Origin of the sequence: Mesorhizobium sp. B2-3-2, assembly GCF_006442295.1 — a bacterium.
Taxonomy (GTDB): Bacteria; Pseudomonadota; Alphaproteobacteria; order Rhizobiales; family Rhizobiaceae; genus Mesorhizobium.
Genome location: NZ_VFWA01000025.1, coordinates 1 through 44,253, shown reverse-complemented (window position 1 = coordinate 44,253; position 44,253 = coordinate 1). Strand labels below are relative to the sequence as shown.

Below are 44,253 nucleotides of genomic sequence, written 5' to 3'. Positions count from 1 at the left end.
CCCTTGCCGCCTCCGCCTCCGCCGCCGCCCGCAGACGCGATGCCACCAAAGGCGGCGTATGCGATGCTTGCACCCAAGGCCGAAAGCAATACACGACGAGACGTAAACACTGTTCGATCCTCCTAGAATTTCTGTGAATTTTCGGCATTTGACAATCGAAGGTGACAGGCACGCGACTTGCACCCACAAGACGAGAGGGGTTCTTGAATGGCGCTAAGCTGGTATTTAATTTATTCGCGCATTCGGCTTTATATGGACTTCACCAGTAGCCAACTGCGGACTTTCACAATTGACTCGAGAAGAACTTCAGTGCCAAAATCGGAGTCTCAACCTAGACTGCTTGGAGCGAGCTGCCGATAGTGAGCGTAGTGTCTCCGCCCCCGACCACAGTTCCTTTGGCGGGCTTGGGAACTGCGGGGCCCCCATCTCGCCGACACATTCAGTCTTCAACTTGAGCTTGGGGTTTGCGAGGAAATCAGCAACTACTTTCGACCCGCACGGGTCGGAATCTATCACATCGTGTCCGATCCCCCGAAAAACCACCACCTGACCGAAAGGAAGGGTTTTCGCCGCGTGGTCCGCCCACGTTGTCGGCGTTGCCGGATCATATTCTCCTGACAACAGAAGAGTGGGTATGTCCGTGCGGCGCGGCTGCATCCGCGATGCTGATCCGTTCTCAAGCATCCAAAGAGGGCATGCCCAGGAGTAGTCGTTCAGCTCAACCCATTTCGACCAGTATTTGTCCTGCTTGCCATTCAGATCGGGGAGATCGCTGTCGGAACAACTTATAGAGAAGTCCATACCTTGGGAGATCTCCAAGTCGTCAGCATCGAAAAGTATCTCCGCCAGGGGTCTGAAATCCTGTTTGTATGTCCTCTCGATCAGCTCCGGTAGGGTCAGGATCGCATCGCGGTCATATAAAATGCCGAATATAAGTTCGAGGAAATCTGCCCCTGAGACATATGTGTAGCGCGCCTCTTTATCTGTGCTGCGCAAGAGCAACGGCTGCCGATCAAGCTGTCTTGTAATAACCTGAACAGCATTTGATATCCCTTTCATGCATCTGTTCGCCGCCTCACAGTCTCGCTCCAGAAGCTTTAGAGAACGGTCCAGGTTAGGCCCATCTTCGTTCAGGTAATTGATGTCCAGTGGAACAACTGAATCGAGTATACTCGCCGAGATCCCTTCGGGGTGCCGGTTCATCACTTCCAGTGCAAGCCTGGTGCCATACGATACGCCATAGAGAACCCACTTTTCTATCCCCAGAGCCTTTCGAAGGTCATCAATATCCTCCGCATTCTCCTCAGTGTTGTAGGCATCAAGATCGATGCTTTTGCGATCAACGCCGTCCTGCATGCAAGAACCTCATCTTTTTTGAGCTTGCCAAAGGTGGTTTCGACCTCAACGCTCGAGAGAATGGCGTTCCAATGATCGGGCTTGAAATATTGAGAACAGTCCAAGGCGGGAGCGGACTTTCCGATACCCCGCTGATCTGCAACGATTACTCGGCGTCCGATCATCCAGCTCTGGGCGCTGATGAATTCCCACCATCCATCGATGTCGTCGCTATTGGCAATGTCGGTAGGCTGCCCCCGGTCCTCCTGTGAGAAACACTACCGGTTCGTGCCGTTCGCGGTCTGGTTCGAATACAACGACGGACAGGACGACCTCGGTACCACCCGTCTTCTTTCGATTTTCTGGTACATTCACGGTCCCACACGTCATTGCCCGATCCCGGGGAATTTCGAACCAACAGCTGGTTTTCTTGAACTCACCCGCAGTGAGCTCCCCACCCCCCAGGCAAATGAGGAACGCAACTGACGTGACCACGAGAAGAAAACACCAACCTGGTTTGATGTACGCGCGTCTAAACACGGTAGACATCTCGCCCCTCATTTATAATTAGATTAAAACTGCTCGATCACGGCTCGAATATTCCTCGCGCCGTCGACAAATCAGGAATAAAACGCCCGTAATCGCGACTTCGTTATTTATTCTACACGGAGAGTCTCTCTCCCCGGTATTGCCAAGGAACAATTCGATATTTCAGGAAAACGGCTTGAAAAACCCATCCCGCATGCATCCTGACGAGCCTCTCCATTTCGTGTTCCCAAGCGATATTGGGTTACTCCGACACAAAATTGGAAACAAGCTCGACAAACCGGGGACTATATTAGCGCTTTTGATTGATTTCGTGCGCGAGACAGTGGTCAGCACTGCGCTTATGTAAGCCGTGTTTTGCGCTACATTGCTCATCCGATTTTGCGCGGGTGCTCGCACCCTCCTCCTTATGGTGGATTCCCATTCTTTAGCATTAACGCATATAAAGACCGCGCTTCTGCACTCACGATGGGAACACAACCATGCGGAATCGAAAGTCACTTCAACTGGCGCTTTTGGCTTGTATATCGCTTTTTCTCACCGACGCCGCTTTGGCGAAAGATGCCTACAAGACACCCTGTAGAGCGGACGCCAAGCGGGTGTGCCACATGGACAACGAAGTTAAGGCGCAAGGCTGCCTTAAACAGCACCTCGGCGAACTCACGCCGGCTTGCAAGGCTTTCCTCACTAAACAATGAAATGACCACGGGTCCTGTTGTCCCGCGTGCTCCGACTGCGGGTTGCTCGCCGTGGGTCTCACGCGATGGCACGATGAGCGAGGCGGGCATCGTTCGCCCTGCCGGCATTCCGGTCCCATTCGCTCCAACCGGGCCCCAGCCACGGCCCGCCAGTTGAATAAATATGCGATTATGGCCGGATTGACGAAAAGTATCAAAGGCCGGCGAGCGGCTGGCTTGTCTGTCCGCGGCCTACCTCAGCCCACCCTGACAACAAAATGTTTCGTCACCGGCTCGATGATCTTCCAGGTTCCCTTGAAGTCGGCTTCCACCACGAAGGCGTCGCCGGGGCCGACTTCGACCGGCGTGCCGCCGTCGGGCGTGATGATGATGCGGCCCGCGATCATGTGCACGAACTCATAGTCGGTGTAGGTGGCGTGATAGGTACCGGGCGACGCCCGCCAGGTTCCTGAGATCACCTTGCCGTCCGCGGTCGTGTGCTGGACGGTGGTTTGCATGGTCGGCCGACCCTCGACCGCGATCCAGCCAGGCAGGTCGCCGGCTTCCGCGTGTTCGACGGTGCCGAATTTCAGGATCGTCTTGTTCGTCATCGCCGGGGCTCCGTTCTGCTTCGCTGTCGCACCGTCGGATAGCCGATGCGCATGGCATGGGCAATGCCGTCATGAGGACCAAGGCAACGCATCCGGGTTCACTGGCCCTTCGCCGGTGCGCTGTTTGACGGAGCACTGAACGAAAAAACCCGCCTGCTCGGCGGGTCATTGGCGCGACTCAGCACCATAGGTACTTTGTAGCATTAACTGCCTTCATAGTCAATGAAGCCGAGTTCGCGGTCTTGCACCAGGAACCAGGCGCGTCCGCGCCTGGGATGGGCGATTTGGCAATCCCTGCTGCTCGTCAGTCTGAAATCCTCAGGGCTTGTGGCGCGCCGCGACGAGTTCCGCCTTGCGCCTTGCCGTTTCCATTCCCAGCCCGATGAAGGCGCGCGCGTGCTTGGCAAGCGCCATGTTGTCCGTCCACAGATTGCGCCAGATGGCGGTCTTCTTCGACAGGTTCTCGTCGACGATCTCCGAGGAGAAGGATTCGAAGCTGAGATCGTCGGTATAGCCGATCGCCGTCAGCGCATCGAATATCGCGGCGAAGTCGATATTGCCGGTGCCGAGGAAACCGCGATGGCTCTCGCCGATATGGACATAGCCGATCTTGCCGGCGGCATGGCGGATGGCCAGCCCGACATCGGCCTCCTCGATGTTCATGTGGAAGGTGTCGAGGTGGAGAAAGATGTTGTCGGCGCCGGTGTCCTCGATGAAGGCCAGCCCTTGCGCGGCGGTGTTGAGCAGATTGCTCTCGAAGCGGTTGACGATCTCGAGGTTGAGCGTGACGCCTGCCGCCTTCGCGGTCTCGGCGACCCTGGCCAGCGTCCCGGCGCTGCGGTTCCACTGGTCGCGCGTCGGCGCCTCGGTCTGCAATCCGTGGCTGGTCGAGAGAATGCCGGCGACTTTCTGGCCGCCAAGGTCGCGCGTCAGCGCAACCGTGTCGTTGAGGATCCCGACGCCGCGCGCGGCAACCGCCTTGTCGGCGCTCGAAATATCGCCGTCGGCCGGCAGGCCGATGCTGATCGCCACACCGAGGCCGAGATCGGCGATGCGCTTGGCGAGCCCGCCAATATCGACATTGGCGGGGTCGAGATAGGAGAACTCGATCAGGTCGAAGCCGGCCTCCTTGGTGTTGGCCAGCGTGCGTTCGAGCTCGGCTTGCGTCGAGCTCGCCGACCAGACGAAAGAGTGGATTCCGATGCGCGACATGATCGTCTCCGGTTTGCGGCGAAATGAGGAGGACGCGGCTAGGTCAGCCCGGCCGCGTCCCACTTGGACTGATCAGCGGGCCGCGGTCCAGCCCTTGTAGTCCTTGAGATTCTCGGCGGTGATCAGCTTCGGATCGAGCAGCACCACCGGCTCCGCCGGCTTCTTGCCGGCAAGCACGTCGGCGGCCATCGTCAGCGACTGGCCGGCCATCACATAGGGGTCCTGCGAAGCTGAGGCCTTGATCATGGACTTGCCGGATGCCAGTTCCTTCTCGATGTCCGGCGCGCCGTCGACGGCGGTGAAGATGAACTCCGAGCGGTTGAGCTGCTTGGCGGCGAGCTCGGCGCCGATCGCCGTCGGATCGTTGATGGCGAACACCGCATCGATCTTGTCGAAACGGGTCAGCAGCGACTGGAACACCTTCAGGCCGCCGTCGCGCGAGCCTTCGGCGTTCTGGTCGTCGGACAGGATCTTGATGTCGGGATGCTGGGCAAGCACGTTCTTGCAGCCCTTGACGCGCTCCAGGATCGATGAAGACGCCGGACCGTTGAGAATGACGTAGTTGCCCTTGCCGCCGGTTTGGTCGACCAGATATTGGCAGGCCTCCTCGCCGGCCTTGACATTGTTGGTCATCACGGTGACGTCGGCGCCTGGCGCGGAGACGTCGAAGGCGGCCACCACGATGCCTGCCGCCTGCGCCTTCTTCACCGCGGGCGCGATCGCCTTGGCATCGACGGCGTTGAGCATGATGACGTCGACGCCGGCAGCGATGAAGGAATCGACCTGCGAGACCTGCTTGTTCAAGTCATAGTCGGCCGACACCGACGTCACCTCGACGTTCGGATTGATCTTCTTGGCCGCGTCCTCGATGCCCTTGATGGTGGCGACGAAGAAGGGGTTGCCGAGCAGGCCGACCGAGATGCCGACCTTGTTCAGGTCCTTGGCCGATGCCGGCGCAATGGCGACGGCCGCGAACGCGGCGCCGCAAAGCAGTTTGGCGATGGTCTTCATTACGCTTACTTCCTCCTGATGCCCCGCGCCTCTCACGGTGCGCTACACAAGCCGGTCTTTGATGCCGGCGACAAGGTCACTCACGTTCTTGCCCCTGCCTGGAGCCGGTAGCGGTCGAGGGCGACCGCCACGATGATGACCAATCCCTTGATGATGTACTGCCAGATGTCCGAGACGCCGGCCAGGATGAGCCCGTTGGACAGCACGGCGATGATCAGCCCGCCGATCAGCGTGCCCCAGATCGAGCCGACGCCGCCGACGAAGCTTGTGCCGCCCAGGATGACCGCGGCGATGGCGTCGAGTTCGTAGGACTGGCCGAGCTGCAGGCCGTTGGCGGCATAGAGCCTGGCCGCCGACATGGCGCCGCCGAGGCCTGCCAGCAGGCCGGACACGCCATAGACGAAGAGCAGCACCAGCGGCACCTTGATGCCGGTCAGCCGCGCCGCCTCGGCATTGCCGCCGACGGCATAGATCCAGGTGCCGAGCACGGTGCGCTTCAGCACCAGCCACGACACCACCACCACCGTCAGCGCGATGATGACCAGCCAGGGAACGCCGAACAGCGATCCATTGCCGATGAAGTCAAACGGCAGGTCGGAGTTGAACACGGTCGTGTCTTCACCGAGCAGGCGGGCGACGCCGCGCACGGCGGTGAGCGAGCCCAGCGTGACGATGAAGGGCGGCAGCCTGATATAGGCGATGAGCAGCCCGTTGATGACCCCGAAGCCGAGACCGACCAGGATGGCCGCCGGCACGCCGAGCAGGCCCCAGTCGGGCACCAGCGACACCAGCACCGCCACCATCGCGGAAGCGGCAAGGATCGAGCCGACCGACAGGTCGATGCCGCCGGTGAGGATGACGAAGGTCATGCCGGCCGCCAGCACGATGTTGATCGACGATTGCTGCGTGACGATCAACAGGTTGGTGCCGGTGAGAAAGCGCGGATTGATGAACTGGAAGCCGGCCGCCAGCAGCACCAGCACCGGCAGCATGCCGAGCGCGGCCAAAGCCGTGCGCAGCCGCCGGCTCCTGACTGCCGCCTGATCCACCGTCGTCGTCGCGGTCGTTCTGTCGGTCATTCCTTCGGTCCTTCTTGGGCCGCTCCCGTCGCAAGTTCCATGATCGCTTCCTGGCGAAGCGGCTCGCCCGGGGACGCCGTCACCTCGCCTGATATGGCGCCGTCGCGCATCACCAACACCCGATCGGCGACGCCGATCACCTCCGGCAGTTCGCTGGAGATCATCAGTATGGCGATGCCCCGGTTGGCGAGATCGTCGATCAGCCGGTAGATTTCCGATTTGGCGCCGACATCGACGCCGCGCGTAGGCTCGTCGAGGATGACCACCTTGGGCTCGGTCTCCAGCAGGCGAGCGAGCAGCACCTTCTGCTGGTTGCCGCCCGACAGCGAACCGGCATTGGCCTGCGCCGAGCGGGTGCGTATGGAAAGATCGGCGACGGCTTTCGCAGCGCGCCTGTCGGCGGCGGCGAAGTCGCGGAAGCCGCCGGCACGCGCGTCCCTGGCCAGCACGCCCATGTTGATGTTGTCGGAGATAGACATGTCCAGGAACAGGCCGAGTTCCTTGCGGTCCTCGGTGAGGTAGGCGATGCCGGCATCGAGCGCCTCGCGCGGCGAGCCGATGGCGATCGGCTCGCCGTCGAGCTCCAACGTGCCGGCGCTGCGCCGGTCGGCGCCGAAGATGAGCCTGGCAAGTTCGGTGCGACCCGAGCCGACCAGGCCCGCCAGCGCCAGCACCTCGCCGTGATAGAGGTCGAAGGAGCAGTCCTTCAGCAGCCTGCCGTCGGACATGCCGCGCACCGACAGCGCCACGGCGCGTTTTTCGCCCGGCGGGCGGTGATCCTTCTTGTAGAACGCCGAGAGATCGCGGCCGACCATCATCGAAACGAGGCGCGAGGCGCTGAGGTCGGCGCGCTCCAGCGTGCCGACATAGCCGCTGTCGCGCAGCACGCTGACGCGGTCGGCGAGCTGGTAGACCTCTTCCATGCGATGGCTGATGTAGATGATGGCGATGCCTTGCGCCTTCAGCGTTGCGATCACCTCGAACAGCCGCTCGGTCTCGCGCGAGGTCAGGGACGTGGTCGGCTCGTCCATGACGATGATGCGCGCATTGGTCGACAGCGCCCGGGCGATCTCGACCAGTTGGCGCTCGCCGAGCGACAGGCCGGAAACCAGGGCACGCGCCGAAAAGGAAACGCCGAGCCGGCCGATGATCTCGGTTGCGCGCCGGTTGCACTGGTCGCGGTCGACGATGCCCAAACGGCGCGGTTCGTTGCCGAGGAAAATGTTCTGCGCTACCGTTAGATTGGGCGCCAACGACAGTTCCTGGTAGATCACCGCGACGCCGCTGGCGCGCGCTTTGATCGGATCGCCGGTCGCGGCGGGCATGCCATCGATCAGGATCTCGCCGCCGGGATCGGGACGATAGGCGCCCGAAAGCACCTTCATCAGCGTCGACTTGCCGGCGCCGTTCTCGCCCATCAGCGCGTGCAGCTCGCCGGCCTGGACGGTAAGCGAAACATCCTGCAGGGCGCGGATCGCGCCGAACGTCTTCGAAATATGGCGCATTTCCAGCACCGGGTGGCGTTCTGCCCCCATGCCGGCTGCCTCAGTCTTGGCCCCCGCGCTCATCGGGCTGCGGCCTTGCCGGCGGTCCCGGCGACCAGATCGCGCCAGCCGTCGCGGTAGCCGGCGAGGTTGGTGAAGCGCGCTGCCTTCACCGGCTCCGGCGGCTCGGCGGCGAATTCACGCCCGACGCTTTCGAAAGCCAGAGCCGCCGCGCCCGTGGCGCTGCCTTCCAGCGAAGCGCCCTGCATGAAGGCCTGCTCCGGCCGCAACTGCGCCAGGAGGCTGGCGAGCAGGCCACCAGTGTTGAGCCCGCCGTCGACGATCACGGTGTTGCTGGAATGGATGAGGTCGAGGCAGAGGTCGAGCATCAGCGCGACATAGAGCAGGGCCACGGCCGCACGCTCGCCGGCATCTGGCGTGCGTCCGACCAGCCGGCCCGAACGGCTTGGCATCGGCCCGCCCGGCGCGAAGCTCGGCAGCGCCATCATGCCGGCATCGATCGCCCGCTGCACCGCCGCGCCGTCGACCGGGCCTTGCCAGCCGGCGCTGATGGCGGCGAATTCGCGCCCGCCCATGAAGCGGATGGTCGGCACCGGGCCAACATCCACATCGACATTGACCAGCATGTCGCGATCGCGGTCGAGCGCCTCGAGCGGACAGTCGGGATTGAGCACGACGACCCAGGTGCCGGTCGAAACCACAGTCACCGGGCCCAGCCCCTGCCGCCGATAGGCGTGGAGCGCGGCATTCGAGTCGTGGACGCCGTTGTGGATGGCGAGCGGTCGCGCCGCGCTGCCGAAGCCCTGCTCGCCGATGACAGTACCGGCACGCGCGAAGGCCGGCATCTGGTGGCGCCACCCCTCGGCGTCGACCAGTGAGGAAAAATCGTGACGACGCGGGGCCCACAAATGCGAATGGCAGCCAAGATAGGACACTTCGCAAGCCGGCCTGCCGCCAAGGCGCCAGCTCCAATATTGCGGATAGCCAAGGATCCATTTCGCCGCCGCGAAAGCGTCGGGTGCGGCCTCCTGCAGCCACAGCATGTGGCGGCCATAATTGAAGCCCAGCGGCAGCCGCGGCGAGAACGTCTCGGCATAGTCCGGAATGCGGCGATCGATCCGCGCGGCGATTTCGGCCGGCGGCTCCTGCTCATAGTCGAGGATCGGATGCGTCAGCGCCGCGTCGTCCACCAGGGCGAAGGTGCAGCCATGGCCCGAAACCATCACCCCTTCCACGCCATGGTTTTCGATCGCAGCGGTGACGGCGCCGAGCGCCCAATCGTGGAGGTCGGCCTCATCGAGCACGCTGAAGCCGCCTTGGCGCGTCCATTTCGGCTGGGTCCGGCGCTCGTCGAGAATGCGTCCGTCCTGGCCGAAGACGAACAGCTTCGAATTGGTCTTGCCGAAGTCGAGCACCGCGACCTTCATGCGATGGCTCCCATGGGGGAAGCAATCCGCACCATGACGCCGGCATCCTCCAGCATGCGCGCGTCGGCATCGGAAAGACCGTCGTCGGTGACCAGCGTGCCGATACGCGACAGGGGCAGCGCGACGTTACGGGCCTGGATCGACAGCTTGCGGCTGTCGGCCAGCACGACGATCTGGTCGGCGCACTGGCTGAGATCGACGATCGAGCGCACCAGCAGCGGGTGCGATTCCAGCAAGCCTTCCTGGCCGATGCCTTGCGCGCCGAGAAAGAACTTCGAAGCGTAGAAAGGTGCCGGATGGGTAAGCGAGTGAATGATCCCCGGCTCGCGGTGCAGGTCGCCGCCGGCAACCGTCAGGCTGCAATGGCCATGATCGCTCAGATAGGCCGCCAGCGGCATCGAATTGGTGTAGAGCCGGATGTTGCGCTCGGCGAGCTTGACCCCGAGATGGAAGCAGGTCGAGCCGCCATGCACGATGACCGCGTCGCCGTCGCGCACCATGGTCGCGGCGACATTGGCGATCTGCCGCTTGGCCTCGACCGCGAGATCGCGATTCTCGTCATAGGGCCGGGCATAGGCGACGCCGGCATGCGACGTGCCGTCGAGCGCCGAAACACCGCCATAGACCTTGCGCGCCTCGCCCGCCTCGTCGATCCGGTCGATGTCGCGCCGCACCGTCGCGGCCGAAACGCCGAGCCGCTCCTGCAGCTCCCGCACCGAGGCGAAGGGGCGATCGCGCAAGAGTTCGACGATCTGACGCTGGCGGCCGGAGTCGCTCAACTGTTTCCTCCAAAAACGCCGTTCTGCGACGGCATGTGGTGTAACTTACTCAACATTAGCTCGATTGCAAGCCGCAACTGACGGTATTCGATCACGGTTGACGGAACTCACTCTTATCTGCGATATCAACCCCGTCGAATGCCCGACCACCGCATTCGACGGTTGGCGGATTGTTGGAGGAGAGGCGTGATGGCGACCCAGGCGGATGCGCAGGAATTGGCGGCACTGCGGGCGCTTTCGGCCGCCATCGGACAGGATCCGCTTTTGACCCAGGCCGCCGGCGGCAATACCTCGCTGAAAGCCGGAGACACGCTGTGGATCAAGGCCTCCGGGACCTGGCTGAAAGACGCGCTCGCCGATGACATCATGGTGCCGGTGGCGATGGCGCCATTGCTCGAGGCGGTTGAACGACGCGATCCCGCCGCCGACCAGCCGCAGGCCTTCGCCATCGGCGCGCTCAACCCGCGCGGGCTGCGCCCCTCCATCGAGACCACGGTGCATGCCTTGATGCCGCAGCGCGTGGTCCTGCATGTCCACTGCGTCGACACCATTTCGCTTGCCGTGCAGGCCGATTGCGAGGTCCTGGCCGCGCGCCGGCTCGCGGGCATCGAATGGGCCTATGTTCCCTACCGGCGGCCGGGCCTGCCGCTGGCCCAGGGCATCTCCGAAAGGCTGCGGCCGGGCGTCGATGTCCTGATCCTGGGCAATCACGGCCTCGTCGTCGCGGCCGAGACCGTTACCGAGGCCGAGGCGCTGTTGCGCCGCGTCACCGGGCTTCTGGCAAGGGCGCCGCGCGAAGCGGCCGCGCCCGACATCGCGGCACTGACCGCGCTTGCCGCAAACTCCGGCTACCGCTTGCCCGCGGATGTCGAGGCGCACGCGGTCGCCATCGATCCCGACAGCCGTCGCATGGCATCGGGCGGCAGCCTCTATCCCGACCATGTCATCTTCCTCGGCGAGGGCTCGGTGGTGGCTGCGCCCGGCGAGGACGTCGCCGCTGTCGTCAGGCGCCGCGGCGCCCAGCCCGCATCGATCCTGTTCCCCGGCCTCGGCGTCCTGATGCGCGCCAACGCCAGCGCCGGCGCCGACGCCATGCAGCGTTGCCTTGCCGACGTGACGGCGCGGGTCGATGTTACGGCGACGTTGAATTACCTTACCGAGGCGGAGAACGACGAACTCGTCAACTGGGACGCCGAGCAGTACCGCCAGAAACTGAACGCCTCCGGTGGCTGACATGTCGCCCGTCGCTAGCTCGCCTCTCTCGAATCGCCTCGTCATCGGCGTCGATGTCGGCACCTCGGGCGCCCGCGCCGTAGCCATGCGCCCGGACTTTTCCATTGCCGGCCAAACCGCCGTCCGCCTCGACGCATTTGGTCAGGATCCGCGCAGCCCGGCGGCATGGTGGCAAGCGGTCCGGGCAGCGCTGGCGGAGTTGATTGCGGGCATCGACCGGACCACGGTCCGCGCCATCGCCGTCGATGGCACCTCGGGCACGTTGCTGCCGGTCGATGTCGCCGGACGGCCGCTCGCCGAACCGCTGATGTACAACGACAAGGTCGCCGACGACGACATACTGGCCGCGATCGCGCGCGAGGCGCCGGCGGGCAGCGCCGCGCACGGCGCGACCTCAGGCCTCGCCAAGGCGCTTCACTTCCAGCACCTGCCGGGCGTGGCGGCGGTGCTGCATCAGGCGGACTGGATCGCCGGACAGTTCTCGGGCCGCTTCGACATCAGCGACGAGAACAACGCCTTGAAGACCGGCTACGATGTCGAGACCCGCCGTTGGCCGGACTGGATCGCGGCGACCGGAATGCGCATGGATTTGCTGCCTGACGTCGTCGAGCCGGGCGACGTCACCGGCACGCTCAACGCGGCGATGGCGGATCTGTTCGGCTTGGCCCGCGACGTGATCGTCGTTGCCGGCACGACCGATGGCTGCGCCTCTTTCCTGGCGACGGGTGCCGCGGGGGTCGGCGACGGGGTCACGGCGCTTGGATCCTCGCTTACCATCAAGATCCTGTCCGACCGGCCGATTTCGGCGCCGCAATACGGCATCTACAGCCATCGGCTGGGCAATGTCTGGCTGGCCGGAGGGGCCTCGAATTCCGGCGGCAAGGTGCTGGCGCAGCATTTTCCGCTCGCGCGCATCATCGAGCTCAGCGCCATGATCGACCCGGCGACCGAGACCGGCCTCGACTATTATCCGCTCGCCACATCGGGCGAGCGGTTCCCGATCGCCGATCCGGCGCTCCCCCCGCGCCTGGTCCCGCGCCCGGCGGATGATGCCGACTATCTCAAGGCAATGTTCGAAGGCATGGCCGCGATCGAGGCGCTCGGCTATCGCCGGCTTGGCGAGCTCGGCGCGCCGGCGCTGACTTCGGTGCGCAGCGTCGGCGGCGGCGCGGCAAATCCGGCGTGGAGCGCGATCCGACAGCGCAAGCTCGGCGTCGCGTTCCTGCCCGCCCTTTCCGACGAGGCAGCCGCCGGCACCGCCAGGCTGGCGCTGAAGGGGGCAGACAGGGCAGGGTTGCTATCTCTGAAAGAGGCCGGGCCGCTATGAGTACCGCAATGGTCGAACGCCTCGACGGCATCGGGCCGCTGGTGGAGCGCTACCAGGTTTTCCTGCTCGACCAGTTCGGCGTGCTGCACGACGGCTCCGCCCCTTATCCAGGCGCGGTGGCAGCGTTGTCGGCACTGAAGCGCGCCGGAAAGACCGTGGTGCTGGTCTCCAACTCCGGCAGGCGCGCCAAGCCCAACGAAGACCGTTTGCTGAGGCTCGGCTTCGAGGCCGGAAGCTGGGATCATTTCGTTTCCTCCGGCGAGGTGGCGTGGCGATCCTTCCATGAAATGGCGGCGACCGGAGCGTTGCGGCCCGGCACGAACTGCCTGTTGATCAGCCGCGATAATGACCGCACAGCGATCGAGGGCCTGCCTTTTGTGTTGACCGGTGCCGGCGATACCGCCGACCTGGTACTGATCGCGGCCAGCGAGGGCGACCGCTACGACCTCGACCACTATCGCCGGCTGCTTGCGCCGGCGGCGGCGCGAAAGGTGCCATGCTTCTGCACCAATCCCGACAAGATCATGCTGACGGCGGTCGGGCCCCGCTTCGGCGCCGGCCGGCTGGCGGACCTTTATGAGAGCCTGGGCGGCAGCGTCACTCGCATCGGCAAGCCCGGTCCGGCGATTTTCGAGGCAGCACTGGCGTTGGCCGGTGCGCCCGACCGCCGCACTGTGGTCTGCGTCGGCGACAGCGTCGAGCATGACATCGCTGGCGGCAAGGGCGTCGACCTCGCCACCGCACTGGTTCTAAGCGGGATATTGGCGGACACGCCGGACCTTGCCGCAGTTTTCGACGAATACGGGGCCCAGCCGGACTACATCACGGGGTCCTTCAGCTTCCGTTGACCGCCTCGAGCATGCGCCTTGCGCTCTCTTCGTCGGTGATCAGGATCGTCGGCGCGATCAGGTTCATGGCGCCGAGCAGCGCCGCTGTCTTCTCTTCGCCGCCGGACGTGAGAATGCGGATCGGCGCCTTGCGCAGCCGATCGACCTCCACCGACATCACATGGCTGTTGACGGGATGATCGACCAGATCGCCATTGCGGTCGAAGAAATGGAACAGAAGGTCGCCAACGGCGCCACGCGCGACCAAGGCTTCGCGGTCCGCCTCCTTGAGAAAGCCGCCGCGAGAGAAGGTGGTGGCCGAAGCGATACCGCCGACGCTCAGCAGAACGGCATCGAGCACGTTGGCCATCTCAAAGACTTCCTGCAGGCCGCAACGCTCGACCAGCGCGATCTTGGTCTCGACGCTGTCTACGACGGCCGGCGTCGGGATCAGATAGCCGTCGCCCTGGAAGATTTGGGCGAAGCGCCAGGCGAACTCGGCCGGGTTGTAGCGGCGCACGACGCCCACACCGCCCAGCAGCGATATCACCTTGAAGTCGGTGAGCGATTTGGCGCTGATGAAGGGCAGGCTCGAGAACAGCGTCTGACCCCAGCCGACGCCGACGCGCATGCCGGATTTCATCGTGTCGGACAGGAAGATCCCGGTCTTGGCGCTGATCGCGGGGATCGGATCGGCATTGGGCGCGGTCAGCGGCGCCACCAGCGCCTGCTTCAGGCCGAACGTGCGCTCCAGCGCGCGCTCCAGCCGCACGATCTCGGACAACTCGCTTTCGATGGTGATTTTCACCTCGTTGCGGGAACGTGCCTCCGCCAGCATGCGCACGATGGTGACGCGGCCGACGCCGAGCACGTCGGCGATCTCGTTCTGCGTCATCTGCTCGACGAAATACATCCAGGCGGCGCGGATCCTGAGGCGGTCCGTACGGCTCTCGTTGACGACCTGTTCGGGCGCCTCGGCCCCGCCGTTTTCGCTATCGCCCTGCCGTCGCCTGCCCAACTGTCTGTCTCCCCGCTCGGCGATGTAGGAGTCCCTCGCCGATTCTCCACGCTGGTTTAATATCGCCTATTGATCTACCAATCGATAGGAACAATGTAGGGTCAGCGGCCGGCTCTCGGCGGCCGAGTCCGGTAGACGTTTTCGAGGCGATTCGCGATGCTCCGACAAATCTCCAGGGATGTTCGCGTCAATTTGAAGGACCGGCTGCGCGACGTCCGCGACATCATTCGCCAGAGCCGCCACGACAGCGACAGCGATGCCAATCTCGTGCGGGAAGCAACCAGCCATTTGCCGCCGTTCCCGGGCAAAGGCATCGAAGGCCTGCTCGGCCATGCCGCCAGTGCCGTCGACGAAGCCTTGTCGATCGCCGAATCCTTTGTCCCGCATGAACGCCCGACGAAGATCGACGGAACGACCGTGAAAGGCCTTGGCATCTATTTCCCGGCCGGCAACGAGGAACGCCGGTCGAGCGCCGAGCGCGTTTTCCGGCGCGACATGTATTATCTGACCAGGACCGTGCTCGCCGCCCTGAAGATCGACAATGCCCGGATCCACGAGGCGGATTTCGCCGCCGTCCACGCCGCCATGCGAAAGCGCCACGCCGGTCTGCTGGCAGCGATACCCGCCAGACCCGCCCCCGCCGCGCTGCCGGCCGTCGCCGCTGCCTGTGCGGCGCTGCTGGTCGAGTGCCTCAACCACCGTCCTGTCCGCTTTGCCGAAGCCGAACCGGATGCGATCGGCGACCGGGCGCTCGACATCGCTTGCCTGGCGCCTGTCGTCCTGGCCTGCGGCCTGGCCACCACGACCAGCGACGGTGCGCCGGAGCCCGACATGCTGGAGATCGCGGTTCTGGCGGCCGGCATCCGTCACGACCGCATCGTCAAGGCCTGTGCCAAGGCGAGCCCGGCCGATGAATTGACACCTGTCTTCGCCACCTTGCTTGCCCATCTGCCCTAGCTGCCGGTTCCGGTCGAGACTAGCGCCCGGCAGCCATGGCCGTGATGGTCTTCTTGGCGCGCTGGATCGAGGCCGGGCTCATCGAGAGCTCGGTCAGCCCCATCTCGAGAAAGGCCGGGATGAGGTCCGGGCGGCCGGCCGCCTCGCCGCACATGCCCACCATGATGCCGGCGGCCACGCCGGCCTTTGCCGTCAACTCGATCGCCGACATGACGGCCGGGTTGGCGACGTCGTTGAGCTTGGCCACGGTCGGGTTGAGCCGGTCGGCGGCCATGATGTACTGGGTCAGGTCGTTGGTGCCGATCGAGAAGAACGACACTTCTTTCGCCAGCGCCGGCGCGATCAGCACGGCGGCCGGCGTTTCGATCATCACGCCGAGATCGAACGCCGCATGCGGCACGCCTTGCGCCTTCAGTTCCGTCGCGCATTCGGCAACCAGGACCCGCGTCTGCCGCACCTCCGATATGTCGGAGACCATCGGCAACATCACCTTGATGTTGCCGTGCACGGCTGCCCTGAGCAGCGCCCGCAGCTGGCGCTTGAAGATGTCGGGCCGATCGAGGCACATGCGGATGCCGCGCCAGCCGAGGAAGGGATTTTCCTCGTCGGGAAATTCGATGCCGGCGATCGGCTTGTCGCCGCCTATGTCGAGCGTGCGCACGATGACGGGATAGGGCGCGAATGCCTTGGCCAGCGCCGCATAGGTCTCGGCCTGCATGTCCTCGGAGGGCAGATGCATATGGCGCATGAACAGAAGCTCGGTGCGGAACAGGCCGACGCCCATGGCGCCGGCTTCCTGCGCAGCCTCGATTTCCTCCAGCGAGCCGATATTGGCGGCGACCTCGATGACCCTGCCGTCCGCGAGTTTTGGCGTCACGGTCTTGAACACGGCCAGTCCGGCGCGCTCCTTGGCGGCCGCCTCGACGCGGGCGGCAAAGTCCGCGCGGGTCGCCGCATCGGGGTCGACGATCACCTGCCCGCCATTGCCGTCCACGGCCACCTCGCGCGCGCCGCGCAGGGCATTGACCTGGTCGCCAAGGCCCAGCACTGCCGGAATGCCGTGCGAACGTGCAATGATGGCGATGTGCGAGGTGGCCCCGCCATGGCCGCATACCACCCCGCCGATGCGCTTCAGCGGCGCCCGCGCCAGGTCCCAGGCGCCTATGTCGTCGGCGATCAGGATGGCGCCTTCGGGAATATTTTCGAGGCTGGCGTCATCCTGGCCGAGCAGCGCCAGACAGATCTGTCGTCCGACCGCATGCACGTCGTCGGCGCGCGCGTTGAGATAATGATCGTCGACCGCGCTGAAATCGGCGGCAATGGTGGAGGCGGCGGTGATGACGGCTGAGACGGCGTCATTGCCGCTTTTGATCGCCTTCTCGGCCTCGCCGGTCAGGCTGTCGTCGGCGGCGATGTCCCGCAGCGCCGCGATGATGCCGCGATCTCCGGCGGACAGGGTGTCCTGCGCCAGTGCCTTGTCCATGCGCGCCTGAACGGCGGCGACGGCGGCGCGGAACCTGTCGATCTCGCCGGCGATCTCCTCCGCCTGCAGCATGCGGCCCTGTCCAGCGATGTCAGGCGGAAAATGCGCGAAGGCAGGCCCGATGGCGACGCCCTCGCTCGCCGCGACGCCGCGCAAACCGGCCGCGCCTGAAACAGCCGGTACGGGTTCGGACGCCGGCACAGTGTCCTCGCCCGTATTGGCGGCCGGTTGCGGATCGTCATCGTCGAGACCTGCCTTGGGATTTTCGAGATAGCCGATCAGCGCCTCGATCGCTTCGATGGCGTCCGCGCCATTCGCCCGCACGGTGACTTCCTGGTTTTCCTTGACCGCCAGCAGCATCAGCTTGACCGAGCTCTTGGCGCTGACCGCCTTGCCGTCCTTGACCAGCTCGACATCGGATTCGAAACCCTTGGCAAGCTTGACGAAGCGCGTGGCGGGGCGGGCGTGCAAACCTTCATGCACTCTGACGATGGTCGAGCGTTCCATGGCAAATACTCTGTTGTGGCGCCGCGCCGACATGGGTCGCGGCGCGAATGCTTCAGGCGGCGATGGTGATGATCGCGTCTGTCTTCAGGGCGGCCACGAGCGCTTGTGTGTCGACCTGCGAAGCGCAGATCTCGCCCGGCCGCTCGGCCTCGGTGGCGCCATTGAACGAGATGACGACATGCCCCATCTCGAGCACCTTGCTCCAGGCGCTGGAGCCGACCGCCGTGATTGTAGCGGAAACAGGTCCAAGGGTGATCGACGCGCCCTTCTGGGGCGCGCCTTCGCTGGGCCCGAGTTCCGTCTTGTGAAGCACGGAAACCTCGGCAAGCTCCGGCGGCGAGCCATCCGCGAACAGGATGAGCACGCCCCCTTCGGCAAGATCCGCCACTTCAGGCCCGATGGAAGTGACCCGTGTCCTCAGCAGAACCGTCATGTGGCGAACCTCATTTCTACTTTCCTCGAAGGGTTCATCGACACGATGAACCCCTCTATCTCCTTGTTTTGGCGCAATTCCCAACGGAAAGCGCTATGCGCTTTTCCCGGAAAAACCGTTTCAGGCTTTCCCGGAATTTGCTTAGAACACGATCAGGCTGACGACCCAGGCGATCAGCACCGAGACCGGGCCCATGATCTGGCGGCTGATGAGCACCGCCGGAACGCCGATTTCGATCGTCTTCGGCTTGGCTTCACCGAGCGCCAGGCCGACCGGCACAAAGTCGCAGCCCACCTGGGTGTTGTAGGCAAACAGCGCCGGCAGCGCCATTGCCGGCGAAATCGTGCCGTTGGCGATCTGCGGCCCGATGATGGCGACGCCGATGACTTGCGCGATGACCGCGCCCGGTCCCAGGATGGGGGACAGGAACGGCAGGCCGCAAATGGCCGAGATGATCAGCAGACCGACGATGTTGTTGGCGAGCGGTCCCATCGGCTGGGCCAGCACGTCGCCGATGCCGGTGTACAGGATCAGGCCGATGAGCATGGTCACGAAGGCCATGAACGGCAGCACGTTGCGCACCACCTGGTCGATCGTGCGGCGACCGGCATTGAAGAAGATGCCGACCACGCGGCCCATGACGCGGCCGATCGAGCTGATCAGGCCGATCACCCCGCCTTCGCTCGGCAGCGGCTGTGGTGCCGCGGCCGCGGTGTTGTTACCTGGACTCATCGATGCTGCTCCCCCCGCGGTGGTGACCGCCTCGGATCCGTCCGCCATCGTGACATTGGCCGGCTTCACGCCCGAAACGTAGATGTCCTCGGTGATGAACTGGGCGAGCGGCCCAGCCTGGCCGACCGGCGTCAGGTTGACGGTCGGAATGCGCTTGCGCGGATAGACGCCGCAGCGTGCGGTGCCGCCGCAGTCGACGACGACGACCGCCATCTCGCTTTCGATCGGCGGCGCCTTGAAGCCGTCGACGGCCGTGGCGCCGGTCATGTCGGCGATGAGCTGTGCCACGGGATGGATGCCGCCTCCGGTGACGGAGACGATCTTGTCGCGCTGTGCGGTCGGCTCGATGACGAGCGGGCCGCCCCAGCCTGTGGAGCCCCGGGAGATCCTTACGGCTTTGTATGTCTTGGCCATGATGTCCTCCCCGCCCTTACAGCTCGACGCCCTGGCGGCGTGCCATGATGGCGGTGATGCGCTCGGTCAGCATGCCCTTGAGCAGGATGACGACGAGGCCGACGATGGCGTACCAGATCGCCACCTGGACGTGATAGCCTGCGGCGACGACACCCCGCTTCTCCAGGTCAAGCAACGCGACCAGCATGCCGCCCCAGACGAAGTATTCGCCCGGGTTGATATGCGGGAACAGGCCGAGCGGCGGATGCACGTAGGAGACAGCCGCGTCATAGAAGGCGGGCTTGTGCTTTTCTTCCAGGAACGATCCGAAGGTGTAAGCCATCGGGTTGGTGAGGAAGAACACCGCCAGCAGAGGCAGCAGCGTATAGCGGGTCAGCGCGATCCTGCCGGCGCCGCGCGCCAGGCCGTGGACGCGCTCCTCGCCGACCAGTTCGGTGACGGCGTAGAAGGCGGTCATCAGCACCACCAGTGTCGGGATGATGCCGGTGACGAAGCCGGCGAACACTTCGCCGCCCTTCTGGAAGATGCCGATGAAGTATTTGCCGATTGCGGTCAGCCAGCCGAGTTGCTCTTCCTGCTGCACGTTTTTCAGCTGTTCCTTCAGCTGATCGGCGGTGACCGGCGCGCTGTCGGTCTGCGCCTGCGCCAAGACCACGAGATGATCGGTGGCATGCTCGACGCCGAGCCTGCCGTGCCAGGCAGCATCCGAGACCATGGTGCCTGCAACATGCAGGTTATGCACGGCCATGTCGGCATGCTGCGCCAATAACGAAAATACAGACATTTCTCCTCCTTATGCCGCCCGCCGGTTGATCCCGGCCGGTGCGCGGCGTCCTCTAGGCCCTTGCTACGTTCAAGCCGGACAGGCCCGGCTTCTTCCCCGGCTCCGACCGTGCTTTGTCGATCTGTTCGATCGCCCGTTTCACGGCCTCGGCCACACCGGGTTCCCCCTCCCCCATGATCGCAGGGTTGGACCGGAGTCGATCGAGGGGAACACCCTCGAATTGTTGATGTCGTTTGAACTTGGTGAACACCGAGCGCCCGCTCATGATCATCATGCGGCGCACGATCAGGTCAGGCGTCACCACGACGAGCGCGATGGTGCCCTTGGCCAGCCGGCCGCGAAAATTGCCGGCCCCGACGAAGCCATCCTTGTACTGGTCGGTGACGCCCCGGAAGACGTCCGAATAGTGCCGCATCTGTAGCCAGACGCCGAGCGACTGCAGCGCCCACACAATAACCAGCAGAAGCAGTCCCCACTGCCAAATCGCCATTCGGTTCTCCTCCCGAAGCCTCCGTTGAACCGCATCTTGGACGGATGCGCGACAACAGCAAAGTGAGAACATTTGTTTCCGAGAATGTCAATATGTATGATATTGACCTCCGTAATGGTCATCCACAGGGCCGTCGGCCGATTTCGGCGACGGCACGGTTGTGCTAGCCTGTCGTCAAACGGGATATGTGAAATGGAACTGCCCTTCAGGGATGAACTGGCCCTTATGCCCGACCTTCGCCATCGGTTGCGGCAGTTGCGCTGGTTCCGCGCCACATTTCGCGGCAGCGCCAAGGTGGTGTCCGACACATTCGGCGTGCGTTTTGAAATCGACGAAGCCCGGCTCACAAGGGCCTTTCTCGACTGGGTCGAGATCATGGAGGCGCAGAAGCGTTTCGCCGCGATCGACCGCGCCGACTTCATCGTCTTTGCCGCCGGTCTCGTGCTGCGCGAACTGATACGACAGGCGCCGGCCAGGGAAGTCTCCGGCCTCAGCCATCTCGTCGAAAGCGAGCAGAATGCCGGCACGCTGGAAATCGTCCGCTTCTGGCCTGAGGGGTTCCTCTACACCAATTATTGCGTTTCGGTGATTTCGGCGATCTACGAGCAGGAATTCGGCTCAGCCCCAAGCATCGACAAATGCGCCGACGACCTGCGCACATGGTGGTCCTATCGCGAGAACGTGACCGAGATGCCGGCCTATGCCGTGGCTTTCCTCGACCGTTTCCTTGGCGCCGAACCGAACTGGATCACGCCGGACCGCGCGCAATCGCGGCAAGCCATGCAGCGCGCGCTTGGGTCGGCCCGGGCCAGCGATGCGCTACGCCAGCTTTGACGGCCAGGTTTGGCGCCCGAACATCACGCTATTGAACATTTGACTTTTTGCCGGTAGCAAAGTGCAAAACTCCGGGGAGAAGCGCGTGGCGCGATCAAGGCCTGTCATTTTCGATTGCGACGGCGTTCTCGTGGACAGCGAACCGTTGGCCGCCAGGGCCTATGAGCGTGTCTATGAAAAGCACGGCATGCCCGGCGTCCACGGTGGCATCATCGCCCAGTGCATCGGCATGAAACAGTCCGACATCATCGTCAAAATCAGGGAATTGACCGGCCATCAGTTTCCGGCGGCGGCGGACGGCGACATCTGGACAGAGACCAGGATGCTGTTTTCGCAGGAACTGAAGCCGACACCAGGAATCGCCGCGTTTCTGGAGGCGCTTGAGGGCGACCGCTGCGTTGCCTCCTCGTCCTCCGTCGAGCGCATAAACCACAGCCTGGCGGTAACCGCGCTGGCGCGGTTCTTCGGCGACGCGATCTACAGCTCCTCGATGGTCAAGAACGGCAAGCCCGCGCCGGACATTTTCCTGTTCGCCGCGGCAAAGATGGGCGCCAATCCGGCGGACTGCATCGTCATCGAGGATTCGCCCTTCGGCATCCAGGGCGCGGTTGCTGCCGGAATGACGGCGATCGGCTACACCGGCGGCGGTCACACCTATCCCGGGCATAGCGCGCGGCTAAAGGCGGCCGGCGCCGATTTCGTCTGCGCCGACTGGCAGGAAGTTAGCCGGCAACTGGCTGGGCTCGGTATTCCCGCCTAACACTCTAGCGAGTGGGTAGTCCAAGGCGAACCCATTCGTCGGGCGGAATTACAGATCCGACACGCAAGCCAAAGGATAAAACCCTGGTCACATCGCTGTCGACCTCGCAGCGGAAGCCCAGATGGTACCATGTGCCCGTCGCGCGGAACGCGACATCCGGGGCGTTGAGAATATTGCCGGCCTTCAGCGGCACGCTTGGGATCAAGTCGGGGAAATAGGCGGCGTCCAGCAATTGCTGCTGCAATGCGCTGGCGCAAAGTTTGGCACCCCGCTGGGCGCGCGGCACGCCGCTCATCGAGGTCGTGGCCAGCGGATCATCGGTAGCGTCTTGCGAATAGAGCTTGCGAACGCCCGGAAGCCCGCGCCGCGACGCGGCACTGGCGGCATCAGGGGAAACTGGGCTTCCCGCGCTCCCGTTCGGGGACTTCGAAACTTTAGAAGAGCCGGGCTTCGGCGCATTTGTGGGTTTTGGCGTCGGCTTTTCAGCCGATAGGGGAAGCTCGACCTCAGTGTCATCGGCGGCCAACGGCGGTGCCGCGGCCGTTTGCTTGTCGGCCTCGGGCAACTCTGCCGGCTTTTCGGTGGCCGCCGGCGCGCCAGACTTGGTCTCCGCAGGCTCAGGCGTCAAGGGCGGCTTCGAGGCCTCCTCCTTGGCAGGCGCCGGCGAATTGTCTTGAGCGCTGGTTCCGTCCAGGGATTTCCTGGGGCCGGCGTCCTTGTCGCCGAACTGAAAGACAGGTCTCAGGGTCTCGATTGGCGGCGTCTTGCGCGATTCCTTCTCGGGCGGAGGCGGTTCTTCAGCCTTCGTTTCCGGCGGCTTCTCGGCTTTGGGCTCCTTTGGCGGCGGTGCGGGAGCAGGTTTCGGTTTTGGCTGGTCGGGCGGAGGCACGAGCGCGACATTTACCGGCTGGTCCTGCTGCGGCTCTTGGGCTGGCCTCGGCAGATTGTAGAACACCAGCGCTGCGAGGAGCGTATGCAGGATCAGCGATGCGGGCAACGCCCACAACAGATTCCGACGCCGCTCTCGTGCCTCGCCCTTCATGCTGTCCGATGTGGAATGAAATGGCGGCGGCTTCAAGCGTAGGCATTGAATTGGCGAGATTTTGCCGCTGACAGCTTAGTGATGATCAGGCGTAGGCTGGTGCAGGATCTCGTCCAGAAACCGTCCGTCCAGCCGCGTTTCGCCAAACCAGTTCAACCGGTTGATGCTGACGAAGCCGGCATCGATCGCCTCGTTCTCGTCGCCCGGCTCACTTGCATGGGCGCGCCCGCGTGGGACGGTGATGACAGTGCGATCGCCGTCGCTCTCCAGGATTTCGGCCTTGCGGCCGATCTTGTCGCGGCCGATGCGCGGCTGCCGGATCCCGGCCGGCAGCGAAGCCGGCAGGTTGATGCTGAGCCAATGGCCGTCCGTCGCCCAGTCGGCGCGCGACCGCCAGAGCGAGGCGATCAACGCGCCGAGCCACTCGTCGTCGGCACCGCTGAAGTCCGGATTCTTCACCCGGGAAAAGCCGATCGCCGGAATGCGCCAGAATGTCGCTTCGCGCGCAATGCCCAGCGTCCCGGAATAGGCAAGGTCCTCGGCGACGTTGCGCCCGTCATTGACGCCCGCCAGCACCAGGTCGGGCTTTTGGCCGCCCGCGAACAGCCAGGTCATCGCGCTCACCACGCAGTCGGCCGGAGTGCCGGAACACGAATACCAGCCGGGCTTGACGCGCCGCATCGTCAACGGCCGCGCGATCGTCAGCGATGCGCCCGCGGCGGTGCGCTTGCCGTCGGGTGCCACCACCCACAAATCGTCGCTCAGGCCGCCGGCCGCCTTGACCAGCCGGGCAAGGCCCGGCGCCTCGATGCCGTCATCGTTGCAGATCAGGATTCTCATATATTTTTTCCTTGCGGCACCGTGATGGTCTGGCCGGTGCGGCATTGCGGGCGCAGCGACGGAATATGGGCTTTCAGATCGTCGAGGAGTTCGCTCGCGCAGGAATGGCCGAGCGTCTCCGGGCGCCCTGCCTTCTCCCAGATATCGACATTCCCCGACAGTGTTGGGTGGGTGGGCATGCGCACCCAGTCCGCCCGGCCGGCTTTGTGGAGCAGATCGCCAGGGGAGCCGGATGGCAGATGCCCGGTGAGCAGCACCGGAAAGCCGGCCCGGTCGGCGCGCGGCAGCAGGCGGGACGAAGGCCCGGCCTCGCCCATGCCGTCATCGGCCAGCAAGGGTAGCGAGGGCAGCGGGTCGGCGTCGGTCCAGTCTGCGGCACTCCGCAGCCGCAAGCGCAGCATCTCGGATACGCCAGGCAGCAGCGCTGAAGTGGCGGCGATCTGCGCTTCGAGCGAAGCACGCATGCCGGCGTGGATGGCGAAGGGCCCCGGCAAGGCCGCGATCAATTCCAGCGACCGCCCCGACAGCGGCGTCGGCAGAAGGCATCCGTTCGAATGTCGCGCCACCCAGCCCGAAATGGCCTCGGCGCGCGCCGCGCCTGGTACGGGATCCGCTCCATAGGAGGCGTCGAGAACGAGAAGATCGCATTCGGGAATCGCGTCCATGACGAAGACATTGCTGTCCGGCACCACGTCGGCTGAATAGACGACGCGGCTCTTGCCATCGTCGACGGCAAACCAGACGCCGCCGACGACGTGTCCCGACCTCCCCGTCCTGACCGTGAGATTGCCGCTCTTCAGCATTTCGCCGGGTTCGAAAATCTCGATGCGATCTTCCGGAAAGGGAAACCGCTTGAGATCCCCGGGATCGGCATAGCCGGCGAGCGTGGCCGGAGCCTCGGCACGGGTTTCGGCCGTCATGAAAATCCGACCGGCATAGCCGCGCGACAAGAGCCAACTCAGCGCGCCGACGTGATCCTCGTGCGCATGCGAGACGAACAATGCGTCGATGTCGGCGATCGACCCGTCAAGCGCCGGATAGTACTCCGCCCCCGTGGCCCCGACCTTGATGCCGACGTCGAGCAGGATGCGATTGTTTCCGCTGCGGACAACAACGCTGGTCCGGCCCTTTTCGCCGAAGCCGCCGGCGAGGTCCAGCATCATCACGACGCCGCCTCCGCCGGGATCAGCCAGCCGGACTTAATGCGCAGGCGCGCCTGGGCACCGCTCTCCAGCACAACCGGGTCGGGCTGCTCGAAATGCAAGGTAAGATCGGGTCCCGCGGAAGGCGTAAATTCGATGCGCGCCGAGCCACCCTGGTAGATCACCCTCTTGACGAGGCCATCGAAGCCGGGGCCGTCCGGCGACACGTCGAGATCGGCCGACCGGCAGCAGATCCTTGCGCCGGCGCGCGGCCGCTCGCCTGCCCGGCAGCGGACGACCAACTCGGTCCCGAGAACCCGGACCTTGCAATGACCGGCCTCTTCGGCGCTCAGCACGTCGGCCGGAAGCAGAATGCCCTGCGAAATGAAGGAGGCCACCATTTCATTCGCCGGCTCATGATAGAGCTCGCGCGGCGTCGCGAGCTGGACCAGGCGACCGTGATCCATCACCGCGATGCGATCGGCCAGCGCCATGGCCTCGGCCTGGTCGTGGGTGATGTAGACGATGGTCGTGCCGGTACGCTTGTGGAAGGCGGCGAACTCGTCCTCCATCGAGGCCCTCAGATGCACGTCGAGGTTGGCGAGCGGCTCGTCGAACAATACCAGCGAGGGCGCCGCGACCAGGCAGCGCGCCAGCGCCACGCGCTGGCGCTGGCCGCCGGAGAGGTTGGCGGGCCTGCGGTCTCCCAGCCCCTGTAGATTGACCAGGGCCAGCGCATCGGCAACCTTCTGGCGGGCGACCGCCTTGTCCAGCTTTGCAACCTTCAGTGAATAGCCGATGTTCTCGGCGACCGTCATGTGCGGCCACAATGCGTAGTTCTGGAAGACGATGCCGACCCGCCGCTTCTCCGGCGGAACGCTGCCGCCTGCGCCCGACACGACCTCGCTGCCGATGCGGATTTCGCCCGACGTCACCTTCTCGAAGCCGGCGACAAGCCTGAGCAACGTCGTCTTGCCGCAGCCGGAAGGCCCGAGCACGGCAAGGAATTCGCCGTCGCCGACATCGATCGAAACGTCCTTGACCGCATCGAACTCGGCGAAGCTCTTGGTCACATGGTCCAGGGTCAATCGCGCCATGGCAGAACTCCGCTCGGAAGATGAGGGGCAAGCAGGTTGGTCACCAGCATCAGCACGAAGGTGACCGCGACCGTGATGACGGACATCGCCGCCGCGTAGTTGGAATCGCCGCCCTGTTCGAACGAGAACATCACCACGCCGATTGTCTCGGAACCCGACGACCACAGCAGCGCCGAGACCGTGAGCTCGCTGAGCGCGGTCATGAAGATCAGCAGGCCGCCGGCGATCGCCGCCGGCGCCACCAGCGGAAAAACGATGGTGCGCATGCGCGTGAACAGGCCGGCGCCCGCCACTTGTGCTGCCTCTTCCAGCGTCCGGTCGATCTGGTGGTAGCCGCTGATGGTCGGCCGCAAGGCCAGCACCAGGAAGCGGGCGAGATAGGCGTAGAGAATGATCCAGACCGTGTTGTAAAGCTGTATGCCGGTCAGCGGGATCGGCCGCAGGAACAAGAGCAGCGAGGCGATCGCCAGCACCACGCCGGGCAAGGCATAGGGCAGTTCGACCGAAAGATTGAGCAGCCGCACCCAGCGCTGCTTGCCCCAGGCAATGAGATAGCCGATCGGCACGGCGACGAGGACCGCGAAGAAGGCGGCGGCGATCGACAGCCAGAAGCTGTTGAAGAAGGCACGGCTGGCGGCAGCGTGCTCGAACAGCACGAAACGATAATTGTCGAGCGTCGCCGTCTTGGCGCTGAGCGCGATGCCGTAGCCGGGCACCAACGACGTCAGCACCAGCCCGAACAGCGGCAGGAACAGCACCAGCACGACCAGCAGCCACATGCCGGCCTGGACGATCGCACGCCAGCGGCCAAGCTCGTAGGGCTCGGCGGGCAGCGAGGTGGAGCTGATGCGGTAGTCGCGGCGCCGGCTCATGACCTCCTGGGCGATGATGCCGGCCATGGCGATGATGCCGATCAGCACCGACAGGAACGCCGTCTCGCCGAGCACGGCCGGCCCGCCGCCGGCCAGCTTCTGATAGATCAAGGTCGGCAGCACGAGATAATTGGCGGGAATGCCGAGAAAGGCGGGAATGCCGAAATTGCCGACGCAGGACACGAAGGCCAGTGCCGCTGCCGCCATGATCGACGGTGTCATCAGGGGTAGCACGATGGTGACGAGCACGGTGAACCAGCTCGCGCCGCCGGCCCGCGCCGCCTCGACCAGTTCGCGCGGCAGCTTGCGCAGGCCGGCGCGCACCAGCAGGAACACCAGCGGGCCGTACTGCACGCCGAGCAGCAGGATGATGCCCGACGTGGAATAGAGCGGGTTTTTGGTGCCGAGCGGCGGTGCGGCGCCGAACAGCTTGAGGAACGGGCTGGCCGGTCCGAACAGTTGCAGCCAGGCAAGCGCCGTAACCTGCGGCGCGATCATCAGCGGCATGACGTAGCAGAGCACCAGGGCGCCGCGGCCGCGTATATCGGTCAGCGTGATGAGCACCGCCACCAGCGTCCCCGACAGCACGGCAAGCACCGTGCCGCCTACGCCGACGACAAGCGTGTGCCAGGTGGCGATCCAGGTCGCCGGACTTCTCAGTCCGGCCTCCAGGGCCATCGTCGACACCGTGCCGCCGGGTGCCACGATCTCCTTGATGAGGCGCAGCATCGGCAGCAGGGAGAGCAGCACGATGACGACGGCTACCGCCGCCGTCAGGACCATTTCCTGGCCCCGGCTTTCCCTGATCGTTGATGGCATGGTTGCTTTCCTGAAATTCGACCAGCGGCAGCGGGATGCCGCCGAAGCGGCATCCGGCCGGATCGCCGAGACTTGTCAGCCGCCGAACAGTTCCGAGAACTTCGCCTTGTCGGCGTCGGTCTTGGCGACGATTGCCTTGGTGTCGAACGACATCACCTTGACCTTGACGCCTTCCGGCAGCCATTCGGGCCGGCCGACCGAGGCCCGTGCCGGCAGGTAGCCCATGGAAAGCGCCAGCTTCTGGCCCTCGTCCGAGAGAATGAAGTCGACGAACTTCTTGGCGCCGTCGACATTCTTGGCCGTCTTCATGATCGCGACCGGTTCGGTCACGGCCGGCACGCCTTCCGAGGGGAACACGAATTCCACCGGCGAGCCCTTCTTCTTGGCGTTCATCGCCATGAAGTCGACGAGGATGCCATAGGGCTTCTCGCCTGATGCCACGGACTTCAGCACCGCGCCATTGCCGCGCACGCTGACGGTGTTGTTGGCCTTCAGCTTCTGGAAGAAGTCCCATCCGTAATCGGCATCGCCGACGAAGCCCGAAAGCAGGTAGGCGGCGGCACCTGAATAGAGCGGGCTCGGCATGACGAGGCCATCGGCATAGGCCGGCTTGGCGAGGTCGGCCCAATGCTCGGGCTTTTGCGCCGCCGCGGTGTTGTAGACGATGCCGGTGGTGATCAGCTTGCTGCCGAAATAGGTCTTGTCGGCGTCGTAAGCATCCGGCTCGATGCCGTCGAGCTTTGCCTCGGGATAAGGCAGCAGCCGGCCGTCCTTCTTCAACAGCTCCATCGAGACCGCATCGGCGATCAACAGCACGTCGGCCTGCGGGCTGCCGGCGGCGAATTCGGCCGCCATCTTGGTGAGGATGTCGCTTGTTCCGGAACGATAGATTGCCACGTCGACGCCGGGCTGCGCCTTTTTGAAGGCCTCCACGGTCTTGGCCGCATCGGCTTCCGGCTGGGATGTGTAGAGCGTCAACGTTTCGGCACTTGCCATGCCGGCAAACAAAGTTGCCGCGAGCGCCAACTGGCTGCCCAGCAGTTTGATGAATAGCGTCTTCATGAGACCTCCTGTCCTGTCTGTGCACGACCGGTCCGGCCCCCGGCCGGTTCCCTGTCTCTTCCTCCCTGCACGGCGCATATGACTGGTGGATGACACAGCGCGTGAGATATACAAAATATGTTCATATGTTCGATGTCAATTACAAATGAACAAAACTATGCAACAATCGACACGCCGGACATCCGGCGCCAGTTGACACGCGGCCGGCCTTTCTCCGAAGAGGCGATGCGGGGCCAAGGCTCATGAGGACGAAAAGCGATGCCTGTGGAAAAGACCAGACCGGCCCGCTCCGGATTGCCGATGGTGTCGTCGGATCTCAACGTCAAGACGGCGTGGCTCTATTATGTGGAGGGCTTCACGCAGGAGCAGATCGCCGAGAAGCTTGACGTCTCCAGGGTGAAGGTCATGCGCACGCTGGCCGCGTGCACGGCCGAGGGCATCGTCGTCACCATGATCAACGCGCCGACCGCCGAACAGGTGGCTCTCGAACGTGCACTCGAGAAGCGCTGGGGCCTCGACGCCGCCGTCGTCATCCCGACGCCTTCGGCGCAAGAGCACCTGGAGAAGGCGATCGGCCACGCCGTGGCGGCCTATCTCGGCGAGCAGATGCAGGACGGCATGACGCTGGCGATCGGCGGCGGCGCGACGCTGCATGCCAGCCTCGGCTTTCTCGCCCGCCGACAGCTGAAGCACGCCTCGGTCGTGGCGCTCGTGGGCAGCCTGCCGCATTCGCAGTGGATCAATCCGTCGATCGTCGCCGCCAAGGTCGCTGACGTCTTCGAGGTCGACAGCTATCAGATCACCGCGCCGGTGACGGTCGACGACCCCTCGCTGCGTGACCTGCTATGGGCGCAGCCGACGCTGCAGGACGTGCGCCGGCGCGCGGCCGCCGCCGACATCGCGCTGCTCACCGTCGGCGACATGTCGCCGGACGCCACCATCTTCCGTCACGGCATCGTGCCGTCGTCGCTCATCGCGCCGTTGAGGGCAAAGGGCGCCGTCGCCAACATGCTGTGCTATTTCGTCGATGCCTCAGGCAGGCTGGTCGACCACGAAGTCAACGGCCGCGTCATGGCCATCGATCTCGATGTCGTCGGCCAGGTGCCGAATGTCGTGCTGGCCGCGGGCGGCAAGCGCAAGGTTGCCGCGATCCTGGCCGCGCTGAAGGCCGTCAGCACCAATGTGCTGATCACCGACAGCGATACGGCGACGGCGCTGCTGGCAAAGGCTGGCTGAGGCTGCTTTCAGTGCCGCTCAGATAAGGCCGCGTTCGCGCAAGAAATCCTCGACGCCGACATGGGTCATGGATTCGAATTCCGCGATCGCCTCGGCCACCCGTCTGCGTTGGGCCGCCAGCAGCGTGAACACCTGCTTCATCTCGCCGGAAACGCCGAAGCGGCCCCAGCGCTCCGCGATATGCGCCGGCAGGCCGATGTCGGCGCAGAACGCATCCAGGCTCTCATAGCCGAGATTCGCGACGAGTTGCTTGGTTTCGTCCGCCGACATACGCGGCTCGAAAGCGTGATCGTGCAGCCGCTGCGCCATCAGCTTGATGTCGGACGGAGACGCGCCCATCACCTTGCCGAACAGGGTCCTGACGTCGGATGGATCGAATGCGGGCATGCGGACCTCCCTTGATCACAGTCCACTTGAAACATGGGCGAAGGGTTCGCGCCTGACAAGTCGATTCTATGGTGAGCCGGCGCATCATTCGACGCCGGTTCACATCAACGTGACCTACACCAGCATGCCCATCGGGTTCTCGATCAGCTTCTTGAAGGCGACCAGCAGTTCAGCGCCCAGCGCTCCGTCCACGGCGCGATGGTCGGTCGACAGCGTCACCGACATCACCGTGGCGATTTTGATCTCGCCGTTCTTGACCACCGCCCGCTCCTCGCCCGCGCCCACCGCCAGGATCGTCGCATGCGGCGGGTTGATGACGGCGGCAAAGTCCTTGATGCCGAACATGCCAAGGTTCGACACCGCCGTGGTGCCGCCTTGATATTCCTCCGGCTTCAGCTTGCGGCTGCGCGCGCGGCTGGCCAGGTCCTTCATCTCGTTGGAGATCACCGACAGCGTCTTTTCGTCCGCCTTGCGGATAATCGGCGTGATCAGGCCGCCGGGGATCGACACGGCGACGCCGACATCGGCATGCCTGTGCTTGACCATAGCGCTCTCGGTCCACGAGGCATTGGCATCCGGCACCGCCTTCAGGGCCATGGCCATCGCCTTGATCACCATGTCGTTGACCGACAGCTTGTAGGCGGGCGCCTCGCCCTTGTCGGTCTTCTTTACCGGTGCGGCCGCATTGAGTTGCGTGCGCAGCGAAAGCAGCGCATCGAGCTCGCAGTCGAGCGTCAGGTAGAAATGCGGGATGGTGGTCTTGGCCTCGACCAGCCGGCGCGCAATGGTCTTGCGCATGTTGTCGTGCGGGACGAGTTCATAGGAGCCTTCCTCGAACAGCTTCAGCACCTGATCGTCCGACATCGCCTTTACCGGCGCGGGAGCCGATGCGATAGCGGCGGGAGCTTCAGGAGCCACCGCTGGGGCTTCCTTGGCGCCGCCCTTAGCGATCGCCGCGTCAATATCCACCTTGACCACGCGGCCATGCGGGCCGGTGCCGGCAATACTGGCGAGGACGAGGCCGGCTTCACGCGCCAGGCGCCGGGCTAACGGCGTTGCGCGCGCAACAGATGGCGATTGGCCGATCTCCCCCCTTGTGGGGGAGATGCCCGGCAGGGCAGAGGGGGGCGCCTCGCGCTGAGAGGACGGCGGGACAGCGCCCCCCTCTGTCGGCTTCGCCGACATCTCCCCCACGGGTGGGGAGATTGGAGCCGCGTCCTGCTTGGCCTCAGCAGCACCAGTCCCATAGGCTTCATCATCGGCATAGATCCACGCAACCGGCGCGCCGACGGGGATATCGACGCCCTCCTTGCCGGAGACATCGCGCAGGATGCCGCTGGCCGGCGCATCGATTTCCATCGCCGCCTTGTCGGTCTCGATCTCGAACAGCACGTCGCCCTTCTTGACCTGCTGGCCCTCGGTGGCAAACCATCGCGAAATCTGTCCGGTCGCCATGTCCATGTCGACCTTGGGGAGAATGACTTCGGTCGGCATCTCTCAGCGGACCCCTCTCACGAGGTCGCGCGCGGCGGTGATGATGTCGGGAACCTGCGGCACCGTCGCTTTCTCCAGCTCCGGATTGTAGGGGATCGGCGTCTCGGCGCCACCCAGCCGCACGATCGGCGCGTCGAGATAGTCGAACGCCTCGCTCTCGGCGATCATCGCGCTGACCTCGGCGCCGATGCCGAGCGTCTTGACCGCTTCATAGACGCACATCAGCCGCGACGTCTTCTTGACGCTGTCGATGACGGTCTGCTTGTCCATCGGGCGGATGGTCCTGAGATCGACGACCTCGACGTCGATGCCTTTCGCCTCCAGCGCGGCCGCGGCGTCGAGCGCCTTCTGCACCATGATCGAGGTGGCGACGATGGTGAGATCGCGCCCCTCGCGGCGTATATCGGCCTTGCCGATCGGCACGGTGTAATAGCCTTCCGGAACCGGGCCCTTCATCTTGTAGAGCAGCTTGTGTTCGAAGATCATCACCGGATCGGGATCGGCGACGGCAGCCAAAAGCATGCCCTTGGCATCGTGCGGCGTCGCCGGCTGGATGACCTTCAGGCCCGGCACATGGCCGAGCCAGGCCTCGAGGCTCTGGCTGTGCTGCGCGGCGGCACCGGTGCCCGAACCGGCGGGAAAGCGCATCACGACGGGCACCGAAACCTCGCCGCCCAGCATGAAGCGCATCTTCGCTGCCTGGTTGACGATCTGCTCCATGGCGAGCGTGGCAAAGTCGGAGAACTGGAACTCGAAGATCGGCCGCATCCCGGTGAGGGCCGCACCCACCGCGACGCCCGCGCCGCCCAGTTCCGAGATCGGCGTGTCCATCACCCGGTCCGCGCCGTAGCGCTCGACCAGATCGCCGGTCACCTGGAAGGCGCCGCCATAGACGCCGATATCCTCGCCCATCAGGAAGACGCGCTCGTCCATGTCCATGGCGATCGCCATGGCTTCCTGGATCGCCTGGGCGTAGCTCAGTTCACGCACCATCGCGTCCATCACGCCTGCTCCGTATATACGTAATTTCCGGTCTCGCTGACATCAGGCGACGGGCTCGCCTTGGCGAACTCGATGCCGTCGGCGATTTCCTTGGCCACCGCGTCACGAATGGCCTCGATGCCCTTGTCGTCGATGAAGCCGAAGTCGCGCAGCTCGCTTTCGAACAGGGTGATCGGATCGCGGTTCGACATCCAGTCCTCGATCTCCTCCTTGGTGCGATAGCGGTTGCGGTCGCTCTTGGAATGGCCGCGATGGCGGTAGGTCTTGGACTCGATCAGCGTCGGCCCTTCGCCCGCGCGGGCGCGCTCGACGGCTCTGTAGGACGCCTCGGCCACCTCCGAAAAAATGTTGCCGTTGACGATGACGCCGGGCATCGAATAGGCGGCGGCGCGCTCGGCGATGTTCTTGACCGCGGTCGAGCGGGCCGTCGACGTAGACATGCCGTAGCCATTGTTCTCGCACACGAAAATGACCGGCAGCTTCCAGATCGCCGCCATGTTCAGCGCCTCGTGGAAAGCGCCCTCATTGTTGGCACCGTCGCCGAAGAAGGAGACCACGACCTTGCCGGTCTTCATCATCTTGGAGGAGAGCGCCGCCCCGACGGCGATCGGAATGCCGCCGCCGACAATGCCATTGGCGCCGAGATTGCCCTTGGCGACGTCGGCGATGTGCATCGAGCCGCCGCGGCCCTTGCAGTAGCCGGTGGTCTTGCCGAAGAACTCGGCGAACATGCGCTTGACCTCGGCGCCCTTGGCGATGCAGTGACCGTGGCCGCGATGCGTCGAGGTGATCTGGTCATCCTCGCCGAGCGGCATGCAGATGCCCATGGCGCTGGCTTCCTGGCCGATCGACAGGTGCATGGTGCCGTGGATGAGGCCGCGCGTGTAGCTCTCCTCCGCGCCCTCTTCGAAGCGGCGGATGAGGTACATCTTGTAGAGCACCTCTCTGAGCTGCTCGGCGCTGTACTGGCGATAGACGAAGGGCAGGTTGGCGCGGCTGTCCGCGACGGCTTTGCTGGCTGCGGCCATGATCACGCCTCCACGGTTCCGTAGACGAGCTTGTCCTGGCGCGCGCGCAGTTCGGCGATCTTGGAACCCGGGGCCGGGGCGGCATTGGCGTAGGTGATGAGCTCGCCCTTCTTGATCGGCGCCGTCACCGAACCGCCCTGCAGCAGGCCACAGGGAATGGCCCTGGCGGCATGCGCTTCCGGCGCCGTCATGATCCAGGCGCGGTAGCAATATTCGCCGATCGCATCGAGCTTCTCGCCCGGCTTCATGTCCTTCTTGGCCACGGCTGCGACTTCGGCCACCGGCTTTGCCAGCGGCACCATGTCGGCCTTGCCGTAGAGCACGACGCGGGCGCAGGTCAGCGGCACTTCGAGCGAGGTCAAATGGTAGGGCCGATGGAAGGTGAAGTACGGCCCCTTGCCCATCTTCAAATCTTCCATGCGCTCCGAAATGCGCGGATGCGACATGTCGGCGACGACGAACACGCCGGGCGCGACACCCTTGCCGATCGAATAGTCGACGACGCCGACCTTGGACAACACGCCGCCGTCCTTCTGCGGCACCAGCACCTTGGACAATTCGCCAAGCGTCGCCGCCGGACCGTGCATGCCGGCCTTGTCGGGCACCAGCCCGGTGGCGTTGGCGATCGCCGCCATCTCGACCATGGTCTTGGAGCCGTCGACGAACTCGACCAGCATGCGTACGTTCATGTGCCGGCGCTGGGCCTCTTCCTCATAGTCGGGCGGCGTGGCATCGATGTTGAGCGGATTGTTCTTGCCCTTGCCGGCGGCGACGATCGGATGGCCCATCGCCGAGACGAACTCGATCAGCTCCATGCAGGAGGACGGCTCGTCGCCGGCGCCCAGCGAATAGGTGACGCCCAGCCGGTCGGCCTCGCTCTTCAGATAAGCGCCGATGGTGACGTCGGCCTCGACATTCATCATCACCAGGTGCTTGCCGTGCTCCATGGCGCGCAAGCCGATCTCGGCGCCGACGGCGGGAACGCCGGTGGCGTCGATGACGACGTCGATCAGGTCGTTGTTGATGACCAGGCTGGCGTCGTTGGTGACCGCCACCTTGCCGGCCTCCATGGCGGCCGTCATCGCCGAGGCGTTCGACACCTCGCGCGCATGCCCGGTTTCCTGGAAGGCGATGTCCACGGCCTTGCTGGCCGCCGGCAGGTTCAGCTCGGAAATGGCGCCGATCTCGATGCCGGACATATGGGCGACACGGGTGACGATGTCGGTTCCCATCTCGCCCGAACCGATCAGGCCGATGCGGATCGGCTTGCCCGACTTGGCCCGCACCTCGAGATCACGGGCAAGGCCCGTCAACGAAACATTGGAAGCCATATCGCTCATTCCTCCCGTAATGCTGCTATTCAATCACCTGACGGGGTATTGAACATCTGTATTTCTGTCAAGACTAATGTCCAGATTCGTAGCGCTTTTGCAGCACTTCCCAGCATCGGCGGCGAGGTGGGAAAGCCAGCAAATCGGATAATCCAACGGCTCGCGACGGTTCGACGCATTCGGACCCGGAAAAGTTCGGGCTCAAGACGCGCTTACGCGTCCGGCGCCGAGGCGCTGGGCGTGTGACGGGAGAACGGGCGTTCGCCTGCCTAAGTGCCAGCCAACCGGAAAAATCGTGAAAATGGATGATCACCTCATCCGCGTCGACCAAGATCACGGCGTAGGCGGCGGTTCGTGGCCGAGACTCCAGCTTTCCGAGAAAACGAGCGCAGCGTGCTGACCGGAATACCGCGCCAGTTGCCGGCGATCAGTCGATGGACATGTCCGATGAAGATGTGACGGACATTGCCATGGCGTTGGAGTAGCTCTTGAAGGGCATCGGCATCGGCGTCGGTCAGCCTGACCTCGTCGAGCACCGGCATGTGGATGCCGAATGGCGGGTCGTGCATAAACAGGAGGACCGACCGGTCCTGTGCCACTTGCAACCGCTTGCCGGCTCCGAAGGCGCCAGCCAGAAACAGGACGCCTCGCCTGGGCTTTATTGTGCCGTCCAGCCGCCGTCCATCGGCAAGGTCGCGCCGGTGATCTGCCTGGCTGAATCCGAGCACAGGAACAGCGCCAGGGCGGCAAGGTCCTCGACGGCGACGAATTCCTTTGTCGGCTGTGCTGCCAGCAGCACATCGCGCTTGACCTGTTCCTCGGTCATGCCGCGCGCCTTCATCGTGTCGGGAATCTGCTTCTCGACCAGCGGCGTCCAGACATAGCCGGGCGCGATCGCGTTGACGGTGATGCCCTCCTGCGCCACTTCCAGCGCCACCGTCTTGGTCAGGCCTGATATGCCGTGCTTGGCCGAGACATAGGCGGATTTGAACGGCGAGGCGACGAGCGCATGCGCGGAAGCCGTGTTGATGATGCGGCCCCATTTGCGGCTCTTCATGCCGGGCAGCGCCGCCTTGATCGCGTAGAAGGCCGACACCAGGTTGACGCGGATGATCGCTTCCCATTTATCGTCGGGGAATTCGTCGATCGGCGCGACATGCTGGATGCCGGCATTGTTGACCAGGATGTCGAGGCTGCCGAACGCCTCTTCCGCCTCATGCACCATCGCGCTGACCGCCGCGCCGTCCATCATGTTGGCGTCGGAGTAGCGGCATTTGACGCCGAAATCCTTCTCGATGCCGGCGCGCTCCCGCTCGATATCGGCGGCATTGCCCAGGCCGTTGATGGTGACGTTGGCGCCTTCGGCGGCGAAGGCGCGGGCGATGGCCAGGCCGATACCGCTGTTCGAGCCGGTGACGAGCGCATTCTTCGAAGACAGAGAACCCATGGGTGATCTCGCGATGGTGGGAGGGAACACGAAAGATAGAACGCGTTCTTGTGCGCCGCAACATGACGATGCCACAGCCATATATCCGCGCCTGAACCGACCGGCTTCGGCGACTACACCGAGACCGGCCAGGTCATCCCGGTGCACTGCAAGGGCCAGCATGGCGGCTATGTCCACCCGATCTACCTCGACGAGGACGCGCCAATCGCCGGCGGGAGCGCGGTTTTTCCTCCGGAATTGCGTAGACACCGAACCGCCCTGATGGTCCGTCAGGGTCGCTTGGCCCGGGCAGGGCCGACATCGGACGATCCAGCGATTTCCAGCAGCGACGACACCAGCAATTGCCGCTCGTCTGGGGAAAGCACATCCGCGTCGAACAGGTTCATGCTGCGCAGGCCTTCGATGGCGAGATAGCAGACCAGCAGCGACTTGAGATCCGGCGTCTCGCTCTTCAGTCGTTGGAACAGTTGTCGTTTGAAGGTCTTTATCGGCGACATGAAGTCCGGATCCTCGGCGATCGCCGAAAATATCCACGAGGCCGATGGCTGCTTGTCCTCGCAATCCTTGGCCGAAAGCCTGATGTAGACGGCGAGCGGGTTTGCGCCCTTGTCGTTGCTGTTGGCGGTCTCCAGCGCCTGCTCGAATTCGCGCAGATAGCCTTCGACCAGGCCCTGCATCAATTTGGCCTTGGTCGGGAAATTGTAGAGCAGTCCGCCCTTCGATACGCCGGCGCGGCTGGCGACGGCATCCAGGGACAGGCTACCGGGGCCGGATTCCCGTGCGACGTCCGCCGCCGCAGCGAGAATCCTCTCGCGCGAGTTCGTTCGTTGGGCTTTCATGGCGCCTCCCATCGCAAGCTTAGGCCCAATTGACAAGACCGTCCAGACGGTACAGTAAGACCGCGGTCATTTGAAATCGGGGCCCGCAGTCGATATGTGTCCCGATATCCGCGCTTCGCGCCGGATTTCGACTGAGGGGACTTCCTTGTTCAAGCGCATACTCCGTTTCGTTATCATCATTCTTGTGTTGGCCGTGCTCGTCATCGTGGTCGGCGGCATCGTCGGGTTCAATTTCCTGCGTGACAACGGCATCAAGCAATATTTCGCCACGATGAAGCCGCCAGCGGCAACCGTGTCGACAACCATCGTCAAGCCGTCGAACTGGACGCCGGGCATCGAGGCAATCGGCACGGTCCGCGCCGTGCGCGGTGTCGACCTGACGGTCGAGACCGCCGGCATCGTCAAGGAGATCCCCTTCCATGCCAACGAGAAAGTGGCGGCCAATGCGGTGCTGCTGCAACTCGACGACGCCGTAGAGCGCGCCGATCTCGCGGCACAGAAGGCGCAGGCGGCGCTCGATCAGACATCGCTGACCCGCGCACTCGAACTGACCAAGCGCGGTGTCGGCTCGGACTCGACCCTGGACACCGCACGTGCCGCCGCGTCCGCTTCGGCATCCCAGGTCAACAGGCTTCAGGCGGTGCTCGACCAGAAGCAGCTGACGGCGCCCTTCGCCGGCACCGTCGGCATCCCGAAGATCGATCTCGGCCAATATCTGGCGCCCGGCACCGCCGTGGTGACGCTGCAGGACCTCGACACGATGCGGGTCGACTTCACGGTTCCCGAACAGCAACTGCCGCTGCTCAAGATCGGGCAGACGGTTCGGCTGGGCCTCAGCGGCGGCGACATGCCTTTTGCCGGGGCCATTCGCGGTATCGATCCCAAGATCGACCCGTCCAGCCGGCTGGTGAACATCCGGGCGGAAGTCGCCAATCCCGAAGGCAAGCTGACCCCCGGCCAGTTCGTGCAAGTGCGTGTCGAATTGCCCCAGGAGCAGAATGTGCTGGCGCTGCCGCAGACGGCGCTGACCACCAGCCTCTATGGCGACTACATATTCGTGGTGCACCCGGCAAAGCCCGCCGAGGCGCAGCCGACCAATGAGACAAAACCCGCCGCGGCTGCGGCGACCGACAAGCCGGCGGACGCCAAGCCCGCGGCCGATGCCAAACCGGCCGAAGCCGCGAAGCCTGCCGCCGATGCGGCAAAACCGGCGGACAAAACGGCCGCCGATCAGGCCAAGCCGGCCGCAGGGGGCGAGCAGCCTGCCCTTGTCCTGTCGCAGGTGTTCGTCAAGCCCGGCCGCCGCAACGAGGGCATGGTCGAGATCGTCGAGGGCCTCAAGGCGGGCGATGAGGTTGTCACGGCAGGTCAGAATCGCCTCTTCAACGGCATGTCCGTCAACGTCGACAACACCATCGACCCAACCAAATCGGCGAACAAGCAGGCCGACCAGCAATGAGCGTTTCCGATCTCTTCATTCGCCGGCCCGTCCTCTCCACGGTTCTTGCATGCATGATCCTGCTCCTGGGCTTCCAGGGCATATTCAGCCTGTCGATCCGCCAGTATCCGAAGGTTGACGAAACCGCGATCACCATCACGACGGCCTATCCGGGCGCCAGCGCCGACCTGATCCAGGGCTTCATTTCCGCTCCGATCGCGCGCGCCGTCGCCTCGACCGAGAACATCGATTACGTCACGTCGTCGAGCCGACCGTCCTCCAGCACGGTCACGGTGCAGATGAAGCTCGGCTCCAACCCGGACGTCGCGCTGACCGAGGTGCTGTCCAAGGTCCAGGGCGTGCGCGGCACCTTGCCGGACGCCTCCAAGGATCCCGTCATCGTCAAGGGCACGGGCCAGCAGTTCGCGATGATGTACATCTCGATGCAGAACCCGAACATGACGAAGGAGCAGCTGACCGAGTATATCGAGCGCGTCATCAGGCCCCGCATGTCGACGGTCGAAGGCGTCGCCGACGTGCAGATCTTCGGCGCCCAGGAATATTCGATGCGCGTCTGGATCGATCCGGTCAGGCTCGCCGCGCGCGGCGTGACCGCATCGGAGGTGCTGACGGCGATCAACAACTCCAACTTCCTGTCGGCGCCCGGCAACACCGAGAACGAATATGTCGTCTCCTCGATCACCGTGCGCTCGACGCTGCAGACGCCCGAAGCCTTCGCCGAGCTGCCGCTGCGCTCGACCGACGGCAATGTGGTGCGGCTGCGCGATGTCGCTCGCGTCGAACTCGGCGCCGAGAACACCGACACCAGGGTCTCCTTCAACGGCAAGCCAGGCACCTTCCTCGCCATCTTCCCGACCCCCGCTGCCAATCCTCTGACCACGGCGGCGGCGCTCACCAGGCTGGTGCCTCAAATCCAGGAGACGCTGCCGAAAGGCATGACGATCGAGATCGTCTACGACGCGACCGGGCAGATCAGCGCCTCGATCGACGAAGTGTTCAAGACCATCGGCGAGGCTGTTGCCATCGTCGTCGTCGTTATCCTTCTGTTCCTGGGCTCTTTCCGTTCGGTGATGATGCCCATCGTCACTATCCCGCTGTCACTGATCGGCGTCTGTTTCCTGTTGTTCGCGGTGGGCTATTCGATCAACCTTCTGTCGCTGCTCGCCATGGTTCTGGCGATCGGCCTCGTCGTCGACGACGCCATCGTGGTGGTGGAAAATATCCACCGCCACATGGAAGAGGACCACATGTCGCCGATGCAGGCGGCCTTCAACGGCATGCGCGAGATCGCCACCGCCATCGTTGCCATGACCATGACCCTGGCCGCGGTGTTCGCGCCACTGGCCTTCACCGGCGGCCTGACCGGCGCGCTGTTCCGCGAATTCGCGGTCACGCTCGCCGGCTCGGTGGTGCTGTCGGGCGTGATCGCCATCACCATCACGCCGATGATGTCGGCGCGCCTGCTGAAGTCCGGCACGCCAGGCCGTTTCCAGCGCATTGTCGACGGCACTTTCGCGCGGGTCGAGCACGTCTATGAGCGGGCCGTCACCGGGTCGCTCAACTATCGCCCGCTGACGCTGATCATCGTGCTGGCGCTTGTCGGGGTGACCGGCTTCATGTTCACCAAGACCTCAACCGAACTGGCGCCGGAAGAAGACCAGGGCTTCCTGCTCTCGCTTGTAACGGCGCCGCGTTACGCGACATCCGACTACACCGAGACTTACGTCAACCAGATGCTCGGTCTGGTGAAGGATATTCCCGAAACGCGGGCGCAGTTCTCGGCCGTCGCGTTCGGCGGCACGACGAACAGTGCGTTCGTCGGTTTCGCCTTCAAGGACTGGGCGGAGCGCAAGCGCAACTCGAAGGAGCTGCAGGCCGACATCACAGCCCGTCTCGCCAAGGTGGCGGGCGTCCAGGCCTTCGTCTTTGCGCCGCCGACGCTGCCGGGCTCCGGCGGCGGCCTGCCCATCGCCATGGTCGTGCGATCGACCGGCGACTCCTCGGAAGTGTACGACGTGGCCGAGAAGATCAAGAACAAGGCACAGGCTTCCGGCCGCTTCATCGTCGTGCAGAATTCGATGGCCTACGATGCGCCGCAGGTGACGGTGACCATCGACCGCGACCGCGCCGCGGCGCTGAACCTGCCGATCGCCGATATCGGCCGGACGCTGACGCTGCTGGTCGGCGGCGCCGAAGTGGCGCAGTTCGACCGCGACTCCAACAGCTACGACATCATCCCGCAAGTGCCGAAAGAATTCCGCGACAATCCCGAAAAACTCGGCGAGTATTTCGTGCGCAGCGTAACGGGCGAGATGGTGCCGCTGTCGGCGGTGGTGAAGATCTCGACCAATGCGTCGCCGGCCGCGATCGAGCAGTTCAACCAGCTGAATTCGTCGACGATCTCGGCGCTGCCGCTGCCCGGCGTCACCACCGGCGACGGATTGAAAGTCCTCGAGGACATTGCCAGGGAGAACCTGCCCGACACCTTCTTCATCGACTATTCGGGCCAGTCCAGGCAGGAGAAGGAACAGGGCAATACGATCCTGATCGCTTTCGGGGCGGCCGTCATCGTCATCTATCTGGTGCTGGCGGCGCAGTTCGAAAGCTTCCGTGATCCGCTGATCATCATGATGGCGGTGCCGCTTTCGATCTTCGGCGCCATCGTGCCGCTCAATCTGGGCCTTGGCACACTCAACATCTACACGCAGGTCGGACTGATCACTTTGATCGGCCTGATCACAAAGCACGGCATCCTGCTGGTCGAGTTCGCCAACCAGCAGCGCGAGATCCACGGTATGCGGCGGCGCGACGCCATCATCGCTTCGGCCAAGGTGAGGCTGCGGCCGATCCTGATGACGACGGCGGCGATGGCGCTTGGCGTGGTGCCGCTGATCACGTCCAGCGGCGCCGGCGCGGCTGCCCGCTATTCGATGGGCCTGGTCATTTTCACCGGCATCCTGGTCGGCACCATGTTCACGCTCTTCGTCGTGCCCATGTTCTATACCTTCATTGCCAGCAAGGATCTGCCCGAGGTGGCAGAGAAGCCGGATCCCAAACTGATGCCGGCATTGCCGAGCTAATGGAAACGGCATTGCCGAACTAACAAAAACTAACAAAAAAGAGGCCGGAACACCCCGGCCTCTTTTTTGGCTGTGCTCTACTGCCGCGAAAAGATGTTCCGGCGGGAGCCCTGAACGGATATGGCTGCTGTGCCGACCCGTTGCCAGCCTGCTACTTGACGATGACGATGCTGGTGTTGGCCGGCCCGAAGGTCTCGACGAGCTGGTAGAAATCGGCGGCATTGTCGGGATGCAGCCGCACGCAACCATGTGAGGCCGGCCGGCCAAGCCGCTTGATGGCATAAGTCGCATGCACCGCATAGCCGCCGCTGAAGAACACCGAATGCGGCATCGGCGCGTTGTCGTACTTCTTCGAATACCACATTTCATGCATGCGCGTCGGCTTGAACGAGCCGGTCGGCGTCACATGCGCCCTGTCACCGGTGGAAACCTTCCAGGCGAAGGCCGGGCGGCCGTCGACCGAGACTTCCATGACCTGTTGCGAAAGCGAGACGCGCGCCACGATCTTGTTGGCGGCATGCGCGGTACCCGTGCCGGCACCTAACAGAAGTGCCGCGCCCGTCAGGGCAGCGGCGGCGGTGATGTTGATGAGCTTGGCGGAAATGGCAGTATGCATGATGTCCCTCTCTCTGCCGGTCTGGCCGGCCCCAAATTCGATGAGCGGCTTATCCTTGCATCATGTTTCGGTGAGATTTCGTGAAATGCTCGTTTGTGTTTCGAATGTGTTTCCTCTGGTTAACAGCACCTAAGCCAAAAAGGGCGGACATCGAAGCTGTCAACTCGCACAGGACACGGCACATAGGTATTCAGCCCGAAACGAAAGTTCGAATTTCCCCAAGATGAAAGATTGGGGCTCAATTTCGAAACTGATCTGCAACAAAGCGCTACTTCAGGCGGCATGAAGCGGATACAGGCCGCCGGCAGAGTTGACGTAACGAAAGCAGACGGCAACGACCACGGGAACGAAAACGAATATGTGGTCCTGGTTTCTCGGGATCAGCATCGCAGCAGCAGCCATCAGCGGCGCCGGCACGGTTGCCGACGGTTCCATGGCCAGCCTCGCGGCGATGAGTTCGAGTGAGATCTCAACCCTGCATACCGTCCTGTTTTGTGCCACGGTCTGGATTGTTCCAGCCTGCGCATCGTCCGGCTCAAGGCCCACTGGCGGGTTGGCCTTCGGCTGCTGGCATTGCGCGGCCCCTCCGGCAACTTGCTGCTGAGAGGACCGAAGGCCCGCGCCGTGACGGGGGGCTCCGTAGACGGCGCGGGCACTTCGGGAGTTTCCTGAAGTACGCCGAAGCGACACGCGCCCACCCAAGACGAGCGCTGGTCTTCGGAAAACAAGCCGCCGCAACATGAATTACTGGGGGATTGATGCAATGAAAACGAAACTTGCAGCTTCGGTGCTTTCGGCACTGCTCTACGCCCAGGGCCTGCTCGGTTTTGCCGGGCTTGCCACGGTGCTCTTGAAAGAGCGCGCGCATGCAGGCGAGTTCGCGACAAGCGGCGACATGCCATCGGGGCCATCGTTACTGGTGGTGCGCTGAGCCGCATGGCAATCGGGCCCAAGGTGAAAAACCGTTCTGGGAAATCCGATGCTCAGCCAGGGGAATGACGTGAGCGCCGGGCCGTCAATCGGCGAATTGCGCCGGCGGATCGAAACGGTAGCCGGCGCCGCGTATGGTGGTGATGGCTTCCGTATCGAGCTTGCGGCGCAGCCGCACGATGCGCGAATCGATGGAGCGGTCGAAGGCGTCGGCATTCTCGGCCGGCGCCGCCGCGATTATGTCGTCACGCGTCAGCACCTTGCGCGGACTGGCCAGGAACAGCCGAAGCAGCGCCACCTGGCCGGGCGAAAGCTGCTCCTCCGTGCCCGAGCGGTGCATGACGATGGCCGATTTCAAATCGACGGTCGCGTTCTCCAGCACGATCAGCTCCTGGGCGGCCCTGCCCCGCCGCGTCAGCAGGCCGCCGACGCGGGCGGCGAGTTCCCTGACATTGAGCGGACTTTCGATGACGTCGGCGGCACCGAGCTCGAGCGCAAGCACCTTGTCGACGAGATCGGCCGGCCGGCAGATCAGGATGAAATCCGGCC

The 44,253-nt window shown here is 64.1% G+C and carries 41 protein-coding genes and 1 pseudogene; 11 read left to right on the top strand and 31 right to left on the bottom strand.

What is annotated here, in order from left to right; translation table 11 throughout:
• Positions 1–306 precede the first annotated feature (306 nt).
• The 8 genes from FJ964_RS30205 to FJ964_RS30170 all read right to left on the bottom strand — a co-directional run bounded on the left by FJ964_RS30205 (position 307) and on the right by FJ964_RS30170 (position 10,182).
• Complete coding sequence (locus FJ964_RS30205) at positions 307–1,356, bottom strand: alpha/beta hydrolase (protein ID WP_140554335.1); 1,050 nt, start codon at positions 1,354–1,356, stop codon at positions 307–309.
• A 1,459-nt stretch (positions 1,357–2,815) separates the two neighbouring features.
• Positions 2,816–3,169, bottom strand: coding sequence for a cupin domain-containing protein (locus FJ964_RS30200; RefSeq protein ID WP_140554333.1), 354 nt, complete (start codon positions 3,167–3,169; stop codon positions 2,816–2,818).
• A gap of 318 nt (positions 3,170–3,487) precedes the next feature.
• Positions 3,488–4,381: a sugar phosphate isomerase/epimerase gene (locus FJ964_RS30195; protein WP_140554331.1), complete on the bottom strand. Its 894-nt coding sequence runs from the start codon at positions 4,379–4,381 to the stop codon at positions 3,488–3,490.
• Positions 4,382–4,453: 72 nt separating this feature from the next.
• Positions 4,454–5,392: an ABC transporter substrate-binding protein gene (locus FJ964_RS30190; protein WP_140517934.1), complete on the bottom strand. Its 939-nt coding sequence runs from the start codon at positions 5,390–5,392 to the stop codon at positions 4,454–4,456.
• An 80-nt stretch (positions 5,393–5,472) separates the two neighbouring features.
• Positions 5,473–6,471, bottom strand: coding sequence for a ribose ABC transporter permease (locus FJ964_RS30185; protein WP_140554329.1), 999 nt, complete (start codon positions 6,469–6,471; stop codon positions 5,473–5,475).
• Positions 6,468–8,039 carry a sugar ABC transporter ATP-binding protein gene (locus FJ964_RS30180; protein ID WP_140554327.1) on the bottom strand — a complete coding sequence of 524 codons (1,572 nt, stop codon included), beginning with the start codon at positions 8,037–8,039 and terminating at the stop codon, positions 6,468–6,470. Before FJ964_RS30180 ends, FJ964_RS30185 begins: the two co-directional genes overlap by 4 nt.
• Positions 8,036–9,403, bottom strand: a complete 1,368-nt coding sequence (locus FJ964_RS30175; protein ID WP_140554326.1) for a carbohydrate kinase — start codon at positions 9,401–9,403, stop codon at positions 8,036–8,038. The genes FJ964_RS30180 and FJ964_RS30175 overlap by 4 nt, the downstream gene beginning before the upstream one ends.
• On the bottom strand, positions 9,400–10,182 hold the full coding sequence (locus FJ964_RS30170) for a DeoR/GlpR family DNA-binding transcription regulator (protein WP_140554324.1): 783 nt from the start codon (positions 10,180–10,182) through the stop codon (positions 9,400–9,402). Before FJ964_RS30170 ends, FJ964_RS30175 begins: the two co-directional genes overlap by 4 nt.
• Positions 10,183–10,371: 189 nt before the next feature.
• Between FJ964_RS30170 and FJ964_RS30165 the strand changes: the two genes are divergently transcribed.
• From FJ964_RS30165 to FJ964_RS30155, 3 genes are read left to right on the top strand one after another with little or no spacing between them, the layout of a single operon-like run.
• The gene (locus tag FJ964_RS30165) at positions 10,372–11,415 is read left to right on the top strand and encodes a class II aldolase/adducin family protein (protein ID WP_140554322.1); all 1,044 of its coding nucleotides are present in this window, start codon (positions 10,372–10,374) and stop codon (positions 11,413–11,415) included.
• 1 nt (position 11,416) lies between these two features.
• A complete protein-coding gene (locus FJ964_RS30160; RefSeq protein ID WP_140554320.1) occupies positions 11,417–12,742 on the top strand; it encodes an FGGY-family carbohydrate kinase in 1,326 nt (441 codons plus the stop codon).
• On the top strand, positions 12,739–13,590 hold the full coding sequence (locus FJ964_RS30155; RefSeq protein ID WP_140554318.1) for a TIGR01459 family HAD-type hydrolase: 852 nt from the start codon (positions 12,739–12,741) through the stop codon (positions 13,588–13,590). Before FJ964_RS30160 ends, FJ964_RS30155 begins: the two co-directional genes overlap by 4 nt.
• On the opposite strand, the gene FJ964_RS30150 is transcribed toward FJ964_RS30155, so the two are convergent.
• On the bottom strand, positions 13,577–14,587 hold the full coding sequence (locus tag FJ964_RS30150) for a sugar-binding transcriptional regulator (protein ID WP_140554317.1): 1,011 nt from the start codon (positions 14,585–14,587) through the stop codon (positions 13,577–13,579). The genes FJ964_RS30155 and FJ964_RS30150 overlap by 14 nt on opposite strands.
• Positions 14,588–14,743: 156 nt before the next feature.
• On the opposite strand from FJ964_RS30150, the gene FJ964_RS30145 reads away from it, so the two are divergent.
• Positions 14,744–15,544, top strand: coding sequence for a hypothetical protein (locus FJ964_RS30145; protein ID WP_140554315.1), 801 nt, complete (start codon positions 14,744–14,746; stop codon positions 15,542–15,544).
• Positions 15,545–15,563: 19 nt separating this feature from the next.
• On the opposite strand, the gene ptsP is transcribed toward FJ964_RS30145, so the two are convergent.
• The 5 genes from ptsP to FJ964_RS30115 all read right to left on the bottom strand — a co-directional run bounded on the left by ptsP (position 15,564) and on the right by FJ964_RS30115 (position 20,387).
• On the bottom strand, positions 15,564–17,534 hold the full coding sequence (ptsP, locus tag FJ964_RS30140) for a phosphoenolpyruvate--protein phosphotransferase (RefSeq protein ID WP_140554314.1): 1,971 nt from the start codon (positions 17,532–17,534) through the stop codon (positions 15,564–15,566).
• Between the two features lie 52 nt (positions 17,535–17,586).
• Positions 17,587–17,967 (bottom strand): PTS glucitol/sorbitol transporter subunit IIA, encoded by a 381-nt coding sequence (locus FJ964_RS30135; protein ID WP_140501604.1) that lies wholly within the window; start codon positions 17,965–17,967, stop codon positions 17,587–17,589.
• A gap of 141 nt (positions 17,968–18,108) precedes the next feature.
• On the bottom strand, positions 18,109–19,113 hold the full coding sequence (locus tag FJ964_RS30125) for a PTS glucitol/sorbitol transporter subunit IIB (RefSeq protein WP_140554310.1): 1,005 nt from the start codon (positions 19,111–19,113) through the stop codon (positions 18,109–18,111).
• 16 nt (positions 19,114–19,129) lie between these two features.
• Entirely contained in the window at positions 19,130–19,897 is a 768-nt protein-coding gene (locus tag FJ964_RS30120; protein WP_140554308.1) for a PTS glucitol/sorbitol transporter subunit IIC, read from the bottom strand.
• Between the two features lie 52 nt (positions 19,898–19,949).
• Positions 19,950–20,387 carry a transcriptional regulator GutM gene (locus tag FJ964_RS30115; RefSeq protein WP_140554306.1) on the bottom strand — a complete coding sequence of 146 codons (438 nt, stop codon included), beginning with the start codon at positions 20,385–20,387 and terminating at the stop codon, positions 19,950–19,952.
• A gap of 192 nt (positions 20,388–20,579) precedes the next feature.
• On the opposite strand from FJ964_RS30115, the gene FJ964_RS30110 reads away from it, so the two are divergent.
• Positions 20,580–21,221, top strand: a complete 642-nt coding sequence (locus FJ964_RS30110) for a hypothetical protein (RefSeq protein ID WP_140554305.1) — start codon at positions 20,580–20,582, stop codon at positions 21,219–21,221.
• Positions 21,222–21,306: 85 nt separating this feature from the next.
• Positions 21,307–21,981: an HAD family phosphatase gene (locus FJ964_RS30105; RefSeq protein ID WP_140554303.1), complete on the top strand. Its 675-nt coding sequence runs from the start codon at positions 21,307–21,309 to the stop codon at positions 21,979–21,981.
• Positions 21,982–21,985: 4 nt separating this feature from the next.
• On the opposite strand, the gene FJ964_RS30100 is transcribed toward FJ964_RS30105, so the two are convergent.
• The 6 genes from FJ964_RS30100 to FJ964_RS30075 all read right to left on the bottom strand — a co-directional run bounded on the left by FJ964_RS30100 (position 21,986) and on the right by FJ964_RS30075 (position 28,855).
• Complete coding sequence (locus FJ964_RS30100; RefSeq protein WP_140554301.1) at positions 21,986–23,023, bottom strand: DUF930 domain-containing protein; 1,038 nt, start codon at positions 23,021–23,023, stop codon at positions 21,986–21,988.
• 75 nt (positions 23,024–23,098) lie between these two features.
• Positions 23,099–23,863 (bottom strand): 5'/3'-nucleotidase SurE, encoded by a 765-nt coding sequence (locus FJ964_RS30095; protein WP_140554299.1) that lies wholly within the window; start codon positions 23,861–23,863, stop codon positions 23,099–23,101.
• The gene (locus FJ964_RS30090) at positions 23,860–25,026 is read right to left on the bottom strand and encodes an MBL fold metallo-hydrolase (protein ID WP_140554338.1); all 1,167 of its coding nucleotides are present in this window, start codon (positions 25,024–25,026) and stop codon (positions 23,860–23,862) included. Before FJ964_RS30090 ends, FJ964_RS30095 begins: the two co-directional genes overlap by 4 nt.
• Positions 25,026–26,102 carry an ABC transporter ATP-binding protein gene (locus tag FJ964_RS30085; protein WP_140554298.1) on the bottom strand — a complete coding sequence of 359 codons (1,077 nt, stop codon included), beginning with the start codon at positions 26,100–26,102 and terminating at the stop codon, positions 25,026–25,028. Before FJ964_RS30085 ends, FJ964_RS30090 begins: the two co-directional genes overlap by 1 nt.
• Entirely contained in the window at positions 26,090–27,793 is a 1,704-nt protein-coding gene (locus tag FJ964_RS30080) for an iron ABC transporter permease (protein ID WP_140554296.1), read from the bottom strand. The genes FJ964_RS30085 and FJ964_RS30080 overlap by 13 nt, the downstream gene beginning before the upstream one ends.
• Before the next feature lie 75 nt (positions 27,794–27,868).
• Positions 27,869–28,855 (bottom strand): ABC transporter substrate-binding protein, encoded by a 987-nt coding sequence (locus FJ964_RS30075; RefSeq protein ID WP_140554294.1) that lies wholly within the window; start codon positions 28,853–28,855, stop codon positions 27,869–27,871.
• Positions 28,856–29,113: 258 nt separating this feature from the next.
• Between FJ964_RS30075 and FJ964_RS30070 the strand changes: the two genes are divergently transcribed.
• A complete protein-coding gene (locus FJ964_RS30070) occupies positions 29,114–30,091 on the top strand; it encodes a sugar-binding domain-containing protein (protein WP_140554292.1) in 978 nt (325 codons plus the stop codon).
• Positions 30,092–30,109: 18 nt separating this feature from the next.
• On the opposite strand, the gene FJ964_RS30065 is transcribed toward FJ964_RS30070, so the two are convergent.
• The 7 genes from FJ964_RS30065 to FJ964_RS30035 form a co-directional block, all read right to left on the bottom strand.
• Complete coding sequence (locus tag FJ964_RS30065) at positions 30,110–30,478, bottom strand: hypothetical protein (protein WP_140554291.1); 369 nt, start codon at positions 30,476–30,478, stop codon at positions 30,110–30,112.
• 114 nt (positions 30,479–30,592) lie between these two features.
• Entirely contained in the window at positions 30,593–31,972 is a 1,380-nt protein-coding gene (locus FJ964_RS30060; protein ID WP_140554289.1) for a pyruvate dehydrogenase complex dihydrolipoamide acetyltransferase, read from the bottom strand.
• A gap of 3 nt (positions 31,973–31,975) precedes the next feature.
• A complete protein-coding gene (locus FJ964_RS30055) occupies positions 31,976–32,974 on the bottom strand; it encodes an alpha-ketoacid dehydrogenase subunit beta (RefSeq protein ID WP_140554288.1) in 999 nt (332 codons plus the stop codon).
• Positions 32,974–34,002 (bottom strand): thiamine pyrophosphate-dependent dehydrogenase E1 component subunit alpha, encoded by a 1,029-nt coding sequence (locus FJ964_RS30050; RefSeq protein ID WP_140554286.1) that lies wholly within the window; start codon positions 34,000–34,002, stop codon positions 32,974–32,976. Before FJ964_RS30050 ends, FJ964_RS30055 begins: the two co-directional genes overlap by 1 nt.
• A 2-nt stretch (positions 34,003–34,004) precedes the next feature.
• Entirely contained in the window at positions 34,005–35,333 is a 1,329-nt protein-coding gene (locus tag FJ964_RS30045) for an NAD(P)H-dependent oxidoreductase (RefSeq protein WP_140554285.1), read from the bottom strand.
• A gap of 314 nt (positions 35,334–35,647) precedes the next feature.
• Positions 35,648–35,875: a hypothetical protein gene (locus FJ964_RS30040; RefSeq protein WP_224713214.1), complete on the bottom strand. Its 228-nt coding sequence runs from the start codon at positions 35,873–35,875 to the stop codon at positions 35,648–35,650.
• A 116-nt stretch (positions 35,876–35,991) separates the two neighbouring features.
• The gene (locus FJ964_RS30035; RefSeq protein WP_140554283.1) at positions 35,992–36,780 is read right to left on the bottom strand and encodes a 3-hydroxybutyrate dehydrogenase; all 789 of its coding nucleotides are present in this window, start codon (positions 36,778–36,780) and stop codon (positions 35,992–35,994) included.
• A gap of 90 nt (positions 36,781–36,870) precedes the next feature.
• Here FJ964_RS30035 and FJ964_RS31615 point away from each other — a divergent pair.
• Positions 36,871–37,020: pseudogene (locus FJ964_RS31615) on the top strand (acetoacetate decarboxylase family protein); the annotation flags it as partial.
• A 29-nt stretch (positions 37,021–37,049) separates the two neighbouring features.
• Here the strand turns inward: FJ964_RS31615 and FJ964_RS30025 are convergent.
• Entirely contained in the window at positions 37,050–37,619 is a 570-nt protein-coding gene (locus tag FJ964_RS30025) for a TetR/AcrR family transcriptional regulator (RefSeq protein ID WP_140554282.1), read from the bottom strand.
• 145 nt (positions 37,620–37,764) lie between these two features.
• On the opposite strand from FJ964_RS30025, the gene FJ964_RS30020 reads away from it, so the two are divergent.
• Positions 37,765–39,078, top strand: coding sequence for an efflux RND transporter periplasmic adaptor subunit (locus FJ964_RS30020; protein WP_140554280.1), 1,314 nt, complete (start codon positions 37,765–37,767; stop codon positions 39,076–39,078).
• On the top strand, positions 39,075–42,158 hold the full coding sequence (locus FJ964_RS30015) for an efflux RND transporter permease subunit (protein WP_140554279.1): 3,084 nt from the start codon (positions 39,075–39,077) through the stop codon (positions 42,156–42,158). The genes FJ964_RS30020 and FJ964_RS30015 overlap by 4 nt, the downstream gene beginning before the upstream one ends.
• Positions 42,159–42,309: 151 nt before the next feature.
• On the opposite strand, the gene FJ964_RS30010 is transcribed toward FJ964_RS30015, so the two are convergent.
• Positions 42,310–42,774, bottom strand: a complete 465-nt coding sequence (locus FJ964_RS30010) for a L,D-transpeptidase (protein ID WP_140554277.1) — start codon at positions 42,772–42,774, stop codon at positions 42,310–42,312.
• A 273-nt stretch (positions 42,775–43,047) separates the two neighbouring features.
• Complete coding sequence (locus tag FJ964_RS31160) at positions 43,048–43,209, bottom strand: hypothetical protein (RefSeq protein ID WP_181169556.1); 162 nt, start codon at positions 43,207–43,209, stop codon at positions 43,048–43,050.
• A 328-nt stretch (positions 43,210–43,537) separates the two neighbouring features.
• On the opposite strand from FJ964_RS31160, the gene FJ964_RS30000 reads away from it, so the two are divergent.
• Complete coding sequence (locus FJ964_RS30000) at positions 43,538–43,705, top strand: hypothetical protein (RefSeq protein ID WP_140554276.1); 168 nt, start codon at positions 43,538–43,540, stop codon at positions 43,703–43,705.
• Positions 43,706–43,789: 84 nt separating this feature from the next.
• Here the strand turns inward: FJ964_RS30000 and FJ964_RS29995 are convergent.
• On the bottom strand, positions 43,790–44,253 hold a 464-nt coding region (locus tag FJ964_RS29995), incomplete at its 5' end, for a response regulator transcription factor (protein WP_140554274.1).

Bases quoted from the DNA above. Each gene is read 5' to 3' on its own strand.
- FJ964_RS30205 (WP_140554335.1), bottom strand. From the start codon at position 1,356: ATGCAGGACGGCGTTGATCGCAAAAGCATCGATCTTGATGCCTACAAC.
- FJ964_RS30200 (WP_140554333.1), bottom strand. From the start codon at position 3,169: ATGACGAACAAGACGATCCTGAAATTCGGCACCGTCGAACACGCGGAA.
- FJ964_RS30195 (WP_140554331.1), bottom strand. From the start codon at position 4,381: ATGTCGCGCATCGGAATCCACTCTTTCGTCTGGTCGGCGAGCTCGACG.
- FJ964_RS30190 (WP_140517934.1), bottom strand. From the start codon at position 5,392: ATGAAGACCATCGCCAAACTGCTTTGCGGCGCCGCGTTCGCGGCCGTC.
- FJ964_RS30185 (WP_140554329.1), bottom strand. From the start codon at position 6,471: ATGACCGACAGAACGACCGCGACGACGACGGTGGATCAGGCGGCAGTC.
- FJ964_RS30180 (WP_140554327.1), bottom strand. From the start codon at position 8,039: ATGAGCGCGGGGGCCAAGACTGAGGCAGCCGGCATGGGGGCAGAACGC.
- FJ964_RS30175 (WP_140554326.1), bottom strand. From the start codon at position 9,403: ATGAAGGTCGCGGTGCTCGACTTCGGCAAGACCAATTCGAAGCTGTTC.
- FJ964_RS30165 (WP_140554322.1), top strand. From the start codon at position 10,372: ATGGCGACCCAGGCGGATGCGCAGGAATTGGCGGCACTGCGGGCGCTT.
- FJ964_RS30160 (WP_140554320.1), top strand. From the start codon at position 11,417: ATGTCGCCCGTCGCTAGCTCGCCTCTCTCGAATCGCCTCGTCATCGGC.
- FJ964_RS30155 (WP_140554318.1), top strand. From the start codon at position 12,739: ATGAGTACCGCAATGGTCGAACGCCTCGACGGCATCGGGCCGCTGGTG.
- FJ964_RS30145 (WP_140554315.1), top strand. From the start codon at position 14,744: ATGCTCCGACAAATCTCCAGGGATGTTCGCGTCAATTTGAAGGACCGG.
- ptsP (WP_140554314.1), bottom strand. From the start codon at position 17,534: ATGGAACGCTCGACCATCGTCAGAGTGCATGAAGGTTTGCACGCCCGC.
- FJ964_RS30135 (WP_140501604.1), bottom strand. From the start codon at position 17,967: ATGACGGTTCTGCTGAGGACACGGGTCACTTCCATCGGGCCTGAAGTG.
- FJ964_RS30125 (WP_140554310.1), bottom strand. From the start codon at position 19,113: ATGGCCAAGACATACAAAGCCGTAAGGATCTCCCGGGGCTCCACAGGC.
- FJ964_RS30120 (WP_140554308.1), bottom strand. From the start codon at position 19,897: ATGTCTGTATTTTCGTTATTGGCGCAGCATGCCGACATGGCCGTGCAT.
- FJ964_RS30115 (WP_140554306.1), bottom strand. From the start codon at position 20,387: ATGGCGATTTGGCAGTGGGGACTGCTTCTGCTGGTTATTGTGTGGGCG.
- FJ964_RS30110 (WP_140554305.1), top strand. From the start codon at position 20,580: ATGGAACTGCCCTTCAGGGATGAACTGGCCCTTATGCCCGACCTTCGC.
- FJ964_RS30100 (WP_140554301.1), bottom strand. From the start codon at position 23,023: ATGAAGGGCGAGGCACGAGAGCGGCGTCGGAATCTGTTGTGGGCGTTG.
- FJ964_RS30095 (WP_140554299.1), bottom strand. From the start codon at position 23,863: ATGAGAATCCTGATCTGCAACGATGACGGCATCGAGGCGCCGGGCCTT.
- FJ964_RS30090 (WP_140554338.1), bottom strand. From the start codon at position 25,026: ATGATGCTGGACCTCGCCGGCGGCTTCGGCGAAAAGGGCCGGACCAGC.
- FJ964_RS30085 (WP_140554298.1), bottom strand. From the start codon at position 26,102: ATGGCGCGATTGACCCTGGACCATGTGACCAAGAGCTTCGCCGAGTTC.
- FJ964_RS30080 (WP_140554296.1), bottom strand. From the start codon at position 27,793: ATGCCATCAACGATCAGGGAAAGCCGGGGCCAGGAAATGGTCCTGACG.
- FJ964_RS30075 (WP_140554294.1), bottom strand. From the start codon at position 28,855: ATGAAGACGCTATTCATCAAACTGCTGGGCAGCCAGTTGGCGCTCGCG.
- FJ964_RS30070 (WP_140554292.1), top strand. From the start codon at position 29,114: ATGCCTGTGGAAAAGACCAGACCGGCCCGCTCCGGATTGCCGATGGTG.
- FJ964_RS30065 (WP_140554291.1), bottom strand. From the start codon at position 30,478: ATGCCCGCATTCGATCCATCCGACGTCAGGACCCTGTTCGGCAAGGTG.
- FJ964_RS30060 (WP_140554289.1), bottom strand. From the start codon at position 31,972: ATGCCGACCGAAGTCATTCTCCCCAAGGTCGACATGGACATGGCGACC.
- FJ964_RS30055 (WP_140554288.1), bottom strand. From the start codon at position 32,974: ATGGACGCGATGGTGCGTGAACTGAGCTACGCCCAGGCGATCCAGGAA.
- FJ964_RS30050 (WP_140554286.1), bottom strand. From the start codon at position 34,002: ATGGCCGCAGCCAGCAAAGCCGTCGCGGACAGCCGCGCCAACCTGCCC.
- FJ964_RS30045 (WP_140554285.1), bottom strand. From the start codon at position 35,333: ATGGCTTCCAATGTTTCGTTGACGGGCCTTGCCCGTGATCTCGAGGTG.
- FJ964_RS30040 (WP_224713214.1), bottom strand. From the start codon at position 35,875: ATGCCGGTGCTCGACGAGGTCAGGCTGACCGACGCCGATGCCGATGCC.
- FJ964_RS30035 (WP_140554283.1), bottom strand. From the start codon at position 36,780: ATGGGTTCTCTGTCTTCGAAGAATGCGCTCGTCACCGGCTCGAACAGC.
- FJ964_RS30025 (WP_140554282.1), bottom strand. From the start codon at position 37,619: ATGAAAGCCCAACGAACGAACTCGCGCGAGAGGATTCTCGCTGCGGCG.
- FJ964_RS30015 (WP_140554279.1), top strand. From the start codon at position 39,075: ATGAGCGTTTCCGATCTCTTCATTCGCCGGCCCGTCCTCTCCACGGTT.
- FJ964_RS30010 (WP_140554277.1), bottom strand. From the start codon at position 42,774: ATGCATACTGCCATTTCCGCCAAGCTCATCAACATCACCGCCGCCGCT.
- FJ964_RS31160 (WP_181169556.1), bottom strand. From the start codon at position 43,209: ATGGAACCGTCGGCAACCGTGCCGGCGCCGCTGATGGCTGCTGCTGCG.
- FJ964_RS30000 (WP_140554276.1), top strand. From the start codon at position 43,538: ATGAAAACGAAACTTGCAGCTTCGGTGCTTTCGGCACTGCTCTACGCC.